This is a genomic window from Humibacillus sp. DSM 29435, assembly GCF_001758225.1.
In the GTDB taxonomy this organism is placed as follows: Bacteria; Actinomycetota; Actinomycetes; order Actinomycetales; family Dermatophilaceae; genus DSM-29435.
This window is the reverse complement of sequence record NZ_MAST01000022.1, coordinates 1-57018: the sequence shown is the minus strand read 5'-3', so window position 1 is coordinate 57018 and position 57018 is coordinate 1. Positions and strand designations below refer to the sequence as shown.

At 69.8% G+C, this 57018-nt stretch carries 46 protein-coding genes; 23 read left to right on the top strand and 23 right to left on the bottom strand.

The window, feature by feature from the left end:
- Nucleotides 1-639: 639 nt before the first annotated feature.
- On the bottom strand, nucleotides 640-1119 hold the full coding sequence (locus BA895_RS13885) for a nucleoside deaminase (RefSeq protein WP_070192492.1): 480 nt from the start codon (nucleotides 1117-1119) through the stop codon (nucleotides 640-642).
- Nucleotides 1120-1126: 7 nt separating this feature from the next.
- A complete protein-coding gene (locus BA895_RS13880) occupies nucleotides 1127-1879 on the bottom strand; it encodes a cyclopropane-fatty-acyl-phospholipid synthase family protein (protein ID WP_070192491.1) in 753 nt (250 codons plus the stop codon).
- 159 nt (nucleotides 1880-2038) lie between these two features.
- Here BA895_RS13880 and BA895_RS13875 point away from each other — a divergent pair, with 159 nt between their 5' ends.
- The 7 genes from BA895_RS13875 to BA895_RS13845 all read left to right on the top strand — a co-directional run bounded on the left by BA895_RS13875 (nucleotide 2039) and on the right by BA895_RS13845 (nucleotide 9493).
- The gene (locus BA895_RS13875; RefSeq protein WP_070192490.1) at nucleotides 2039-3646 is read left to right on the top strand and encodes an ABC transporter substrate-binding protein; all 1608 of its coding nucleotides are present in this window, start codon (nucleotides 2039-2041) and stop codon (nucleotides 3644-3646) included.
- Nucleotides 3647-3711: 65 nt separating this feature from the next.
- Nucleotides 3712-4797, top strand: a complete 1086-nt coding sequence (locus BA895_RS13870) for an ABC transporter permease (protein ID WP_254666471.1) — start codon at nucleotides 3712-3714, stop codon at nucleotides 4795-4797.
- A complete protein-coding gene (locus tag BA895_RS13865; RefSeq protein WP_083283350.1) occupies nucleotides 4794-5711 on the top strand; it encodes an ABC transporter permease in 918 nt (305 codons plus the stop codon). The genes BA895_RS13870 and BA895_RS13865 overlap by 4 nt, the downstream gene beginning before the upstream one ends.
- The gene (locus BA895_RS13860) at nucleotides 5708-6727 is read left to right on the top strand and encodes an ABC transporter ATP-binding protein (protein ID WP_070192489.1); all 1020 of its coding nucleotides are present in this window, start codon (nucleotides 5708-5710) and stop codon (nucleotides 6725-6727) included. Before BA895_RS13865 ends, BA895_RS13860 begins: the two co-directional genes overlap by 4 nt.
- Nucleotides 6724-7719 carry an ABC transporter ATP-binding protein gene (locus tag BA895_RS13855; protein ID WP_070192488.1) on the top strand — a complete coding sequence of 332 codons (996 nt, stop codon included), beginning with the start codon at nucleotides 6724-6726 and terminating at the stop codon, nucleotides 7717-7719. The genes BA895_RS13860 and BA895_RS13855 overlap by 4 nt, the downstream gene beginning before the upstream one ends.
- 32 nt (nucleotides 7720-7751) lie before the next feature.
- A complete protein-coding gene (locus tag BA895_RS13850) occupies nucleotides 7752-8945 on the top strand; it encodes an amidohydrolase family protein (RefSeq protein ID WP_070192487.1) in 1194 nt (397 codons plus the stop codon).
- Nucleotides 8942-9493, top strand: a complete 552-nt coding sequence (locus tag BA895_RS13845; protein ID WP_070192486.1) for a nuclear transport factor 2 family protein — start codon at nucleotides 8942-8944, stop codon at nucleotides 9491-9493. The genes BA895_RS13850 and BA895_RS13845 overlap by 4 nt, the downstream gene beginning before the upstream one ends.
- 46 nt (nucleotides 9494-9539) lie before the next feature.
- Here BA895_RS13845 and BA895_RS13840 read toward each other — a convergent pair whose 3' ends face one another.
- The 8 genes from BA895_RS13840 to BA895_RS13795 form a co-directional block, all read right to left on the bottom strand.
- On the bottom strand, nucleotides 9540-11228 hold the full coding sequence (locus BA895_RS13840; RefSeq protein WP_083283348.1) for a hypothetical protein: 1689 nt from the start codon (nucleotides 11226-11228) through the stop codon (nucleotides 9540-9542).
- Between the two features lie 234 nt (nucleotides 11229-11462).
- A complete protein-coding gene (locus BA895_RS23965) occupies nucleotides 11463-12323 on the bottom strand; it encodes a hypothetical protein (protein WP_175442329.1) in 861 nt (286 codons plus the stop codon).
- A 51-nt stretch (nucleotides 12324-12374) separates the two neighbouring features.
- A complete protein-coding gene (locus BA895_RS23960) occupies nucleotides 12375-13214 on the bottom strand; it encodes a hypothetical protein (protein ID WP_175442328.1) in 840 nt (279 codons plus the stop codon).
- Nucleotides 13211-13750 carry an RNA polymerase sigma factor gene (locus tag BA895_RS13820; protein ID WP_217493904.1) on the bottom strand — a complete coding sequence of 180 codons (540 nt, stop codon included), beginning with the start codon at nucleotides 13748-13750 and terminating at the stop codon, nucleotides 13211-13213. Before BA895_RS13820 ends, BA895_RS23960 begins: the two co-directional genes overlap by 4 nt.
- 726 nt (nucleotides 13751-14476) lie before the next feature.
- A complete protein-coding gene (locus BA895_RS13810) occupies nucleotides 14477-16135 on the bottom strand; it encodes an HNH endonuclease signature motif containing protein (RefSeq protein WP_070192481.1) in 1659 nt (552 codons plus the stop codon).
- A gap of 275 nt (nucleotides 16136-16410) precedes the next feature.
- On the bottom strand, nucleotides 16411-18084 hold the full coding sequence (locus BA895_RS13805; RefSeq protein ID WP_070192480.1) for a DUF885 domain-containing protein: 1674 nt from the start codon (nucleotides 18082-18084) through the stop codon (nucleotides 16411-16413).
- On the bottom strand, nucleotides 18081-19082 hold the full coding sequence (locus BA895_RS13800) for an LLM class flavin-dependent oxidoreductase (RefSeq protein WP_070192479.1): 1002 nt from the start codon (nucleotides 19080-19082) through the stop codon (nucleotides 18081-18083). The genes BA895_RS13805 and BA895_RS13800 overlap by 4 nt, the downstream gene beginning before the upstream one ends.
- Nucleotides 19079-19414, bottom strand: a complete 336-nt coding sequence (locus tag BA895_RS13795; RefSeq protein ID WP_070192478.1) for a TIGR04076 family protein — start codon at nucleotides 19412-19414, stop codon at nucleotides 19079-19081. The genes BA895_RS13800 and BA895_RS13795 overlap by 4 nt, the downstream gene beginning before the upstream one ends.
- Before the next feature lie 184 nt (nucleotides 19415-19598).
- On the opposite strand from BA895_RS13795, the gene BA895_RS13790 reads away from it, so the two are divergent.
- The 3 genes from BA895_RS13790 (at nucleotide 19599) to BA895_RS13780 (ending at nucleotide 23982) form a co-directional block, all read left to right on the top strand.
- Complete coding sequence (locus BA895_RS13790) at nucleotides 19599-21062, top strand: mannitol dehydrogenase family protein (protein ID WP_217493903.1); 1464 nt, start codon at nucleotides 19599-19601, stop codon at nucleotides 21060-21062.
- 113 nt (nucleotides 21063-21175) lie between these two features.
- Complete coding sequence (gene manD / locus BA895_RS13785) at nucleotides 21176-22402, top strand: D-mannonate dehydratase ManD (RefSeq protein ID WP_070192477.1); 1227 nt, start codon at nucleotides 21176-21178, stop codon at nucleotides 22400-22402.
- 14 nt (nucleotides 22403-22416) lie between these two features.
- Nucleotides 22417-23982, top strand: coding sequence for an alpha-N-arabinofuranosidase (locus BA895_RS13780; RefSeq protein ID WP_070192476.1), 1566 nt, complete (start codon nucleotides 22417-22419; stop codon nucleotides 23980-23982).
- Between the two features lie 30 nt (nucleotides 23983-24012).
- On the opposite strand, the gene BA895_RS13775 is transcribed toward BA895_RS13780, so the two are convergent.
- Nucleotides 24013-25662 (bottom strand): MFS transporter, encoded by a 1650-nt coding sequence (locus tag BA895_RS13775; RefSeq protein ID WP_070192475.1) that lies wholly within the window; start codon nucleotides 25660-25662, stop codon nucleotides 24013-24015.
- Between the two features lie 132 nt (nucleotides 25663-25794).
- Here BA895_RS13775 and BA895_RS13770 point away from each other — a divergent pair, with 132 nt between their 5' ends.
- Nucleotides 25795-26838: an Lrp/AsnC family transcriptional regulator gene (locus BA895_RS13770; protein WP_070192474.1), complete on the top strand. Its 1044-nt coding sequence runs from the start codon at nucleotides 25795-25797 to the stop codon at nucleotides 26836-26838.
- An 8-nt stretch (nucleotides 26839-26846) separates the two neighbouring features.
- Here BA895_RS13770 and BA895_RS13765 read toward each other — a convergent pair whose 3' ends face one another.
- From BA895_RS13765 to BA895_RS13735, 7 genes are all read right to left on the bottom strand, one after another.
- Nucleotides 26847-27830, bottom strand: coding sequence for a 1,4-beta-xylanase (locus BA895_RS13765; RefSeq protein WP_070192473.1), 984 nt, complete (start codon nucleotides 27828-27830; stop codon nucleotides 26847-26849).
- Nucleotides 27831-27922: 92 nt separating this feature from the next.
- A complete protein-coding gene (locus BA895_RS13760; RefSeq protein ID WP_070192472.1) occupies nucleotides 27923-28981 on the bottom strand; it encodes a beta-propeller fold lactonase family protein in 1059 nt (352 codons plus the stop codon).
- Nucleotides 28982-28993: 12 nt separating this feature from the next.
- Complete coding sequence (locus BA895_RS13755; protein WP_083283343.1) at nucleotides 28994-29860, bottom strand: NAD(P)-dependent oxidoreductase; 867 nt, start codon at nucleotides 29858-29860, stop codon at nucleotides 28994-28996.
- Nucleotides 29857-30918, bottom strand: a complete 1062-nt coding sequence (locus BA895_RS13750; RefSeq protein ID WP_254666470.1) for a mannonate dehydratase — start codon at nucleotides 30916-30918, stop codon at nucleotides 29857-29859. Before BA895_RS13750 ends, BA895_RS13755 begins: the two co-directional genes overlap by 4 nt.
- Nucleotides 30885-31715, bottom strand: a complete 831-nt coding sequence (locus BA895_RS13745; protein WP_070192471.1) for an RraA family protein — start codon at nucleotides 31713-31715, stop codon at nucleotides 30885-30887. Before BA895_RS13745 ends, BA895_RS13750 begins: the two co-directional genes overlap by 34 nt.
- 29 nt (nucleotides 31716-31744) lie before the next feature.
- A complete protein-coding gene (locus BA895_RS13740) occupies nucleotides 31745-32965 on the bottom strand; it encodes an AGE family epimerase/isomerase (protein ID WP_070192470.1) in 1221 nt (406 codons plus the stop codon).
- 54 nt (nucleotides 32966-33019) lie between these two features.
- Complete coding sequence (locus BA895_RS13735) at nucleotides 33020-34348, bottom strand: ROK family transcriptional regulator (RefSeq protein ID WP_070192469.1); 1329 nt, start codon at nucleotides 34346-34348, stop codon at nucleotides 33020-33022.
- Nucleotides 34349-34671: 323 nt separating this feature from the next.
- On the opposite strand from BA895_RS13735, the gene BA895_RS13730 reads away from it, so the two are divergent.
- The 5 genes from BA895_RS13730 (at nucleotide 34672) to BA895_RS13710 (ending at nucleotide 41741) form a co-directional block, all read left to right on the top strand.
- Entirely contained in the window at nucleotides 34672-35670 is a 999-nt protein-coding gene (locus tag BA895_RS13730; RefSeq protein ID WP_083283342.1) for a sugar kinase, read from the top strand.
- On the top strand, nucleotides 35657-36286 hold the full coding sequence (locus BA895_RS13725) for a bifunctional 4-hydroxy-2-oxoglutarate aldolase/2-dehydro-3-deoxy-phosphogluconate aldolase (protein ID WP_070192468.1): 630 nt from the start codon (nucleotides 35657-35659) through the stop codon (nucleotides 36284-36286). Before BA895_RS13730 ends, BA895_RS13725 begins: the two co-directional genes overlap by 14 nt.
- A 93-nt stretch (nucleotides 36287-36379) precedes the next feature.
- Nucleotides 36380-38863 carry a glycoside hydrolase family 2 protein gene (locus BA895_RS13720; RefSeq protein WP_070192467.1) on the top strand — a complete coding sequence of 828 codons (2484 nt, stop codon included), beginning with the start codon at nucleotides 36380-36382 and terminating at the stop codon, nucleotides 38861-38863.
- Nucleotides 38860-41319 carry a TIM-barrel domain-containing protein gene (locus tag BA895_RS13715; protein ID WP_070192466.1) on the top strand — a complete coding sequence of 820 codons (2460 nt, stop codon included), beginning with the start codon at nucleotides 38860-38862 and terminating at the stop codon, nucleotides 41317-41319. The genes BA895_RS13720 and BA895_RS13715 overlap by 4 nt, the downstream gene beginning before the upstream one ends.
- Nucleotides 41320-41468: 149 nt before the next feature.
- The gene (locus tag BA895_RS13710; RefSeq protein ID WP_070192465.1) at nucleotides 41469-41741 is read left to right on the top strand and encodes a YciI family protein; all 273 of its coding nucleotides are present in this window, start codon (nucleotides 41469-41471) and stop codon (nucleotides 41739-41741) included.
- Nucleotides 41742-41783: 42 nt separating this feature from the next.
- On the opposite strand, the gene BA895_RS24805 is transcribed toward BA895_RS13710, so the two are convergent.
- On the bottom strand, nucleotides 41784-44669 hold the full coding sequence (locus BA895_RS24805) for a glycosyl hydrolase (RefSeq protein ID WP_070192464.1): 2886 nt from the start codon (nucleotides 44667-44669) through the stop codon (nucleotides 41784-41786).
- Nucleotides 44670-44822: 153 nt separating this feature from the next.
- Nucleotides 44823-46157, bottom strand: a complete 1335-nt coding sequence (locus tag BA895_RS13700) for a glycoside hydrolase family 28 protein (RefSeq protein WP_175442327.1) — start codon at nucleotides 46155-46157, stop codon at nucleotides 44823-44825.
- Nucleotides 46158-46187: 30 nt separating this feature from the next.
- Here BA895_RS13700 and BA895_RS13695 point away from each other — a divergent pair, with 30 nt between their 5' ends.
- The gene (locus BA895_RS13695; protein ID WP_070192462.1) at nucleotides 46188-49691 is read left to right on the top strand and encodes a hypothetical protein; all 3504 of its coding nucleotides are present in this window, start codon (nucleotides 46188-46190) and stop codon (nucleotides 49689-49691) included.
- 34 nt (nucleotides 49692-49725) lie between these two features.
- Here BA895_RS13695 and BA895_RS13690 read toward each other — a convergent pair whose 3' ends face one another.
- On the bottom strand, nucleotides 49726-51027 hold the full coding sequence (locus BA895_RS13690; protein ID WP_070192461.1) for an alpha-hydroxy-acid oxidizing protein: 1302 nt from the start codon (nucleotides 51025-51027) through the stop codon (nucleotides 49726-49728).
- Nucleotides 51028-51230: 203 nt separating this feature from the next.
- On the opposite strand from BA895_RS13690, the gene BA895_RS13685 reads away from it, so the two are divergent.
- The 5 genes from BA895_RS13685 (at nucleotide 51231) to BA895_RS13665 (ending at nucleotide 54663) form a co-directional block, all read left to right on the top strand.
- Nucleotides 51231-52181, top strand: coding sequence for a proline dehydrogenase family protein (locus BA895_RS13685; protein WP_175442326.1), 951 nt, complete (start codon nucleotides 51231-51233; stop codon nucleotides 52179-52181).
- A gap of 13 nt (nucleotides 52182-52194) precedes the next feature.
- Complete coding sequence (gene proC, locus BA895_RS13680; RefSeq protein ID WP_070192460.1) at nucleotides 52195-53001, top strand: pyrroline-5-carboxylate reductase; 807 nt, start codon at nucleotides 52195-52197, stop codon at nucleotides 52999-53001.
- Nucleotides 53002-53065: 64 nt separating this feature from the next.
- On the top strand, nucleotides 53066-53593 hold the full coding sequence (locus BA895_RS13675) for a GNAT family N-acetyltransferase (RefSeq protein WP_070192459.1): 528 nt from the start codon (nucleotides 53066-53068) through the stop codon (nucleotides 53591-53593).
- Between the two features lie 48 nt (nucleotides 53594-53641).
- Nucleotides 53642-54070 (top strand): SRPBCC family protein, encoded by a 429-nt coding sequence (locus BA895_RS13670; RefSeq protein WP_070192458.1) that lies wholly within the window; start codon nucleotides 53642-53644, stop codon nucleotides 54068-54070.
- Nucleotides 54067-54663: a TetR/AcrR family transcriptional regulator gene (locus tag BA895_RS13665; RefSeq protein ID WP_070192457.1), complete on the top strand. Its 597-nt coding sequence runs from the start codon at nucleotides 54067-54069 to the stop codon at nucleotides 54661-54663. The genes BA895_RS13670 and BA895_RS13665 overlap by 4 nt, the downstream gene beginning before the upstream one ends.
- On the opposite strand, the gene BA895_RS13660 is transcribed toward BA895_RS13665, so the two are convergent.
- Complete coding sequence (locus BA895_RS13660; RefSeq protein ID WP_070192456.1) at nucleotides 54660-55328, bottom strand: TrkA family potassium uptake protein; 669 nt, start codon at nucleotides 55326-55328, stop codon at nucleotides 54660-54662. The genes BA895_RS13665 and BA895_RS13660 overlap by 4 nt on opposite strands.
- A gap of 54 nt (nucleotides 55329-55382) precedes the next feature.
- On the opposite strand from BA895_RS13660, the gene BA895_RS13655 reads away from it, so the two are divergent.
- Entirely contained in the window at nucleotides 55383-55820 is a 438-nt protein-coding gene (locus BA895_RS13655) for a hypothetical protein (RefSeq protein WP_083283339.1), read from the top strand.
- Nucleotides 55821-55840: 20 nt separating this feature from the next.
- On the opposite strand, the gene BA895_RS13650 is transcribed toward BA895_RS13655, so the two are convergent.
- Nucleotides 55841-57018 (bottom strand): IS3 family transposase gene (locus BA895_RS13650; protein WP_139142657.1). Its coding sequence is split into 2 segments (ribosomal slippage), with 1179 coding nucleotides annotated over them: nucleotides 55841-56787 and nucleotides 56787-57018; the frame shifts between segments, so codons are not numbered across the junction. This gene is flagged as partial in the annotation.

Genomic DNA, 57018 nt, shown 5'->3' with positions numbered 1-57018 from the left:
GACCGCGGGGATCGGACCGTGGCGGGCTTGGTCGTAGCTGGGACGGCATCCGACCGCGGGAATCGGACCGTGGCGGGCTTGGTCGTCGCTGGGACGGCATCCGACCGCGGGGATCGGACCGTGGCGGGATGCCGGTGCGTGTGCGTGGGGCCGCGGGGATCGGACCGTGGCGGGATGCCGGTGGGGTGCGTGTGCCTGGGACCGCGGGGATCGGACCGTGGCGGGCTTGGTCGTAGCTGGGACGGCATCCGACCGCGGGAATCGGACCGTGGCGGGCTTGGTCGTCGCTGGGACGGCATCCGACCGCGGGGATCGGACCGCGGCTGGATGCCGGTGGGGTTCGCGAACCTGGGACCGCGGGGAGCGGACCGTGGCGGGCTTGGCCGTCGCTGGGACGGCATCCGACCGCGGGGATCGGACCGTGGCGCGCTTGGCCGTCGCTGGGACGGCATCCGACCGCGGGAATCGGACCGCGGCTGGATGCCGGTGGGGTCCGTGCGCTTGGGACCGCGGGAATCGGACCGTGGCGGGATGCCGGCGGGGTCCGTGTGCCTGGGACCGCGGGGATCGGACCGTGGCGGGATGCCGGTGGGGTTCGCGAACCTGGGGCCGCGGGAATGAGGCCATGGCGGGGGTGGGTCAGCCGCGGCGGGCGCTGGCCTCGTGCAGGGCGCGCAGCTCGTGCTCGAGCTCGGGGGCGGGGCCGTCGACGACGGCTCCCGGGAACACCGCGGCGATCGGCAGCGCCGCCACCGGCGACTCGGGGGCGCCCCACTCGGAGCGCCATTCACCCAGCTGCGCCGAACTGAGCGCGTAGACGATGCGCCCGAGGCCGACCCAGCCGTGCGCGGCCGAGCACATGGCGCAGTGTTCCCCCGAGGTGTAGACCGTGGCCGACGCCCGCGCCGGTGCGGTGAGGTTGGCGCCGGCCCACCGAGCGATGGCGAACTCCGGATGCTGGGTGGCCTCGAGGGCGACGTGGTTGTGGTCCTCGAACAGCACCTCCCCGGTCGCCGAGACGAGCAGTGAGCCGAACGGCTGGTCACCGCTGTCCAGGGCCTGCCGGGCCAGCTCCACGGCCCGGCGCAGGTGCATCAGATCGACCGCATCCACTGTCATCGGCTGTTCACGCCACCCTTCCGGTCACCATGGCGAAGGTGACGAAGGCGCCACCGTCGGTCTCCAGCATGCCCTGCACCGGCGAGCTCGTCTCGCCCTTCAGCTCGAGCACGGCTCGTTCCCACAACAGCCAGTTCGCGCACCCGTCGACCTGCGCCCTCGCGGTGACGCTCGTGAAGGCCCGGCTGAACTCCCACTGCGAGCGCAACCAGTCGGGGGTGTGCCAGGCTGCGGTCTCGGCGCCGACGACGCCGTCGATGTGGTCGGGGATCTCACCGAGCTCGCGCACCTCGGTGGTGAGCGCCGGTGTCGCGACACCCAGCTGGCCACCGGGCCGGAGGAACGTGGCGAGGTAGGGCGGGTAGTGGTCACCCGTGCCGAAGTACTCCCAGGCGTCGATGCTGACGATCGCGTCGAACGAGTGCCGCCCGAACGGCAGGTTGTGGGCGTCGACCCGCATGGCCAGCACCTGGTCGGCCACCCCCTCCTTCGCGAATACCGCGCTCGCCACGTCGGGATCGACCCAGAGGTCGACGGCGACGACGCTGACGCCGTACTCCTTGGCCAGGAACACCGAGGTGGCGCCGCGGCCGGAGCCGAGGTCGAGCACCCGCATGCCGGGCCGCAGGTCGAGGTCGGCGACGAGGTCTTCGAGCAGCCACAACGGATGCGGCCCCATGTCGAGGTCGACAAGCCACCGCGCGTCGTACTTCGCCGAGCGCGGGAACTCCTTCTTGGCCAGATGGTCGAGAGCGGGCATGCCCTGATCCTGACCTGCGGACACGGGTGGCAACAAACGTGTTTCGCGCTGTGGGCTGTGGTAAACCTCTCCCGAGGCGTGCTCCCGGCGCCCTCTCGGTCGTCACTGGCCGACCCCTCCTGGGCGGCGTCGCCCTTCTCATCCGACAGGACGTGGCCCGTGGGTTCGAAGCAGAAGGTCGGTTCGCTCGCGCTGGTCGTTGCGCTCGCGACGGTTGGCATCAGCGCCTGCAACCCCACCCCCAAGACCACCGCCGGCAGCGGCGGCACCGGCGGCGGTGCCGCGACGAAGCCACTGGTCATCGACACCGTCTTCGTGCTGAAGAGCGCCGACCCCGCCCGGAACTACGAGCCGACCGGAAATATCGTCGCTCGTGCGCTGTACGACACTCTCGTCTCGTTCAAGGGCGCCGACCTCAAGACGCCGGTGCCCTCCATCGCGCAGAAGTGGGAGCAGTCGGCCGACGGGTTGACGTGGACCTTCACCCTCGACCCGAAGGCGAAGTTCTCCGACGGCACCGCGGTCACTTCCGACGACGTCGTCTTCTCGTTGAACCGGGTCGAACGGGTCAAGGGCAACCCCTCGTTCCTCGCCGACGGGCTGACGGTGACCGCCAAGGGCCCCGAGACCGTCGAGGTGAAGACGGCTGCGTACGACCCGGCCCTGCTGGGCAAGCTGGCGAGCCCCTCCCTCGGAATCGTCAACTCGAAGCTGGCCAAGGCGGCCGGGGCCTCCGACGCCGAGAATGCCGCCACCGCCGACCAGGCGGAAGCCGCGTTCGCCAAGGCTTCGATGGGCTCGGGCCCCTACGTGCTCGACTCGTTCGGTCTCTCCACCGAGGTCGACCTCAAGGCCAACCCCAACTACTGGGGAGCGACGAAGCCGAACTACCAGCGCGTCGTCATCCGCAACGTCGACGCCGCGCAGCAGAAGAACAATGTCGAGAAGGGCGAGAGCGCCCTGGCGCTCGACCTCTCACCCGACCAGGTCGCCTCCGTCGGGAGCGGGGTCGTCTCCAGCGGGGTGCCGTCGCAGTACACCTTCTACCTGTTCACCAACGCGAACCCCGCGGTCAACAAGTGGACGGCCAACCCCGACTTCCAGGAGGCGGTACGTCGCGGCATCGACTACAACGGGCTGCTCGAGCTCGCCGGTAAGGGCTCGCGCCGTGCGGCGGGAATGGTGCCCGTGCAGTTCGCCGGCTCGTTGCCCGACGACAAGGCCCCTACCTTCGACGCGGATGCCGCCAAGGCCGCCCTTGCGAAGTCGGGCTACGACGGTTCGCCGATCGAGATCTCGTTCCCGTCTGACCTCACGCAGAACGGGGTGTCGTTCACCGACATGTCGACCCGCATCTCGGCCGACCTCAACAAGATCGGCATCAAGACCGCTCTCAAGGGGGCGCCGGTCGCGACCGTCCTCGAGCTGGCGCGAGGCGGCAAGCAACAGGTCGGCGTCTGGCTGTGGGGCCCTGACTTCCCCGACTCGAGCAACTACCTCGCGTTCGGGCCCGGCGGAATCGTCGGCGGCAAGCGAGTGAACTGGAAGGCCGGCTCCGACCCGGCGCTCGAGTCGATCATGAAGCAGGCCGCGACCGAGAAGGACGAGGCGAAGCGGGCTGACCTCATGGGGCAGTTCCAGGAGGGGCTCAACCAGGGCCCGGTCATGGGCCTGATCCAGCCGGCCCAGGTCTTCTTGGCGTCGAAGGACCTCAAGAACCTCACCTACAACCTCGTCTGGACCGTCAACGTGGCCGAGCTGGGCTAAGTGGCGCAGACAGCACGGGCCAGCGCAACGGCAGCACGACCGACGGCCCTGACAGCCATCCGCACGTGAGCGCCCCCACCACCGAGCCGATGCAGGCCCCGGCGAACCGACGCGAGTCGGTCCGTCGGGGCTCCGGCCTCGGCGGCTTCCTCGGTCGGCGGGCCATCGCGGGCGCGTTTCTCGTGGTGGGTATCACCCTCGTCGCGTTCGTCCTCACCCATGTGGTTCCTGGCGACCCCGCCGCGGCCGCCCTAGGGCAGCGCGCCATCGAGGACCCCGCGACCGTGGCCGCGTTCCGCGCCAGGTACGGCCTCGACGACCCGCTGTGGAAGCAGTACTTCACCTACCTGTTCGGCCTCCTCCACGGTGACTTCGGCATCTCGCAACAGACCCGTCGCCCAGTGCTCACCGACCTCGTCGAGTACCTCCCGCCGACCATCGAGCTCGCCCTCGTGGCCATCGTCATCTCGCTCGTGGTCGGCGTCGCCCTGGGCACCGTCGCTGCGCTCAAACGCGACCGGTGGCCCGACCAGCTGATCCGCGTCGTGAGCCTGACCGGTGTCTCGGTGCCGACGTTCTGGCTCGCGCTCACGGCATCCCTGATCTTCTCGGTGAAGCTGGGCTGGTTCAGCTCGACGGGTCAGCTCGACCCCGGCTACCCGAAACCCCCCACGGTCACCGGTCTGCTGCTCGTCGACTCCCTGCTCGACAACGACCCCTTCACCTTCCAGATGGGTCTGCACCACATCCTGCTCCCGGCTCTGGTGCTGGCGGCCTACACGGTGGGGCTGATCACCCGCTTCACCCGGGCCAGCGTGCTCGAGGTGCTCGGCAACGACTACATCCGCTCGGCCCATGCCAAGGGTCTCCCGCGGCGCACCGTCATCCTGCGGCACGTGCTGCGGCCGGCGATGGTGCCGATCATCACCGTGTCGGGCCTGGCGTTCGGGTCGCTGCTGTCGGGCACCGTGCTCGTCGAGTCGATCTTCTCGTGGCCCGGCCTCGGGCAGTACGCGTACAAGTCGTCGCTCGCGCTCGACCTGCCTGCGGTCATGGGGGTGTCGGTGATCGTCGCCGTCATCTACGTGGTGATCAACCTCGTCATCGACGTGCTCTACGGCGTCATCGACCCGAGGATCCGTCTCTCATGACGATCCCCGACGAGCCACGGCTCGAGCTGGAGGCCGAACGGTCGAGCGGCCGTCGCCTCTTCTCGCGCAAGGATGCCGGCATCGACCGTTCGCCGTGGAGCCGCCCTCTCGCCGTCGTCGGCGCAGTGCTGGTCATCGGCTGGGTGCTCGTGGCCCTGCTGGCGCCCCTCATCGCCCCGCACGACCCGAACGCCCAGGACTTCGCCCGGCTGCAGCCCCCGGGCGGCGCGAACCTGCTCGGCACCGACGGTCTCGGACGCGACCTCCTCAGCCGTATCGTCTATGGCACCCGCATCACCCTGCCGCTGGCCGTGCTCCTGGTGGTGCTGGCGACCGCGGTCGGCACGGTGGCGGGCTCGATCGCCGGCTACTTCGGCGGCTGGGTCGACACCGTGGTCATGCGCCTGTGCGACCTCGTCTTCGCGTTTCCCGGGATCATCCTCGCCATGGCCGCGGCGGCGGCCCTCGGGCCGGGGCTTCGCAACGCCGTACTGGCCCTCACCATCGTCATGTGGCCGTCGTACGCTCGCGTCGTACGCTCGATGCTCCTCGGTCTTCGAGAGGCCGAGTTCGTCTCTGCGACCAGGCTGCTCGGAGCCTCCGCTCGTCGCACACTGGCCGTCGACCTGCGCCCGAACGTCGCGGGCCCGGTGCTCGTGCTCGCGGCTCTAGAGGTCGGGAACGCGGTGCTGCTGCTCTCGGGGCTTTCCTTCCTCGGTCTCGGGGCCCAGCCGCCGGATGCCGAGTGGGGCGCCATGGTCTCGGAAGGGGCGCGCAACTTCGACGCCTGGTGGATCGGGGTCTTTCCCGGCCTCGCCATCCTCACCGTCGTGCTGGCCTTCAACTTCCTCGGCGACACCCTGCGCGACGCGCTCGACCCGCGCACCGCGCGCGCCCTCAAGGGCAGCTCGTGACCACCCCGGTGCTGCGCACCGAGCAGCTGCGGATCACCCTGCCCGGCGGTCTCACGGCCGTCGACGGGGTCGACCTGGTGGTCGAGCCCGGTCAGATCGTCGGACTGGCAGGGGAGTCGGGCAGCGGCAAGTCGCTGACCGCGCTGTCGCTCTTCGGTCTGCTGCCCCACGGGTCTCGAGCCCAGGGCCGGGCGGAGGTGGGCGGCCGCGACGTGCTCACGCTGCGCGAGAAGCAGCTGAGGGCCATGCGCGGCGACGAGGTCGCGATGGTCTTCCAAGACCCGATGACCTCGCTCCACCCCATGCTGACCATCGGGCGCCAGGTCACCGAGCACCTGCGCCACCACCACGGGACCGGCCGGTCAGCGGCCCGCGCCCGAGCGGTCGAGCTGCTGACCCAGGTGCGGATCCCCGACCCGGAACGCACGCTCGGCGCCTATCCCCACCAGCTCTCCGGCGGCATGCGCCAACGTGCGGCCATCGCGATCGCCCTGGCCTGCTCACCGTCGCTGCTCGTGGCCGACGAACCCACGACCGCCCTCGACGTCACGGTGCAGGCCGGCATCCTGCGTCTGCTCGACCGGCTTCGGCGCGAGGAGGGCCTCAGCATCCTGCTCATCACCCACGATCTCGGGGTCATGGGGGCGCTGACCGACCGGCTCGCCGTCATGTACGCCGGGCGAATCGTCGAGACCGGGCCGACGCAGGCCCTGCTCACGGCGCCCCGACACCCTTACACCCGAGGGTTGCTCGACTCGCTGCCGCGCACCGACGGGGTGGCTGCGCCGTTGCGTGCCATCCCGGGCTCCGCCCCGCGCCTGACCACGATCCCCCCGGGGTGCGCCTTCCACCCGAGGTGCGGGCACGCGGTAGCGCCCTGCAGCACCGACCGACCCTCCCTTCTCCCCCTGGCATCAGGTGCGCCGCGCGACGAGGGCCGCATGCTGGCCTGCCTGGTCGACCCGTACGCCGCCGCCGGCGAGCGGCCAGGGGGAGGCGCGGTGAGCCCGACATGACACTGGTCTCCGTCACCGACGCCGAGGTGGTCTACCACCGACACGGACGGGCCGTTCGTGCCGTGGCCGGGGCGAGCCTGACCGTCGACCGGGGTGAGGTGCTGGGCCTCGTGGGGGAGTCGGGCTGCGGCAAGTCGACCCTGGCCAAGGCCATCCTCGGGCTCGTGCCGCTCACGGCGGGCCAGATCGAGTTCGACGGCCAGCGGGTCGAACCGCTCGGCCGGGCGGCCCGGCCCATGGCGCTGCGCGGCATGCAGATGGTCTTCCAGGATCCGTACTCCTCGCTCAACCCCCGCCGGCGCATCGGCGAGCAGATCGCCGACGGGATCGTGCTCAGTGGGCAGGCCACCCTGCGCAAGGGCGAGCAGCGGGCCCGGGTGGCAGAGCTGCTCGAACGGGTGCAGCTGCCGACCGAGTTCGCCCGGCGCTACCCCCACGAGTTCTCGGGCGGTCAGCGTCAGCGGATCGCGATCGCCCGAGCCTTGGCGGCCGAGCCCCGGTTGATCGTCGCCGACGAGGCGATCTCGGCCCTCGACGTGTCGGCCCAGGCGTCGATCGCCAACCTGCTCGCCTCGCTCGTCGCCGAGATGAACATGGGTCTGCTGTTCATCTCGCACGACCTCGGTATCGTGCGCCAGCTCAGTGACCGCATCGCCGTGATGTATCTCGGGCAGGTCGTCGAGACCGGCCCGGCGGCTGACGTGTGGAGCCGGTCGGCCCACCCGTACGGCCAGGCGCTCATCGGGGCCATTCCCTCCGTCGACGGCGGAGGCGGGCTGCCGACCGACCTGCCCGGTGACGTGCCCGACCCCGCCGCGCCGCCGCCCGGATGCCGTTTTCACCCACGTTGCCCGAAGGCGTTCGCACCCTGTTCGACGCTCGTGCCCGAGCTGTTGCCCGTGGCTGGAAGCCACCTGGCTGCGTGCCACCTGCACACCCATGCACGCGCAGAATCGGCGTCCACTGATCGAAACCCTCTGGGGGCGAGTTGAACTCACGCACCATATGGCTGACCGGCGCGCGTGTGGTCGATCCGCTCGCCCCGACGACCGAGCCCATCTCGATCGCCGTCGAGAACGGGCGCATCCGCTCCGTGGGGGATGCCGTTCCCGACGGGGTACCCGACGACGACCGGTGTGACCTCGGTGGCCGGTTCCTCGCCCCGGGGCTCGTCACCGTGCACACGCACTTCTCGATCGTCTTCCCCTTCAACGACACCGACGAGAACGAAGCACCGGCCCTCACCGCCTTCCGCTCGGCGGGTCGCGCCAAGGAGGCGCTCGAGGCGGGTGTCACGACGGCACGGTGCGTGCACGAGCAGCACGCCATCGACGTGACCCTGCGTGACGCCGACCGGCGAGGCTGGTTCGCCGCCCCCCGCATCCTCGCCGGCGGCCGGGCCCTGTCGGCCCCGGGCGGGCACGGCCAGGGCTCCGGCTCGGTCTACTGCTTCGGGCCGGCACAGTTCGAGGCGGCCGCCCACGCCGAGCTCGAGAATGGTGCCGACCACGTCAAGATCTTCATCACGGGTGGGCTGGCCCACGCGGGTGAGAGCCCGGAGGACCCCGAGATGAGCGAGGCCGAGATGCGAGCCGTGGTGCGTGCGGCCCAGGCTCACGGCACCTATGTGGTGGCGCACGCCGGTCACCACGCGGCCATCCGCCGCGCGGTCGATGCGGGGGTGCGCAGCTTCGAGCATGCCTACATCGTCGACGAGCCCACGGCTGCACTGCTGGCTCAGGACGGCCTCTACGTGTCCCCGACACTGGCCGTGACGCGCTCGCAGGACTGGATGGCCGCGCACGGGTTCGAGAAGCACTCGCGCGAGAACGCGAGACGGGCCTCGGTCGACCACCTGGCCAGTGCTCGGCGGCTGGTCGCCGCCGGGGTCGCGCTGACGAACGGCACCGACATTCCGCCGGGCGACCGCACGGAGGGCACCACCGCTGTGGTGCGCGAGGCCGAGCTGCTGGTGGAGGCGGGCCTGACGGCCCGGGAGGCACTCGCCGCGAGCACCACCACACCGGCGCGCATGTGCCGTGTCGACCACGAGACCGGCCGGGTCGCGGCCGGCCTCAGCGCCGACCTCCTCGTGCTCGACGCCGACCCGAGCGTCGACATCCGCGCGCTCCGCGGAATCCGGGCCGTGGTGTCGCAGGGCCGAGTGGTGCGTGATGATCTCGGGCTACTGGCGACTGACGACGGAGGAAACCCATGAGCGACCCCAGCACGGACAGCACGAACCTCCCGAACATTCTGACCGGCGCGACTGATACGGCCGGCACCGGCTCGCTCGATGGCGAGGCGGCTCGGGTCTGGGCCGTTCTCACCGACCTGTACGCCGCCTACCTCGAGGGCGACCGCGACCGGCTCGAAGCCCACCTTGGCGCCGGATGCACCATGTGGGACTCCACGATCCCGACGCTGCGCACCAAGGAGCAGCTTCAGGCCGGTCGGACCGACGCAGCACCGGTGGGCGACCCGGCAGCGGCAGCGAGCAGCCCCGACGGCCCGGACGCCGACTACCCGTCCCCGGTCGGTCTCGACGCGACCGAACCCGTCGTGGGGTTGCTCGGTAGTGACGCTGCGTGGGAGACGCACCTGCTCGCAGCCCGCTTCGACGAGGCGTCGCTCGACGAACAGCTGCGGTGCACGTCGGTGCTGCGCCGCGATGAAGGCGGCACCTGGCGCGTCGTGCACCACCACGAGGAGCTGCTGATCGGGCCGGGTCGAGCGGCTCCGGTGCGGCGGCTCGCGGGGGCTTAGTCGACGGGACGCCGTTCCGGCATCCGTTCGTCGGCGTGGTGGTCGATCACTGGTACGAGACCATGAACGGCTTCGGCCGCTTCGCCATCGTCTGAGCCGGAGTCAGCATCGGCTCGTCCTCGTCGTAGAAGTTCTTCCAGCCGAACGGCATCCCCTTGGGGGCGGCGCCGGTCACACCGCGCCAGGTGCCGTCCTTGAGGGCGGGGGTGCCCTGGCCGTCCATGTGCACGAGCACCTGCACCTCGTCGCGACCGGTGTCGATCCGCTTCTCGTCGCGCAGCATCGAGAGGCGGAACTGGTGCAGCACCAGCAGTTTTTGCGGCAGTGCTTCCTTCGAGGTGAGGTCAGCCAGCCAGGTGATCACCGAGTTGACCTCGGCGGCGTCGACCCCCCCGATCTGGGCCAGCGGGCGCTGGCCGGGGGCGAGCTTCCACTCGGGGTCGAGGGCCAGACCCACGTTGGGCAGCAGCAGCAGGTCGCGGTAGCGCTTGGCCTGGTCGAGGAAGTCGGCACGGCCCGGTTGGAGGTCGAGCACCACGTACACCCCTGCCTGGCGTGCCGCCTCGACCCAGGGCCGTAACGAGCTGACGCTTGACTCGCCCGAGTAGTCGCCGTCGGGGCCGGCCTCCCGCTGCGCCGTCGTGGCGATGATCTCGAAGGCGGGAACGACGGGCTCAGTGCTCAGCGGGGCATACTCCGCAGCCAGCTTCTTGGCCCGGCTGATGCTGGCCGAGAGACCCTGCTCGCCCAGCACCCCGAGGCTGGACGTGCCCGGGTGGCCGTAGAGCGCCACCAGCCGCCGCCCGGGGAACAACGTCTGACCACCACCGGGAAGCTGGATGCCGGTCTCGGCCACCCGCAACCGGGCGCTCAGCCGGTCGACCGGGCCGAAGGCGTCACCGACGGCCAGCACCTGCTTCGGCCGGCTCTTGGCCAGGGCCGCGATGGCGGCCGGGTCGGCGCGCGGGTCGTTACCTGTCACCGGTACGACCGCCGCCCCGGCGGCTGCGGCCGAGGCGGTCACGGCCGCCGAGCCCGACCCGTCGTCGCCCTTGCGCACCAGCACGGTGAGAGTCGAGTTCGCCGGCCCACGTGAAACGGGGGGGAGCCCTCCGGGCTCGGTGACGACCTGCACGTTCGGTACCCGGCTCAGGCGGCGAGCCAGCGAAGGGCTGGTGGCGAGCACGGACCGAGCGCCCAGCCGCGCGATCTCGGCCGACAGCGCCGGCTCCAGCGTCGATGGCGTCGGGGCACTGGTGGAGCCGACGGCCGGGGTGGCCGGGGTAGATGTGGTGGCTGGGGTCGACGGCGAGGCGCCGGAGCCGGTCTGTCCGTCGGCATCGACGAGCAGCAGCGGAACCCCCAGGCGGGTCGCCGCTGCCGACCCGTCGCGCAGGCCGGCCTCGTCATCGGACGGCGCCACGACGACGACCGGCGCCGTGGCGAACAGGGCTCGGCTGATGGCCAAGGACAGTTCACCCGCGGTGCCGGTCGGGATGATCGCGACCGCCTCGGTCGTCGTGGCGAGGGTCGCAGCGGGTGCGTTCTGGACGGCATCCGAGTCGCTGGACGTACTGGACCGGGCCGTGCCGGAGATCCCCGGGCCCACGTCACCCGGGGCGGCCGTGCAGCCGACCGCCGAGCACGTCAGAACGGCCGCCAGGCCGACGGGCGCCGCGGTTCGGGCCCAGCGCCGACGGGAGGACCGTGAGGCGGTACGAAAGGGTTGGTGCATGTTCAGATCTCCGGTCGAGGGGATGCTGCAGGGTCGTTGCCGTCAGGGTCGTTGCGCCCAGGGTCGTTGCTGTCAGGGTCGTTGCGCCCAGGGTCGTTGCGCCCAGTGTCGTTGCGCTCAGTGTCGTTGCGCTCAGGTCGAGATCCCTCATCGTGCGCGGTCGATGGCGACACATCGGTACCGACACGCGGCGTTGGGCCTGCTGTCGACGTGGCGGTCGTCCGGTCGGCCGGGTCAGCACCGGATCGTGGCGGCAGGGTCGGAGGCGGAGTCGAGACGCTTGCCGTAGGCGTCGCCGCCGGCCCTGTTGACGGCGGCGCAGACAGACGTGGCGGTCTTTCCCGCGGGTCGGTAGACGGCGTAGATGTGATCGCCGGCAGCGGTTGACTGTCGCAGCGAGGGGCAGGCGCGGTCGGTGACCAGGTACGACGCTCCCGGGTGCGCTTTCAGCAGGGCGTCCACGTCGCGACGGTAGCTTCTGGGGTTGGTGGCCGAGCCGAGCACGACGATTCCCGAGCTGTCGCATGCCGGCTCGCTGATCGGGGTGGCAAGGCCGAGGTCGGCCGCCCGGGCGCCCGACCCCACCGAGTCGGGGTCGCAGGTGGTGAAGTAGGTGAGCAGTTCGTCTGGAACCCCGTCGGCCTTGGCCTCGGCCCGGCACCGAGCGCTGGGCTGGACGTCGAAGATGTTCCAGGCCCCCTTCGACAGGTGCACAAACGCCGATGTGTCACCCGGGCCGGGGGAGGAGATGGAGGCCCATTGCCCGGCACAGACATCCACGGTGATGTTCTTGCGTTCGACGTCGGCGGCGATCTTCGCGGGGTCGCACGCCGCGGGCTGTGGTGCATCAGTCGCGGCCTCCGTCGAGCTCACCGAGGCGCTGGACGTACCAACGGCCGAGGTCGGATCAGACGGCGTCGCCGTGGGTACCGACGAGCTCGACGGGCCCAGGCCGGTGGCTGAGCTCGAGCTGCCGGACGTCGGGGGAGTGGTCTTCGCCGCACTGCTGTCGGGCGGGCTGGAGCTGCAGGCGGTGGCGGTGGCGGCGGTGGCGGCCAGCGCCAAGGTCGCCATCAGTCTCAGGGTGCTTCTCATCGCGCGGTTCCTCTCGTCGGTCGATCGGGCGGAGCCCTGCCGTCATTGGTCTCAGCTCAGGAGCGCCGTCTCCCCTCGGCCGTCGGCCGCCGACGGAGTGGTGCTGCAGGCCCGGAAGTAGGGGAGCAGCTGTTTCGGCACACCCTCGGCCTTGGCCTCGGACTGGCAGCGGGTGCTGGGCTGACCGTCGAAGACCGTCCAGTGGCCCGATGAGCGATGGACGAACTCGCTGGTGTCACCTGGCCCGGGCGTGGAGACCAGGGCCCAGTCGCCGACGCACACGTCGACGGTGATGCCGACGCGCCCGGTGTCGTTGGTGATCGCCGTCGCGTCGCAGCCCGTGGTGGTCGGGGAGGTGCGGGTCGTGGGTGGCGTCCGGACCGAGGTGGACGCGGGTGGCGGCGGAGGCGCGGTCGAGGTGCGTCTGGGGGTGGTCGTCGTGGGTGAGCCGGGTGCTGGAGGTGGTGCGGCACTACGAGAACTCGTCGCCGGGGGCATCGGGGGCACGGTGGAACTGATCGCCGGTCGTCTGGTAGTGCTCGCCGGAGGGCTCTCGGGCACCGTGGTCACGGGTGGCATGGTGGTCACCGTCGGCACCGTGGTCACGGTCGGCGCGGGCTGGTCGGTGCTCACAGGCGTCTGGACACTCATGGTCACCGAGTCCGAGGTCGCCGGTGGCAGCGGCTGTTGACGGATGCCGGTCGTCACCGCTGCGCCCACGAGCAGGGCGGCGGCCGCCACACTCGCCGCCGGAACCCACACCCGGCGTGAGCGCCGACCGGCCCGGCGCGTGATCTCGCCCCACCGTTCGTCGTCAGCGGGCAACGGTTCGACCTGATCGCGCTCGCGGTCGAAGTACGCCCGCAGCGGGTCGTTGTCGTGGTCAGTCATCGCACATCCTCCAGCCGGGGAGCGAGCAGAGCTCGCGCGTCGAAGAGATAGCGCTTCACGGCCCCGTCAGACAGCCCGAGTGACGTCGCAACCTGGGCCACGCTGAGGTCGGCGAAGTAGTGCAGCAACACGGGTAGCCGCAGTCGGTCGGGAAGGGACTGCACGGCATCCTGCACGCTGAGGGTGGTCGCGTGCTCAGCGACCTGGGCCTCGGGCGGCGTCGACGAGGCGAACCTGCGGTAGGCGCGCGACTCTCGTTCGCGCTTTCGCCAGTGGTCCTTCACCTGGTTGCCGACGCAGGTGTAGAGCCAGGCCCGCGGGCCGGTCACCTTGGGCCAGTGGCGCAGCAGCCGCACGAAAGCCTCCGTCGCCAGATCGTGAGCCAGATCGGGGTCGCCGACGAGCCGAGCCGCCCACCCAGCGAGCTGGGCGTACTCGGCCGCGTAGACGGCATGAACCTCCGCCTCGGCCGAGACCGGGCCGCTGTTCACTCGGCTCACCAGTGGCGCCCCCTGCATCCAGTCGATGGTCGTCACACCCCTTCCGACGCCGGTGGCGGTGCGGCGGTTGGGTCACTTTCCGATGCGATGTTGAGTCGTACCCAGCGACGGTGAACCACGGATGAACGGTGGGCCACATCGAGGGTACGCAAGCCCGCGGGCCCAACCTCACTCACCGACCGTCGTCTGCGCCCTGCCGGTCACCTCCCCTTCCATCCTCGAAGCCGCCTCCCGCGCCCCACCGACCGAAACGCGGCGTACCTTCCCGGACTGGACGGCGGCGGCACGTCGAACGACTGTCGGCGCCCGCATCCCAGGTCGCGCGAATGGCCCTCGGTTGGTGGCAGCCACGTCGACCTCGAGACGCTGCAGGACGCCTCCACCCTCGACAAGGCGGCGTTCGTGTCTGCGATGGGCGAGCTGCTCGCGGGCAACGTCGTGATCCGCCGTGGCGACCGCTTCGTCGTCCGCCACGCGCTGCTCGCGACATCCGAATATGCGGATCTACGACTGGGGCAGTGAGGCCACGGACCCGTGGTACCTCTCCGACGCCATCCACTTCACGGCCCGGGGTTACATCGAACGGGGGAGACGGATCGCCGATGCGCTCACTCGGGCGTTCCCTGCTGCTGGAGCTCGCGGACCCGGATGCCTCGTGCGGAGGGGCTGCCCCCGGGCCCCACCCTGACAGACGTCCCATCACGTGCATCGATGAGGTGCCTGCGGTCGATTGGCGGCACCTGGGCACACCCGATCGACAGGTCAGGGCTCTGGCGAGGATGTCGTAGGTTCTGCTGGTGGGTCGGTGCCCAAGCTGGTGCGCCAGTGTTGCCAGGTGTGCCAGGTGACGCCGGTGGTGGTGATGGTCGCGGTGAGGTGCTTCTCGTGGACGTAGATGTGGTGTCGCCGGCACAACAGGGCGAGGTTGCCCAGGCAGGTGGTGCCGCCGTCGACCCAATGTTTGACATGGTGGGCGTCGGTCCACTGCGCGGGGGTGGAGCACCCCGGGAAGGAGCAGCCCTTGTCGCGCAGCCAGAGGGCGGTGCGCATGGCGCGGGTGACGAGCCGTTCCTCCCGACCCACATCGAGGGGTTGGGAGTCGGAGCCGAGGACGACGGGGATGATCGTGGCGTCGCACGCCATCCGGCGCACGATGGCCGCGCTGAGCACGTCACCGCTCAGGCACGACCCGCTCCCGCCCTTGCCCGTCGCACCGTTCTTCCCGGCCGAGCCCTTGCCGCCGCCGCGGGTGGCCCAGTCGGGTGGGCAGCCGTGCGCGAGGAAGTCCCGCAGGGTCTCGAAGTTGATGGTGACCACGATCTTGGCTTTGTCCGTGCTCGGTGCCTGACCGGGCGCCGTGACACCGCGGGCGACGAGGTCGAGCAGGGCGTCCATCCGGCGCTGGTGGGGTGGTCGGGGGTCGTCCTCGATCTTGACCCCCTTGTCATCGGTGAGGGGGCGGGGCGCACTGAGGGGGTCGATGGCGGCTTTGAGGGTTGCCGCGCCTTCGGGGTCGAGGGTGCCGGACAGTCCGACCATCCCGGCCGCGTTGGGGCTGGTGAACCACAACCCTCGGCCGTCGCGGCGTTTCTGGTCGTGTTCGTCCGCGTCCTTCGGGGGGCGGACCTGGTCGGAGAGCTCACGGGCGAGCTTCGCGAGCTGTTCCCACCGCAGCAGGGGCGCTTGGTCGGTGAGGTGGGTGACGGCCTGGGCGAGGTCGTCGGGGTCAGCGACCGGCTTGAGGCGGTGGAAGAAGTCGATGACCTGCGCGGCCTTACCCACCGTCACCCGCCCGCCCGTGCTGGTGGTGACGGCGTCATGCAACTGGGCCCACCGGGGCTCGTTGAACGCTGCCCCACACGTCACGACCGCTTTGGCTGCGCTGGCGGTCAGAGTGGGATCGACCGTGCGCAACCAGTCGACCCGACACAACCCACCCGGGGAGGCCACCCCGCGGGCCTCGAGCTGGGTCACCAGCCGCACCAGGTTGAGCTCCTTGTGGTGTTCCACGGCGCCGAGTTGGGTCACCGACTCGAGCAGGTCGGTCTCGCTCATCCGGGCCGGTTCCATTCTGGGCCGGTCCAGGCTCGCGGCGGCGAATGCGAACCCCGACGCGTACGCCCCACTCACGTTTGACCAGTTCGCCCAGTGGATCGTCAACGGCGCCGGGAACTCCCGGACCGGCACATCCTCGCCGGCCGAGGCGGCCTCCGGCGAGATTGGGTCAGTGGCACCCAGAACAGGGCCGGCGGCATCCGCCGGAGCCGCCTCTGCGGCGTCCGACGGAGCCGGCTCTGCGGCATCCGGGATGGGCGTGGACCAGAACCCAGCGCCTGCGATTCCTCCGTTTCGGCGCTGGGTCGACTCGAGGTCGGCCAGCTGCTGCCGGAGCCTCTCGAGAAGCGAACCCGTCGTGTTCATGACTCAAACCCTAGAGGCCACCACTGACACTGCCCCACCTACGAAACCCGCTTGTCCACAACCGAACTCGCCTCTCGGCTCGGGTGCCGCTGGCGCGGCGCTGCGCGGTCGGCACCTGCCCAGTGCCAGAGGTGCCAACCGCACGCTGGGCTGTGCGTCTGGCACCTCTGAGCCCTCGAAGGTGCCAACCGCGCGGCACGAAACTGGCCCCTCGGGTCGGTACGAAAGTGGCCACTCGACTTGGGCGGGTGGGGTAGCGGTTCGCGGGCGTCTCCTCATTCCTGCTGACCGAGGCGGTGGCCGAGAGTGCGCAAGGGCCCGAGACCCATGGGGCCGAGCCGCAGCAGGTCGGTGAGAAAAGCGCGCTCGTCCCACCTGGTGCCGGCCACTGAACGAGCGTGAGTGCGGATCGACTCGAACTCACGAGCGCCGACCCTGAAGGCCAGCGCCTGGGCCGGCCAGCCCAGGTAGCGGTCGACCTCGAAGCGGGCCATCGACGGACCGAGACCGGTGACCGTGCGCAGAAAGTCGACCGCGACGTCGTACGACCATTCCGTGGCCCCCGACAGGGCGGAACCCCCCGCGAGCCCGCCGCGGCGCGACCGGTCGGCCGGGATCGGCAGACCGAGGTGCAGCCCCATGTCGATGACGATGCGGGCCGCCCGCCACGCCTGACCGATGAGCATCCCGAGCCGTTCGGCGGGGTCGTCGAGCAGCCCGATCTCGGCGCACCACGCCTCCGCCCAGTGGGCCCATCCTTCCGCGTGGCCGTGCACCTGACACAGGTGGCGCTGCCAGGGGTGCAAGCCCGGGGTGGTCATGGCGGTGACGATCTGGGTGTGGTGGCCCGGCACGCCCTCGTGGTGGAGCGTCGTCGCCTCGCGCCAGGTGCGGGCGCCCACAGCGGGGTCGACGGTCCACCACACCCGCCCGGGCCTGGTCAGAGCCGGGTCGGGCTCCGCGTAGTACATGACGCCCGATGCCGCACTCGCCATGCGGCATTCGGGGCGGCGTAGCGGCTCGGGTGGCAGGTCGAGGTGGCGGCCGTCGACGTGGTCGGCGATCGACAGCATCCGAGCGGTGAGCCAGCTCTCGACCTCCTCACTCGAGCCGAGAAGCCATCTGGGGTCGGCGTCGAGGGCCGCCACGGCGGCATCGAACCCGTCGGGATGCAGCTGCCGGGCCAGCGCGTCGGCCTCGGTTGCGATGCGGTCGAGCTCGCTCCACCCCCAGTCATAGGTCTCGACGAGGTCGACGTCACAGCCGAGGAAAGCGCGGGCTGTGTGGGTGTACAGCTCGTGGCCCACGGCGTCGGCCTCGGGCGCGACAGGCAGCAAGAGGCGCTCGACCTCGTCGGCGAAGCGCAGGGTCGCTGCCGAGGCGGTGTGGCCGGCGGCAGCGGCACGGTCCTGAAGAGCAGTGGGGGCCGCCCCCGTGAGCAGCCCGTAGAAGTCGTCGTCGTTTACCCACCCTCGACAACGGCGCGCGATCTGACGCACCTGCCGGGCGCCCACGACGTGGCCGCGGCCGGCCGACCGCACCAGGGTGGCGAGGTAGTCATCGTGGGCTCCGGCCACGGCGCCGAGCGTCTCGATGACCTGTTCCCACTGCGCTTCAGTGTCGCGCGGTAGCTGGTCGAAGGTCGTGCGCACGGTGTCGACGGGGGTGGCGAGAGGGGCGAGGAGGCGTTCGGTGAACCCGCAGTCGACGAGGTCGATCTCGGCGTCGAGGCGTTCACCGAGCACGAGCGTCAAAGCCTCGTCGTCGCGGGAACGTCGGTGCGACAGTGCTTCCCGGGCAACGCGGGCGGCACCGACCCGGTCGTCGAAGGCTCCGGGGGAGAGCATCGGCAGCACTGCCGTCGGGGCGACCCCCGCGATGGCAGCGGCATCCGCGTCGGTGCGGGCAAGCGCGGCCACGTAGGTGTCTGCGACCTCTCGTGTGGTCATCGCGTCACCCGCGGGAGGGTCTCGCTGCCGAGCAGTCGGATGCCGTTCAGCCCGTCGACGCCGTGCGGCGTACCGAGCTCGACCCGGTCGGCGCCGGCGTCGAAGAGCTCGTCGATACGGGCGGCGATGTCGCTGGGGGTGCCGGCGAACGCGAACCGATCGAGCAGATCGTCGGGTACCGCGGCGCCGGCGGCGTCGTGGTCTCCTGACCGCACCGCCGACGCGATGCGCTGCCTGACCTCGGTGGGAACGGTGACCGTGGGGTCGAGGCCGGCGACCACGTCGAGATAGAGCGCGACCTCGCGTCGGGCGAGCGCGCGTGCCACCGACCGGTCGGGGTCGCACACGGTCACCGCGCCGACCACAACGCGGGTCGGCGACATGCCGAGCCAGCCGCGCATGACGCCCACCATGTCGGGATTGGCGGTGCCGCCGATCTTCACCTCCTCGGCGCAACCGGAGGCCCAGCGCGCAGTGCGCTCCCCCCAGGTGCCGACGAGCAGGTCGACCGGGCGAGAAGGCAGGGGAAAGCGCAGGCGAACCCCTGGGGCGAGACCGAGCACGTCTCCGGCGAAGCCCTCGTCGTCGCCGGCCAGCAGTCGCCTGATGATCTTGACGCTGTCGGACAGCCGGGCGATCGGGCGGGAGGTATCGACCCCGAGGCCGTCGAGCCACGCCCCCCGGGCCAGACCGACGTAGGCACGACCCCCTGAAGCGAGATCGAGGGCGGCGACCTGACCCGCGATCTCGACCGGATGGGTCAGCAGCGGGTTCTGGCACGCGGCACCGATGCGCACCCGCGACGTGGCCGCCGCGATCGCCCCCAGCGCCAGCGCCGGTGGCTGGAAGCCGAGATCGGCGAAGACGCTGACGCCGTCGAAACCGAGGTCTTCGGCGGCGCGGGCGAGGGTGGCGTATGCGGCCGGGGTCTTGTCGGTCTGCAGGGCGATCGAGACCTCCCGCGCACCCGTCGGCTGCCGGTCGGGCCGGGTCGTCACGTGAGGTCCTCGGTCGCGTGCCGGCGAACCGGGCCGCTCTCGATGCGCATGACGAGCCGCTCGTCGGGGTCGGGGCAGGCGGCCTCACAGTCGCTCGAGAGCCAGTCGCCTGCGCTGAGCGCGCGCTGTTTGGCGGGAAGCAGCGGCAGCACCGCAGCGAGGGCGTAGAGACAGAAGTGCCCGCCCGGCGGCATCCGCAGCTGGCTCGAGCTGGTCACGGTGAACTCGTCGCCGACGCGCAGACCACAGACCGAACGACCCTCGATGCGGTCGACCACCACCCGCAGGTCGGCCAGCACGGTCACGTCGTCGGTCTCGGGTCGATCGCTCATGGGGCCAGTCTGCCGCGAGACAGCGCGGCCGGGGCACCAGACTCGCGGGCGTGGGTGACGCGCCGGCTACCGGTCAGGCTACGGTCGGAACGTGGTCAGACAGGCCCGTCGGTGGGCTTTCGCTCGGCATCGGTCAATGGCTGGCCAGCGAGAGCCCGGTTGTGTCACACACGAGGAGGGTCTTGTGAAACGGCTTTCCCGAGAGCACCTTCCACTTGCTCGGTGCGGTGTCCGGCTCCCGCCCGACCCTGGGCTCGCGGAGTCCTTGGGAATCGTGCACCTCGGTATCGGTGCCTTCCACCGTGCCCACCAGGCCGTCTTCACCGAGGATGCCGCTGTCACGGCCGACGAACCCGGCTGGGGCATTTGCGGAGTCACGCAACGTTCGCGCAAGGTGGTCGAGCAGCTGCGACCCCAGGACGGCCTCTACACGGTGCTGGAACGTGGTCAGCGCGAGGTCACGGCCAGAGTCGTGGGGCAGGTGCGCGAGGTGCTCTTCGCCGCCGAGGAGGGCGAGCGGCTGCTTCAGCTGCTCGCCGACCCCGCAACGCGCGTCGTGACGCTTACGGTCACGGAGAAGGGCTATCGGCGAGGCGAGCACGGTGGCCTCGACGTGGGCGACGACGCCATCGCCCACGACCTTGCCGTCCCCGGCCGTGGGCAGGCCGGTAGCCGCAGCGTCGTGGGCCAGCTGGTGCGGGGCCTGCAGGCGCGCCGGAACACCGAGGCCGGGCCCGTCACCGTGCTCTCGTGCGACAACCTCCCCGAGAACGGCCAGGTGGTGCAGGGTCTGCTCGCCGACTTCTGCCAGGCTCTTCCCCCTCGCGAAGGGGAGCAGACCGCTGCGTGGATCGCGGAGCACGTCAGCTGCCCCTCCTCGATGGTCGACCGCATCGTGCCCGCCACCAGCAGCCGTGACCGTGCCGAGGCCACGGCCCTGCTCGGGGTGCGGGACGAGGCCCTCGTCGTGGCCGAACCCTTCCGGCAGTGGGTCATCGAGGACCGCTTCGCGGCCGGGCGCCCGGCGTGGGAGCGAGCCGGAGCGACGCTCGTCGACGACGTCGTGCCCTACGAGCGGCTCAAGCTGCGCGTGCTCAACGGCACCCACTCGATGTTGGCCTACCTCGGGGCCCTCGCGGGTCACGAGACCATCGCGCAGTCGGTGGACGACCGCGACCTGCGCACCAAGGCGTTGCGGCTCGTGGTCGACGACGTCGTACCGACGCTTCAGGCGCCGGACGGTGTCGACGTGGTGGCTTACGCCGAGGAGGTGCTCGACCGGTTCGCCAACCCGGCGCTCGGTCACCTCACGACCCAGGTCGCCATGGACGGCTCACAGAAGCTCCCGATCCGTCTGCTCGGGACCGCCCGTGACCGGCTGGCCACCGGGGCCGTGCCCGAGTCGGTCGCCTTGGCGGTGGCTGCCTGGATGGCCTACATGACCACGGGTCACGACGTCACCGGTCGCCCCCTCCCGCTCGACGACCCCCTCGCCCACCGCCTGCGGCAAACGGTGGCAGGAGCGCCCGGCGACCCGCGGTCGATCGTCGAGGCGCTGCTCGGGGTCACCGAGGTCTTCGGCACCGACCTGATCGACCACGCGGCCTTCAAGCAGGCGATCACCACCCAGTTCCGAGAACTGATCTGACGTGGCGGGCCGACCGGTGCGCGCCGGCGCCCCTCTGCGACGATGAGCAGGACGCTCACCCGGTGAACGCCGGGCGAGCTTGAAACCGGAGGACTTGACCGGAAGGCACCGTCATGAGGATCAGCTCGGCCGACGTGGTCGTGACCAGCCCCGACCGTAACTTCGTCACCCTCAAGATCACCACCGACGACGGGCTCACGGGCTTGGGCGACGCGACGCTGAACGGTCGAGAGCTCGCGGTGGCCGCCTACCTCACCGAGCATGTCGTACCCCTCATCATCGACCGCGACCCGCACCGCATCGAGGACACCTGGCAGTTTCTCTACCGCAGCGCCTACTGGCGTCGCGGGCCTGTCACCATGGCGGCGATCGCGGCGGTCGACATGGCCCTGTGGGACATCAAGGGAAAAGCAGCCAGCCTGCCCGTCTACCAGCTGCTCGGCGGCGCGTCCCGAACCGGCATCCGGGCCTACGGGCACGCCAGCGGCCTCGACCTCGAGTCGCTCTTCGACTCGATACGGATGCACCAGAGCCTCGGGTTCACAGCCATCCGGGTGCAGACTGCGGTCCCCGGCCTCCGCGCGGTGTACGGGGTGGCCGCCTCGGCAGGGGAGGGGACGCGCTATGACTACGAGCCGGCCCGCCGCCAGGCCCTGCCGGCCGAGGAGGACTGGGACACCGCCGCCTACCTGCGGCATCTGCCGACCGTGTTCGACGCGGTGCGAGCCGAGTTCGGCCCCGAGCTCACCCTGCTGCACGACGGTCACCACCGGATGACGCCGAACCAGGCAGCCCGTCTCGGCAGGTCCCTCGAGCCCTACGACCTCTTCTGGCTGGAGGACTGCACGCCCGCCGAGAACCCGGAGGCGTTGCGCCGGGTTCGCTCCCAGACCACGACACCGCTGGCGATCGGCGAGGTCTTCAACACGGCCTTCGACTACCAGACCCTGATCACCGAGCAGCTCATCGACTATGTGCGGTCGGCGGTCACCCACACCGGGGGCCTCACCCCGATGAAGAAGCTGATGGACTTTGCCGCGATGTACCAGATCAAGTCGGGCATCCACGGCCCCACCGACATCTCGCCGGTCGGTATGGCGGCGGCCCTGCACCTCGACCTCGCGATCCACAACTTCGGCATCCAGGAGTACATGCCCCACGGCGAGCTGACGAACGAGGTGTTCCGGCAGAGCTTCAGCTTTACCGACGGCGACCTGCACCCGGGTGAGCAACCCGGCCTCGGGGTCGAGCTCGACGAGGGGGCCGCTGCTCGCTTCCCCTACGAGCGGGCCTACCTCCCCTTCAACCGACTTCTCGACGGGACGGTGCACGACTGGTGAGCGAGACAACGGACATGACGACACCAACAGCGCCCGAAGCAGCCCGTGCGGCCGGTCAGGCCACGGTCACGGCCCACCCGGGGTTCGTGGTCGCGCCGGTACAACGACGAGTCTTCGGGTCGTTCGTCGAGCACCTGGGTCGGTGTGTCTACGAGGGCATCTATGAGCCGGGGCACCCGACGGCTGACGAACGAGGCTTCCGTGGAGACGTTCTCGAGCTCGTCAAGGAGCTCGGCGTCAGCGTCGTTCGCTACCCGGGCGGAAACTTCGTGTCAGGGTTTCGGTGGGAGGACTCCGTCGGCGCACCGGAGCGCCGACCCACCCGACTCGATTCGGCCTGGAAGTCCACGGAGACCAACCAGTTCGGTCTGCACGAGTTCATGGCGTGGCTCGGCGAGGTCGGTGCCGAGCCGGTCATGGCGGTGAACCTCGGAACCCGAGGCCTGCAGGAGGCGCTCGACCTGGTCGAGTACTGCAACCATCCCGGCGGCAGCGAGCTCTCGGAACGCCGGATCCGCAACGGGGCCACGGCGCCGTTCGACATCAGGCTCTGGTGCCTCGGCAACGAGATGGACGGTCCGTGGCAGCTGGGTCATCTCAGCTCCGCCGACTACGGAAAGCTGGCCGCTCGTACCGGCCAGGCCCTCAAGCGCTTCGACCAGACGCTGTCGCTCGTCGCCTGCGGCAGCAGCGGCCGGGGTATGCCGACCTTCGGTGCCTGGGAGGCCGAGGTGCTCGGGCGCTCCCTCGAGGTCGTCGACTACATCTCGGCCCACGCCTACTACGACCCTCACGCCGTCGACCGGCAGTCGTTCCTGTGCAGCTCGGTCGACATGGACCAGTACATCCACGCCGTCGTGGCCACGGCCGACCACGTGGCGGCCGCCAAGAAGTCGAGCCGGCAGACCATGGTCTCGTTCGACGAGTGGAACGTGTGGCGTCAGTCCGACTTCGGTGGCGAGGACCACCTCGAGTGGTCTGACCGGCCACCGCACCTCATCGAAGAGGAGTACACCGTCGACGACGCCGTCGTCGTGGCCTCACTGATCATGACGCTGCTGAACCACTCCGACCGCGTGGGTCTGGCCTGCCAGGCCCAGCTCGTCAACGTCATTGCACCGATTCAGACCCAGGCAGGTGGGCCCGCCTGGCGCCAGAGCATCTTCGCCCCGTTCGCGCTGATGTCGAGATACAGCCGGGGAACGGTGCTCGACCTTCGGGTCAGCGGGCCGAGCCTGACCACGACCACCTACGGCGATGCCGCCGCGCTGATCGCGTCCGCCACCCACGACGCCAAAAGCGGGGCGGTCGTGCTCAGCCTGGTCAACCGCTCCGAGTCCGAGGCCATCGACACACGACTCGACCTGACCGCGTTCGGCCCGCTGGAGGTCGTCGAGCACCTCGCGATGGGCGGTGGCGACCCGACCCTCACGAACACGGCCGACCACCCCGACCGCGTCACGGCACGGCGGGTGCGCGACACCGATCCCGACGGACTCACCGGTCTCGTGTCGGGAAGCCCGTCGCTGAGCGTGGACGCGGCATCCTGGCACCTGATCCGCCTCACCGCGCACGACTGAAGACGCAACACGCGAGGCCGACGGTGCGGCTCAGCCCACCACGGCCAGCTCCGCGTCCGGCTCTTCGCTGGGCTCCCTGCTGACCGGCCCACGCTGTTCCTGGTCGGCGGTGTGGAAGTCTTTCGTGCGGATCAGCGCGAAGGCAGCGACGGCCGTGATCAGGGCGACAGCCGCTGCGACCAGCAGGATGCCGTTGAGCGCTGACGTGAAACCGGTGGCCGCGATCTGTTCGACGACCGGGATCTGCACCTTCGGGAACTTCGGTAGCGCGGCCTTCAGCTGACCGGACTGAACAAGAGTGGCCAACGACTCGCCGCGGCCGGCGAGAGCAGTTCCCGCGGTGGCACTCGTGACCGCGCTCTCCAGACGAGAGGCGAAGAGGGTGCCGAGCAGCGCGATTCCGGTGGCGATGCCGACCTGGCGGAAGGTGCTGTTCACACCCGAGGCCATCCCCGCCAGGCGCGGAGGCACCACGCCGACGGCCGTGGAGGCCAACGGGGGGTTGACCATGCCGACGCCGATGCCCGCCACGACGAACCCGGGGATCAGGTGAGTCCACGACGACGAGGCATCCAGCCCGCGCATGAGCAGCATGCCGACGCCCGTCAGGGCCAGACCAGGCCCGATCAGCAACCGTGCCGGGAGGTGAGAGCTGAGACGGCCCGCGACCCCTGAGACGACCAGGATCGCACCGGACAGCACCAGCAGCCGGAGGCCGGTCTGCAGGGCGGTGTAGCCCAGCACGTTCTGCAGGTAGAGCGTGAGGTAGAGCAGCATCGAGAAGATGCCGGAGCTGATGCCGAACGCAGCGATCGCACCGCCTGAGAAGGTCGGTTTGCGGAACAGGCTGAGGTCGAGCATCGGCGTGGCGGTATGCATCTCGAAGAGCACGAAGGCGACCATCAGCGCCGCTGCCGCGATGAAGCAGGTGACGACGACGGTGTCGCCGAAGCCCTTCTGTCCCGATTCGATGAGTGCATAGACCAACGAGCTCAGTGCTGCGGTGAAGACCGCAAAGCCGATCCAGTCGGGGCCGTGGGCCTTGGGGTTGCGCGACTCGGCAACCTTCAGCACGGTGATCACCAGTGCCGCGATACCGATCGGGATGTTGACGAAGAAGATCCACCGCCACGACAGCGACGAGACCAGCACGCCCCCGACCACCGGCCCGACTGCAACGGCAACACCGGTGATCGAGCCCCAGATGCCGAACGCCGTGCCTCGGTCCTTGCCCTGGAAGGCGCTGGCCAACAGGGCCAGTGAGACGGTGAACATGATGGCGCCGCCGACACCCTGCAGGCCGCGGCTCAGCTGCAGCACCAAGGTGTCCTGGGCGATGCCACACAACGTGGAGGCCAGGGTGAAGACCATCAGGCCGACGATGTAGAGCCTGCGGCGGCCGAAGATGTCAGACAGCGATCCCGCCGTCAGCAGCAGTGCAGCCAGCGTCAGGGCGTACGCGTCGATGACCCACTGCAGGTCTGCGAAGCTCGAGCCGAGCGACGACTGGATGTCGGGCAGTGCGACATTGACGATGGTGACGTCGAGCAACAGCATGAACGTGCCGAAGCAGACCCCCGTCAAGGTCCACCACTTGTTGCCCTCCGGGCCGCCGACCGGGGCTTCACCTCGTGGGTACCGGTGTCTGCCGGGGCGAGCGGTTTCGTGGGCGCCAGGCATGCGTACTCCTCGATCAGCGGGGAAGACCGTACGTGTCGACGCCGATCGGTGATGTCATCCAACTATCAACCGGAACGTTTGCCGGCGTCGGCCAGCGCTCGCCAGACGAGGGAATATGCTAAAAATACTGATGTGAACGCGGATTTCGTCATCCTTGACGACCTGGACAGGTCGATCGTTCGCGCCCTGCAGGTGGCGCCGCGTGCCTCGTTCAGTCATCTCGCCGACACCCTGGGCGCCTCGGAACAGACCGTCGCCCGACGGTACCGGCGGTTGCGGGCCGCGGGGGTGGTGCGGGTGACGGCCGTGGTGAACACGGAGGCGCTCGGGGAGAGCACCTGGGTGGTGCGGATCAGGTGCACCCCGAACGGCACGGCGGCGCTGGCTCAGGCTCTGGCCAAGCGGCAGGACATCGGTTGGGTGTCGATCGGGGGCGGCGCGGCCGAGGTGGTGTGCGTGGCCCGTTCCCGATCGGCTGCAGACCGGGAGGATCTGCTGCTCGGACAGCTCGCTCGAACCGCACCGGTGCTGGGAATCAGCGCCGCGATGACCCTCCACCAGTTTCGGGCCGGGCGACCCGACGACTGGGCGGGGCTGGCCGGCGCGCTCACCAGCCGACAGGAGGAGGAGCTGAGATCGGTGGCGGGGGGCGCGGACGGGGCGAGGACGCCGATGTCGCCGCTGTCCCCGGTGGGCGACCCCACGCAAGGCATTGAGATCGACGACGGAGATGAGGCGATCCTGCGTCAGATGGTGTTGGACGGTCGGTCCAGCTACGCGCAGCTCGGTGCCTGTGCGGTGATGAGCGAGGGGCGTGCCGCACGTCGGCTCCACCTGCTGCTGCAGCGCGGAATCGCGGTGGTGGACGTCGACCTGTCGTCCGAGGCCCTCGGGTGGAAGGTCACGGCCCAGCTGTGGATGACCACTGCTCCCGCAGATCTGCACGCCTGTGGCACGGCGCTGGCACAGCTGCCCGACGTGACCTTCGCCGCCGCAGTCACCGGGCCGCACAACTTGACGGCGGTGGTGGTCTGCCGCGACCACCGCGCGCTCTATCGTCTGGTGACCGAGCAGGTCGGTGCCGTGCCCGGCATCCGCACCCTCGAGGTGTCGCCACGCACCCGCGTGGTCAAGCAGGCCGGCGCCATGGTCGCTCGGGCCCGTCTTGCGACCTGAGCACGTCTTCAGGGTTGGGTAGCCATCCGGTAGTGCCTCGCCACGACGATGGCGGCCTGCTTGCCGTAGATGCAGTAGTCGTCGTTGCTCGCGGCCTGGGTCACGTCGTACAGCTCGGCGGGCCAGTCCCACAGCATGAAGCCGCCGACCCACGGGCGACGACCGGCTGCGGTGAGCATCTCGTCGAGGTAGTCGGCCTGCACCTGCTCGTTCGGCTCGCCGACGAGGGTCCAGTCGTTCGGGCGTGCCTGTGCTCCATCGCGGCTCGGGCAGCCGGCCTCGAGGAAGCAGAACGGCTTCCCCTCACGCTCGACGACGGCCTGGATGCGGTCGAGCTGGGTCTCCCACTCGCCGCTGGGGTAGTAGCCACTCGCCGAGATGACGTCGACGGCATCCCACCAGCTCACGTGGTCTTCCTGGTACTTGTCGCAGTTGTAGGTGATCGGCCCGTGGTAGACCGCACGCACCTCGCTGATGAGCTGACGCCACAGCGCGTCTTGGGAGTCGGCCCGCACGGTCTCGCACCCGATGCAGAAGAGCTCGACCTCGAGCTCGGCGGCGAGACGGGCCTGGTGCACGATGTACTCGCTGTACGACGCGAACCAGTCGCCCCAGGTGGGCTCGCCAGGGACGTCCCAGTCGAAGAAGCCGATGTAGGCCCGCCAGGTTCCGTCGGCGACGTTGACCATGGGCTTGAGGCACACCTTCAGCCCCTGTGAGCGGGCTCGGCCCACGGCGGCGCGAACCTCGTCGTCGGTGAGCGAAGGTGCCTCGCGGAACGGGACGGTGGTCGACTGGGCCGTCTCCTGCACGGCGGCGTAGGCCAGCGTCACCCAGTTGAGGCTGAGCTCGCACAGGGCTGCCATCGACTGCTCAGCCGTCTGGGTTGTCCACGTACCTCGAACGCCTGGGTGGCCCCAGGTCATGCCGCAGACCGGCTCGTCCCAGCCGTCGGCGCGGAAGGCTCTCGTGGCAACGTTCGGCTCGCTCATGTCATCTCCGGAGGTCGAGGGTGGTGGATCGAAAGGGTGGTGGGTCGAGCGCTGGTGGCGCGTCGAGCGGTGGTGGGTCGAGCGGTGGTGGGTCAGAGTGTGATCGGGAGGATGCAGGCCGGGCTGTTGACCCGGGCCGCCTCGCCCAGGTGCTCGAGGGACCCGCTGCGGTGGTCGGAGTGCACCAGGTCGATCGCGTTGCCCCGTTCGGCCGCGACGTAGAGGAACGACCCGACGACAGCGAAATGGCGAGGCCACGCGCCGACGCGAACGCGAGCGACGAACCGCAACCCGTCGTCGTCAACCGCGAAGGCGCTGACGCAGTCGGCCCCCCGGTTGCTCAGGTAGAGCACGTCACCACCCGGGGCGACCTCGAGGTGGGCCGGATAGGTGCGGGTACCCCCTGGGCCCACGGGCCCCTGCGCCGCAGTGGCCGACTTTTCGGCCTCCGCCGAGTGGATGCCGTGCGGCAGGTAGGTGAGGTTTGAGCCGAGCTCCCCTACGACGACCAGGGCGTCGTCTCGATCGTCACCGGCGGACGGGCGGGCCAGCGCGGCCACCTGACGCGGGCCCGTTCCAGGGGGCAGCATGACGGTCTCCACGAGACGCGCCGGCCCCGCCGCGTCGATGCGGTACCGGGCCACCTCGTCGGTGCCCAGGTCGGCCACGAGAAAGGTGCCGTCGCGTAGGTCGAGGGCGAGGTGGGGGTGAGGTGCCTCCTGCCGGTCCGGGTCCGGGCCGGACCCGTGCCGTGTGACGACGGCGAGGGGCGAGCCGGCGTTGCCCCGCCGATCGACGGGTAGCACCGCCACGGTGCCGTCGCCGTAGTTGCTCACGAGGAGGTGCTCACCGTCGGCGGTCACCGCGCAATGGCACGGGCCCGCGCCGCCGCTGCTGACCTGACCCCGCAGCACGAGACGTCCGTCGGGCGTGATCTCGAACGTGGAGACCAGACCGTGCTCAGCCTCGCTCACGGCGTAGACGAGCGGCAGGCTGGGGTGGGCGGCCAGATAGGAAGGGGACTCGAGCAGATACTCCGACCGCAGCTGCAGAGCGCCGCTGACGGCATCCCGCGCGAAGGTGGTGATGCCGCTACCGGAGCCGAGTGGGGGCGTGTAGGAGCCGACGAGGAGGAAGGGCTGTGCAGTCATCTGTGCGCTCGCTCACTCATCGTCCAGCCCCTGAGGGGTTAGGCCCAGCAGCCGCCCCGCCTTAGAACAGTCGAAGAAGCCGCCGAAACCGTTCTCACCGTTGAGGTCGCGGCGAAGCGGGACGTCGGGGTAGTGCTCGCGCAGCAGTTCGGCGGTCGGGCGGGGCGCAGTCGTCGTCGGCGCCACGACGTAGATGACCTCGCTGCCGACGAAGTCGGCGTGCACCGCGGCCAGGCAGGCGGTGGCAGCGTCGGCGAGGGCGGTGTAGCCCCACAGGTCCTTGGGAGCGGTGGGCGGCAGGCTGTTCTTCCACTCGACGAGGTGGGCGCGGTCGCGCACCAGTGCGTGCAGGCGGAGGGAGACGATGGTGGCATTCGGGTCGCGCCGGGCGAAGTCGGCCGCCTGCACCTCACCGATCCACTTCGAGAGCGAGTACGGGTCCTGCGAATAGCTCGGGTGGTCTTCGGTGACCGGGAACCAGTCGTAGTGCGGGCGCTCGCTGTAAGCGCCGCCGACGGCGTTCACGCTCGAGGCGAGACAGACCTTCCGGATGCCGTTGGCGGCGGCCGCGAGCAGCGCGTTGTAGCTGGCGATGACGTTGTTGTGGTGCACGGCCGGCTCGGGTGCCATCAGCGGCGAGATGATCGCGGCCAGATGGATGACGGCGTCGCACCCCTGCACCGCGCCGCGGACCGCGGGGTAGTCGGTGAGGTCGACCTCGACCCGTTGCAGGGCATCGTCAGTGACGGAGCTGACGGAGGCGGCCAGGTCGGGGGCGCCGGCCCGGTCGAGGGCGGTGACGTGGTGGCCCTCGGCGAGCGCGGCACTCGTCACGGCCACACCGAGCATCCCCCTCGCCCCGGTGACGGCGATCTTCACGGGCTGTCCTCCGGCGTAGGAGAACTCGGCCCGCTGTCGGTCGTCGGGTGCTCACGGTAGGCCGCCTCGCGCAGACCCTTGAGATACCCGATGGCGAACAACCGTCCGTAGGGGGAGTAGCCCGGGCGGAGGTTGCTGTCGCCCGCGACGGTCGGCACGTGGTCGGGGCGCAGCACCCCGTCGAAGCCGACGTCGCGGTAGGCCTCCAGGCAGGCCAGCAGGTCGGTGGGGCCGTCGTCGTGCCAGGTCTCCTCGAACGACTCGACGGTTCCCCGCACGTCGCGCATGTGCACGAAGAACACCTTCCCCTGCTCAGCGAAGTGCCGGATCGCCATGGGGAGGTCATCGGTCATCAGACGAAAGTTGCCCTGGCACAGAGTGATTCCGTTGACCGGGCTGGGCACCAGCGCGAGCAGCCGGTCGTAGTTCTCGAGGCTGCTCATGATGCGTCCGATGCCCCGCAACGGAGACAGGGGCGGGTCGTCGGGGTGCATGGCCAGCTTCACGCCGGCCCGTTCGGCCACCGGAACGACCCGTTCGAGGAAGTGCTGCAGGGTTCGCCAGAGGGTCTCCTCCGACAGGGCTCCCCACTCGGTGCCCGGAGCGTCGGCCAACAGGGCGGCGTCGAAACCGCTGACCAGCGACCCTCCACGGGAGGGTACCTCGGTGTTCGTGCGCACCCAGTTGAAGTCGGCCATCCACTCGTAGCACCACACCGGGATGCCCAGTCGGCCCATGTTCTCGATGAGCATGCAGACCGTGTCGATCTCGGCCTCGCCGCCGGGAAGACCGCGTTTGGCGTTGTTCAGGGGAGGTCGTGCCTCGATGACGGCGAGCTCGAAACCGTGGGACTCGTAGAGCTGCTTCATCCGCAGCAGCGGCATGAAGTCCCACGGCGCCTCACCGTCGGCCAGTGTCTGCGGTGCGGGCAACCCACCCACGGCGTGCCGGATGCCGGCCTGCTTCACGATCGGCCAGAGCACCCCGTCGCTGGGGTCGGGGGGTAGGAACTCGGCGATCTGGATCATCCGGCGGGCCCGCCCCGCTCGGAGCGCCACGACCGGAAGGCCGCCTCGATCGGCTCGGCCCACGGTTCGACGTCGATCTCGGCACTGGTGAAGGTTCCGTCGGCGATCCGGCCCTTGCCGAACTCGTCACGAACAGTCACGTCCTCGGCGACGTCGGCCACTCGCTCGGCCAGCTGGGCCGGGATGAAGATCACCCCGCTCGGCGTGCCCAGCACGATGTCGCCGGGCAGCACGGTGGCCTGGCCGATGCGCACCGGCAGGTTCACCCCGGCCAGCACGACGTCGGCGATGGCCGTCGGGTGCGTGCCGCGACAGAACACGTTGACGCCCTCGAGCTCGCGCAGCCCGGCCAGGTCACGAACGCCGCCGTCGATGACGGCTCCCACCCCGGTGCGTACGGCGACGGCGGTGCCGAGGTTGTCGCCGATCACCGTGCCCTCGGCGACCTTGCCGAAGATGTCGGTGACCATGACATCTCCGGGCTGCAGCAACGAGATGACCCAGGAGTTCTGCTTGTCGGCCTCGTGGTGCCCCTCGCGGGCTCCGGCCTTGACCACGGCGGCATCGAGATCGGGTCGGTACGGCAGGAACTGGGAGGTGAGGGCCCGACCGACGATGACGGTTCCCGGATGTGTCTGTAACCACTGGCCCGAGAACTGGAGGTGGTAGCCCGCGTCACGCAGCACGGCCCAGGCCTGCTCCGTGGTGGCGGCGCGCAGGCGGTCGAGAACGGCATCCGGCACGCGGGGGCGGCCGTCGGGAAGCCGGTCACCGTGCCAGGCGTGGGTGAGCTCGATGACGTAGGCGGGTTCGGGTGCGACGTGCATGAGGTTCGAGGTCTCCTGTTGAGGGGGCGTCAGCGCAACAGACCGCGGGCCAACGCGGTCGGGGCGGTCGGGGCCAGGGGCAGGCGCGGCAGCATCGTCGCGTGCACCGAGTGATAGAGGTCGGGACGACCGGGCCAGACCGTGGCGGCCGGACGGTTCTGCGGGTCGAGCTCGTGACGCCAGGAGCCGTTGTCGGCAATGAGGTGGGTGGCCGCGTAGTCCCACCAGGTGCGGTACCAGCCGTCGTAGCGTGGATCTGCGGTGTGGGCGCCCAGCGCGGCGGCGGCAGAGATCGCCTCGGCCACCACCCAGTGCATCCGTTGACGCACCACGGGAGTGCCCGACCAGTCGGTCGTGTACACGAAGCCATCGGCACCGTCGACGGCCCACCCGTCGGACACCGCGCGGTCGAAGAGGCGGACGGCTCCGTCAGCCAGCAGCCCGGCTCGACCGACGCCTGAGGCGGCGACCTGCACCGCGAGGCGCGACCACTCCAGCCCGTGACCGACGGTCGCACCGTAGGGCTCGAACGGGTGGTTCGGCTCGTCGCGGTGGTGCTCCATCATGGGGGTCCAGTGGGCGTCGAAGTGTTCGGGAATGCGCCAGTCGTTGCCGGCGGCCCACCCGAGCACGGTCTCGGTCACGCGCGCCGCGCGCTCACGCCATCGCGCGTCACCGGTGGCGTCTGACGCTGAGAGCAGCGCCTCGACCCCGTGCATGTTGGCGTTGATGCCGCGGTAGTCGCTGAAGACCGACCAGTCCGCGACGGCGGAGTCTCGGTGCAGCCCCGGCCCCTCCTCCCAGAAGCGGCTGTCCAGCACCTCGAGGGCCTCGTCCAAGACGTCTCGAGCCCCGGGCACACCGGCGACCGTGGCGCTCGCGGAGGCGAAGACGACGAACGCGTGGGCGTAACCGACCTTGGCGTCGTCGCGTTCGGTTCCTGGCCCGACGGAAGCGAACCAGCCCCCGTGCACCGGGTCACGCAGGGGGCCTCGTAGGCCGTCGAGGGCTCGGCCTGCGAGCGGGGCGCAGCCTGGGATGCCGGCCAGATGGCCCAGGCTGTAGACGTGCAGCATGCGGGCCGAGATCCAGGTGTGCACGGGCAACGCCTCGTCGGGGCGGCCGTCGTCATCGAGGTACCAGGCGCCGCCGTCGGGGTGCGGGAAACGACGGGCGAAGTGCAGCTGCAGGCGAGTCTGCAGCCGCAGCCAGGCCCGGTGGTCGGGCTGGTCGATCCACGTGACGGTCATGATGAGACTCTCTGTCGTTACCGGTTCGCAGGGTCGTCGGGCGGGTGGCTGGGATCAGTCGAAAGCAGCCACGAGGGGAGCCCCGGACGTTGACGGCCCGGTGCCGGCGATCGCGGAGGGGCTGGCGCCGGAGGTCGCAGCCGGGCGGCCCGACATGGTCGGGCGAGGCGCGAGCTCGCTCTGCAGCACCATGGCGGCCGCGCCCGTCGCTGCGGCGTACGAGGCGTTCGACGAGACGGTCACCTCCACGCCGTGGGTACCCCGAGCGAAGAACGCGTGGGCCAGCTGGCGCTGGATGGCAGGCACGAACAGGGCACCGGCGATGGCGAAGGCCGGGCCGGTCAGCACCACGTGGTCGAGGTCAAGGATGTTGGTCAACGACTGGACTGCGACGGCAACGTAGTCGGCGGCATCCTCGAAGAGCGCGACCGCGGTGGGTTGGCCGGCGAGCGCCTCTCGGGCCACGTCGGCGAACTGGTCGTGCAGGAACTCGCCGGCTGGAGCGCGGCCCGCGGCCCGGGCCGCGTGCACGATCGCCGCCGCCCCGGCCACGGTCTCGAGGCAGCCCCGGCTGCCGCACCAGCACAGGGCGCCGTCACGCGCGACGCAGATGTGGCCGATCTCGCCCGCGTTGCCGCTCGAGCCGAGGATCGGGTTGCCCGCCATGATGATCCCCGCGCCGATCCCCGTTCCCATGTAGAGAGCGGCAAACATTGCCGTCGGGTCGACGTGGCCCGACCAGAACTCGCCGACCGCCGCAGCCGTTGCGTCGTTGCCCAGCACCACGGGCAGCCCGGTGGCTGCGGCCAGCGCGTCGACCAGGGGGAAGTCGATCCAGGGCCGCATCTCGGGGGAGGAGAGGGCGATCCCGGTGGCGGAGGTGGCTGGTCCAGGAGACACCAACCCGATGCCCAGCAGCCGCTCGGTCGGGATGCCGATGCGCTGCACGAACGTGGTCAGCTCTGCCGCGATGCGCTCCACCACCAGCTGCGGTGCTCGAGCGTCGGCCCCCCCGCGACGGGGCCAGACGGCGACGACCTTGCCGGAGAGGTCGGCGATCACGTAGGTGATCGAGGTGTGGTCGAGGTGAACTCCCAGCGCGTAACGGGACTCGGCCGCCAGTGCGAGCAGGACGGCGGGCTTGCCGCCGGTTGACGCGGCGCGCCCGATCTCGACGATGAGGCCGTCTGCGATCAGGTCGCGGACGGCGACCGTCACCGTGGCTGCGTTCAGACCCGTCGTGCGAGCCAGCGATGCGCGGCTCATCTCTCCCGCGCCGCGGATCGTGTCGAGCAGCAGAGCCCGGTGGCCGGCCAGTGCCGCGCCCGGTCCGGACGAGTTGGTTGTCACGTCGTCGTGCCACCCTTTGCGGTCGGTGCTCATCACCAGGACTCGACGCCGAGGCCAGAGCCAGCGTCGTCTTAGTGTAGAGGCTACAGAAAGATGCCGATAGGTGGTCGGCGGTCCAGTCAGCGATACGACCGTCTACCCTGTCGGTCGGCTCAGTTTATGAGCAGTCTCGGGTGCTTGACTTACTGTAGAGATGAAAAGAAGAATAGGGCCAGTTGTCCTCCGCCTCCGCGTTCCCAGGAGTCGTCGGAGCCGCCACCGCCCTACGTTCCTACCGTCCTCGAGGCCGCTGACATGATCCGCACGGAGCATCACCAGCGCTGGCCCGGGCCCGCAGCCGCCCTTGCGGCCGGGCGATGACGGTGGTCCGCGCGTCACCCGGCCGGCCGGCTCCGGCGACGCAGGAGGGTCTCGACGTCGTCACCTTCGGGGAGGCCATGGTCGGCTTCGTCGCCGACGACGGGTTGGACCTCGCCCTGTCGCAGCGGTTTGCCCGCCAGGTCGTCGGGGCCGAGGCCAACGTGGCCACCGGCCTGGCGAGACTCGGTCGACGGGTGGGCTTCTTCGGTCGCGTCGGCACGGACGCCCTGGGTGACAGCATCGTCCGCGGCCTGCAGGCCGAGGGAGTCGATGTGTCGCGCGTCGTCCGCGACGCGACTCGCCGGACGGGGGTGTTGCTCCGAGACGTCTGGGTCGAGCGGCCGATCCAGGTCGCGTACTACCGGTCCGACTCGGCCGGCGCCGCGCTGGGTTCGGGCGACATAGACGGTTCTTACGTTCGTAGTGCGAGGCTGCTGCACCTCACCGGTATCACCGCGATCCTCAGCGACAGCGCTTGGGAATGCACCCGCGCCGTGGTGGAGGCCGCTCGGGAGTCTGGCGTCGCAGTGGTCTTCGACCCCAACCTGCGGCGCTCGCTGTGCACTGACGAGGTGGCCATCCCGCGGCTGCGCGACCTCGCCGCGCTGTGCAACGTGGTGCTGGCCGGGCTCGACGAGGTCGTGGCCCTGACCGGTGAGCGCGACACCGAGGCGGGGGCCCGGGCCATCCTCGCCTCCGGGCCCGCTCTCGTCGTCGTCAAAGACGGCGCACGGGGGTCGTGGGCCTTCGACCGCGACCAGTACTGGCACCAACCCGTCTTCCCGGTGACGGCCACCGACCCGGTCGGGGCCGGAGACGCCTTCGCCGCTGGGTTTCTGCACGCCTGGCTCGACTCCCCCTCGGTTCCCGGGGCCCTGACCACGGCCGCCATCACGTCGGCCCTGTGCGTGGCCACCCGCGGAGACAGCGCCGGGCTGCCGTTCGCCGACGACGTGACGGCACTCGAGGCAGGAGAGACCGATGTCCGACGCTGAGACTCGGCGCGGCGCGGTGGCTGAGGCCATCAGAGCTCAACGGCTGGTGGCGATCGTGCGCACGTCGTCGCCGCAGCAGGCACGGGAGGCCGCCGGGGTGCTCGTGATGTGCGGTGTCGATCTCATCGAGGTCGCCCTGACCACGCCCGACGCCCTCGAGGTCGTGCGTGAGCTCGTCGACGAGGTCGCCGGCAGCGTTCACATCGGTGTCGGCACGGCGGTCACGGTCGAGGAGGTTCGCGCCAGCGCTCGGGCGGGAGCGTCCTTCGTCGTGTCTCCCTGCACCGACAGGGCGGCGATCCGCGCGGCTCACGACGCCGACATGTTCGCCCTGCCCGGGGCCGCCACCCCGACCGAGATCATCACCGCGGTCGCGGCCGGCGCCGACATGGTGAAGCTCTTCCCGGCCTCCCTGTGGGGGATCGGCTCCTTCCGGCACCTGCGGGCTCCCCTACCGCTCGTGGAGCTCGTTCCGAGCGGCGGCGTTGCCATCGAGGACGTTCCCGACTGGTTGGCGGCCGGCGCCGTCGCCGTCGGAGTCGGCTCGGCCCTCACCGCCGGAACCGAACAGGACGTGCGCGACCGGGTGACGAAGCTGCTGGCTCGAGGCGGGTGAGCAGCACCCGCGACGGGGCGGCATCCCCGATCTTGACCCGGACCTCTCGTTTCTTTCGTGCCCACGAAGCCGCTACAACAGGAAGACTCACCGATGTCGACAACGACGATCTCGAACGGATGGACGCTCAGTCTGAGCGGCGGTGCACGACCCGACGGCCTACCACGGGCCATCCCCGCGACCGTGCCCGGCTGCGTGCACACCGACCTGCTCGCCGGCGGACTCATCCCCGACCCGTATCTCGACCGCAACGAGCAGCAGGTGCAGTGGATCGGTGAGACCGACGCCCGGTACCGCACCACGTTCGACTTCGTCGACGAGGGCCACGAACGCGTCGACCTGGTCGCCGAAGGCCTCGACACGGTGGCCACCGTGACCCTGAACGGCGCCGTCGTGGGCCGGACCAAGAACCAGCACCGGACGTACCGCTTCGACGTGCGATCGGCACTGGGGGCCGACAACGAGCTCGTCGTGGACTTCGACGCACCCCTGCGCGCGGCTCGGGAGTCGGAGCAGCGACTGGGGGCCAAGCCACTGGTGGGAGACGCCCTGCCCTACAACGCGCTGCGGAAGATGGCCGCCAACTTCGGCTGGGACTGGGGCCCCACCCTGACCACGGCCGGGATCTGGCGGCCGATGCACCTGCACCAGTGGTCGACAGCACGGCTCCGCTCCGTCGTGCCGAACGTCACCGTCGACGAGCAGGGCCAGGGCCACGTGGCGCTCGTGGTCGCCCTCGAGCGCTCCGCAGCCCATGAGGTCGTCGTGGACGTCGAGCTTCAGGCGCCCGACGGAACCACGTCGAGCGCCACTGCGGCGACCACAGATGACCGGGCCGAGCTGTCGCTCACGCTCGACGAGCCGGAACTGTGGTGGCCACGCGGACATGGCGAGCAGCCGCTGTACCGGCTGGTCGTGCGTGCTTCCAGCGGCGGCATTGAGCTCGACACGTGGAGCCACGACATCGGTTTCCGTACGGTCGAGGTACGGATCGAGCCGGACGCCTACGGCACCAGCTTCGAGTTCCACGTCAACGGCCAGTTCGTCTGGGTCAAGGGAGCGAACTGGATCCCGGGTGACTGTTTTCCGAGCCGGATGACCAGCCGTGACTATGAGCAGGCCGTGCAGGGCGCGGTAGACGGCGGGATGAACCTGCTTCGCGCCTGGGGCGGCGGCATCTACGAGAGCGACGACTTCTACGACGCTTGCAACCGTCAGGGGATCCTCGTCTGGCAGGACTTCCAGTTCGCCTGTGCCTGCTACTCCGAGGCTCCGGAGATGTGGCAGGAGGTCGAGGCCGAGGCGCGTGAGCACGTCGCCCGGCTGGCGCGCAACCCTTCTCTCGCCCTCTGGAGCGGCGGCAACGAGAACATCGAGGGCTACTACAACTGGGGCTTCAAGGAGCGCATGGCCGAGGGCGAGGGCTGGGGCGGCCGCTACTACCACGAGCTGTTCCCGGCGATCATCGACGAGATCGACCCGGGTCGGGCCTACATTCCGTCGAGCCCGTGGTCACCGAACGACGAGAGCCACCCGACCCTTCCCGATCACGGCCCGGTGCACAGCTGGAAGGTCTGGTTCAGCGTCGACTATCTCGAGTACCGGAGCGCCATCCCACGGTTCGTGGCCGAGTTCGGGTTTCAGGCCCCGGCGAACCACTCCACCTTGATACCGGCGATCCACGACGAGCAACCGGCCCCCGACTCTCCGGGAATGGCGAACCACCAGAAGGCCATCGACGGCAACCTCAAGCTCGAACGCGGCTGGACCGGGCACCTGCCGACGCCGACCGGCTTCGACGACTGGTACTTCACCACCCAGCTCGACCAGGCGCGAGCTATCGGCTGCGCCGTCTCGCACTACCGTTCCCACGCCCCGCGCAACGCCGGCTACGTCGTCTGGCAGCTCAACGACTGCTGGCCGGCGGTCAGCTGGGCCGTGATCGACAGCAACGGCCGCCGCAAGCCGCTGTGGTACGCGCTCCGCAAGCTCAACGCCCCCCGCGTGCTGCTGCTGCAGCCGCGCGAGGAGGGAGTTGCCCTCATCGCCAGCAACGACAGCGCTGAACCCTGGTGCGACACCGTCGAGGTCAGGCGCATGAACCTGGTCGGGGAGACCCTGGCGACCGAGCAGGTGACCATCGACGTCGCGCCTCGAACGGGAGTCACCACGATTCTCGAGGCGGCGCTCCAGGGCGTGGGCGATGCGACCCAGGAGCTGCTCGTCGCGAGCTGCCCGTCGGCCAGTGACGACGGCCGGGCCTGGTGGTGGTTCGCCGAAGACCTTGATGTGCCCTTTCCCGAACCGTCCCTGCGCACCGAGGTCCGGCGCTCCCACAGCGGTTTTGACCTCACGGTCACCGCCGAGTCCTTGGTGAAGGACCTCGTGCTCAACGTCGACCGCCTCGACCCGGACGCAACGGTCTCCGAACAGCTCGTCACCTTGCTGCCGGGGGAGTCGTACACGTTCTCGGTGACCAGCACCGCCGACCTTGAACCAACAGCACTGACCTCAGCACCGGTGCTGATGAGCGTGAACCACCTCGTCCACCCACGACCGGAAGCGGTGTCGGCATGAAGGTTCTCGCTCACGCGGTAAACAGCGACGGCGTGGTCGTCACCACGACCGCCGGCCGCCTTCTGGTCCAGGCGATCGGGGACGGGGTGATGCGGGTCGTGTATACGGGCCGCCCGAGCTTCACAGACCAGTCCCTGCGGTCGAACGGGATGCTGCTGGGCGGGCTGGAACGCAACGCTCCCGCGGTCGAGGAGGCAGACGGCATCCTGGTGCTCTCGACTCCCTCGCTACGCCTCGAGATCGACCGTGCCACAGGGGCGTTCACGTGGACCGACGCGACTGGCCGGCTGCTCGTGCGCGAGCCCCACGACCGTCAGGATGCGAAGCTGCTCGAGGAGGTCGACGTGCTGCGCACGGTGTTCTCCGACGACACCGACATCACGACGGTGCGGGGCGCCGACGGGGAGCGGGCGGTGGTGACGGGCACCGACACTGTCGTCGACCGGCAGGCCTACTCCACGACGCTGCGCCTGGAGTTCCAGCCTGGCGAGGCGATCTACGGGCTCGGTCAGCACGAGGACGGCATCCTCAACTACCGCGGGCACCACGAGTACCTCTACCAGCAGAACATGAAGATCGTCGCCCCGATGATCGTCTCGACGAACGGGTACGGCATCCTCTGGGACAGCCAGTCGCTGGCCTCCTTCCACGACGACCAGCACGGCACCTACTTCTGGACCGAGACCGACGACGAGCTCGACTTCCTGTTCATCCTCGGGCCGGAGCTCGACGACATCGTCGGCGAGGTGCGCCGCCTCACCGGGCAGGCACCGATGCTGCCCCGCTGGGCGCTCGGCTACGTGCAGAGCAAGGACCGCTACGTAGATGCCGCCGAGCTCGTCGAGGTCGTCGGTCAGTTCCGCGCTCGCGACCTGCCGATCGACTGCATCGTGCAGGACTGGCAGAGCTGGCCTGAGGGGCAGTGGGGGCAGAAGTCCTTGGACCCCAACCGTTTCCCCGATCCCAAGGGACTCGTGGAGCAGCTGCACGCGATGGACTGCCGGCTCATGGTGTCGATCTGGCCGAACATGCACGGCGACGGGGCCAACCAGCGGGAGTTCCGCGAGCACGGTCAGCTGCTCGGTGACGGCTCGACCTACGACGCCTTCGACCCGGCGGCGCGGGAGCGGTACGCCGCCCAGGTGCGCGAAGGCTACGCCCAGCACGGGGTGGACGCCTTCTGGTCTGACTGCACCGAGCCGTTCGAGGCCGACTGGAAGGGGGCCGTGCGTCCGCAACCGTGGCAGCGCGTGGTCATCAACACCGACGAGATGAAGAAGTACCTCGACCCGGAGCGCATCAACGGCTACTCGCTGGCGCACTCCGCCGGCCTCTACAAGGGCCTGCGTGCTCAGGGCGACGACAAGCGGGTCTTCACCCTGACCCGGTCGGGCTTCGTCGGCCAGCAACGCTACGCCGCGGTGACCTGGTCGGGCGACTGGTCGGCGACGTGGGACTCCCTGCGTCGGCAGTTCGCTGCCGGGCTCAACCTATGCGTGACCGGCACCCCGTTCTGGACCTTCGACATCGGCGCCTACTTCGTCACGCCCGGCGACCTGTGGTTCTGGTCGGGCGACTACGAGCAGGGCAACCTCGACCTGGGCTACCGCGAGCTGTACCTGCGCTGGCTTCAGGCGGGCACGTTCACCCCGGTGTTCCGTTCGCACGGGCGCTGCACGCCGCGCGAGCCGTGGCGGTTCGGCGAACCGGGAGAGCCGGTCTACGACACCATCGCGGTCTTCCTGCGGCTGCGCTACCGCCTGCTGCCCTACCTCTACTCGTTGAGTGGCTGGACCACCCACCGTGCGTACACCCCGATGCGCGCGCTCGCCTTCGACTTCCGTGACGACCCCGCGGTCTACGACATCGTCGACCAGTTCATGCTCGGCCCTTCGCTGCTGGTCTGCCCGGTGACACACGCCATGGTTCACGGACCCGACTCGACGCCGCTGACAGGAGTGGCTCGTTCGCGATCCGTCTATCTGCCGGCCGGCACCGAATGGTTCGACTTCTGGACCGGCAAGCAGCACGAGGGTGGTCAGATGATCCTCGTCGAGGCCCCGTTGGAGCGCATCCCCGTGTTCGTCCGGGCGGGCACGATCCTTCCGTTGGGCCCGTTGGTGCAGCACACCGACGAGGACCCTTGGGGGCCGATCGAGCTTCGGGTCTACCCCGGCCGCGACGGAGCGTTCGACCTCTACGAGGACGCCGGCGACGGGTACGGTTACGAGGGCGGAGAGTTCGCCTTCGTGCCGATGCGTTGGAACGATTCGCGCCAGGTCTTGACGGTGCAGTCGCGAGAGGGAGCGTTCCCCGGGATGCCGCCGTCGCGCCTGGTGAACCCCGTGCTCGTCTCGGTGAGGTCGGGCACCGGCGGCGAGGTCTCGGTGGCGTCTGCCACGATCTCCTACGACGGTGGCGCGACCGAGTGGCAGGCCGGAGGACAGGCTGGCTGAGACGCCTACGGGCCCCGGTTGTCAGAAGAAGGGCTGCCGCGCCATCACCGGTGGTTCACTTTTCTGACAACCGTGTCGTAGTCGCGGGTCGCCGTTCGTGGGTCAGGTGAACGCGGGCCACGGGGCCCGCCAGAGACGAAGGAGCGGTCATGGCCGAGTACCTCTTGTACTTCAACCAGCAGTGGGTGGGCGAGCACACCGAGGAGTGGTTCCGTGGGCGTGGACCGCTCGCCAGGGCGGTTACGGACGAGATGAAGGCGGCCGGGCCTTACGAGACCAAGGAGTTTCTGGGTGGGTTCGCCGTGGTCGACGTGGCCGATGACGAGGCCGCCACGATGTGGGCGGGCAAGATTGCGCAGGCGTGCGGCTGGCCCCATGAGGTGCGTCGGTTCAAGCCGCAGCTGCCGCCGCCGGTTGACTGACCCCGTCGTCGAGGGCACCGGCGACCCGGCCGTGCAGCGGTGTCAGCAGGCAGCAGCGGCGATGGTCACGACGCGACTGACCTTGACGACGTTGCCGGCCGAGTCGCGGGTGGGGCTGGGCTTCCACCCGTTGGGAACGGTCGTGAACGCAGACCCGTCCGCGGCGGTGGCGATGACCAGGTACTCACCAGGCGCCAAGGCCGACAGGTCACCGGCCTTGGTGCCGGTGGTGGGTCCGACGTAGACGTAGGCCGAGCGGATGCGGGTCTTGACCAAGCTCAGTGACCCGGGCACCGGGCCCCCGGCGGTCGAGCACGTCTGCGCCGTGGTGGTGGCGCTGATCGTGGCTGCGCAGCGCGTGTTGTTCTGGGTGCGGGTCCAGCGGGTGCGGGCGCCTTCCGGGAAGGCGTAGCCGGCCTTGGCGGTGACGGTGATGCCGACCTTGCCGTTGAGGGTGGAGTGGTCGGTGACCTTCCAGGTGTACTGGTCGGTGTCGGTGTAGCCGGAGAAGCTGCCGTTGTTGTCGGGTCCGCAGGCGTCGGTCCAGACCGGGGCCGTCGGTACGTCGATCAGGCACGGAGTGTTGTTCTGGGTGCGGGTCCAGCGGGTGCGGGCGCCTTCCGGGAAGGCGTAGCCGGGCTTGGCGGTGACGGTGATGCCGACCTTGCCGTTGAGGGTGGAGTGGTCGGTGACCTTCCAGGTGTACTGGTCGGTGTCGGTGTAGCCGGAGAAGCTGCCGTTGTTGTCGGGTCCGCAGGTGTCGGTCCAGAGCGGGGCCGTCGGTACGTCGATGACGGTCGGACCCGCCGGGATGCTGAGGCCGGCGTGGATGTCGTCGAGGCCGATGCTGCCGGGCGAGGAGTAGCTGTCGGTCTTGTTGAGGTAGACGTAGAACTGGGTCACGGACGTCAGCTGTGCAGCGGTGGGGGCCGGGTGGGTTCCGGCCTTGTCCGTGAACTCGCTGAAGGGGATCGCCAGGTCAAGCGGGGTGGTGCCGGCGAGGGAGGGGTAGGCCTCGAAGGTGGCGCCACCTGCATCGAACTGCAGCACGAGCTTCTGGTTCGAGCCGTCGGGCAGCAGGTGGGCCTGAAGCTGGTCGAACCCGGACCAGTCCTGCGCGGGGGTGAAGGCCCGGCCGAAGCCCTGGTAGTCCCTGGCGCTGAAGTCGTAGGCGAACGAGACCCCGTTCCTGCCCTCCGACGCGTGGGTGGTGTCGAGCGTGAGATCGCTCGAGGTCGTGTTGTTGAAGGTGTAGGCCCCCTGCAGGGCGGCGTTGTCGCCGTAGCCCTCGAAGGTGTCGACGACGCCGTTGGGCAGGGTCGGGGCGGCGCCGAGGATGACGGCGGAGGTGGCGGTCATCGCTACGCCGTCGGGGTAGGTGGCGGTGACGTCGATGCGGCTGCTGGCGTTGGTGAGGTTCTCGGTTCCGATGTTCCAGGTGGCCTCCCAGTAACCGTCGGCGCCGAGGGTCAGAGCGTGTGCGGTGGGGTCGTCGCCGGTCGTGAAGGAGACGGAGGTCGCCGGGTTGACGGTGGCCTTGACCCGCACGGTGGTGGTCGGGTCGGTGATTCGCACGCCGTCGGCCGGAGAGACCACGCGCAGGGTCGGCGTGGCCGGGGTCGCGGTCAGGCCGGTCTGGGTCAGGGCGTCAGCCGGGATGTCGCGGGCGAACCCGCTGTAGCTGTCGGCGTAGAAAGCCTGGAAGTCGGGCAGCAGGTCGTTCGCCGGCTGCTGCACGCCCGCAGCGTCGGTGTACGCCGCGTTGGGAACGTAGATCTGGTACACCTCACCTGGGCCGAAGTTGGCCCAGGTCAACATGTAGGCGATCCGTCTCGCGTCGGGGTCGGCCTTGATGCCGTTGAGCAGATCGGTGAAGAACTGCAGGCTCTTGTTGCCGGTGGGTTGGATGGTTCGCGCGCCGTTGCGGCCGAACTCTGTGAACGCCGCGATCTTGTCGTGCGAGTCGGCCGTGCGCGAGACCATGGCGAGGTCGGTCACGACACTGGCCACGTAGGCATCAGAGTTGTCGGGATCGTTGTTGTACTCGTACGCGTCGTAACCGAGGATGTCGACCCACGGGTCACCCGGGTAGGTGGCCAGGTAGCGCGTCTGGTCGCCACCGAAGGAGGCGTTGGGAGAGAACGCGTAGAGCAGGTTGTGCACGTGGCGGGTGTCGCGCAGGTACTCCACCGCGTAGCGGTAGAGCTCCTTGTACTCGCCCGTGGTCGCCCGCCCGGCGCCCCACCAGAACCAGTTGCCGGTGTTCTCGTGGAACGGCCGGAAGATCATCGGGATCGCTTGACCCGCGTCGTCGGTCGAGGTGGTGGCCACCGCGGCAATGGCGTCGAGGTAGTCGTTGAACGCGGCGTTCTTGTCACCGCCGGGCAGGATGTGGCTCACCGTCTCGCCCGTTGGGTCGGTGAAGTTCTTGCCCGTGGCGAAGTTCTCCATGTGGGCACTGATCTCGGGGATGCCGCCCAGCCGGTGCGCCGTCTGGATGTCGGTTCGGAACGGGGCCACGTTCTCCATCAACGACTTGCCCGCCACGCCGGGCCCTTCCCCGCCTTCGAGGATGAGGGTGTCGAAGCCGAAGATGGCCGGGTAGTCACCCACCGCGCCCAACACGTCAGACCGGGTCTCGTCCGGCCCGGTGCTGGTGAAGGTGATTCCGTTGTCGGTGGTGTGTTGCGCTCCGAACAACACCTGCTGGCCGCGCGTGGTGCTCAGGTACGAGAACAGCGACTTCGTCTGGGCCGTGGCGTCCTTGTCGACGATGTTCACCTGCCCCGCGACGGCCGCGGCCGCCGGCGTCGAAGTGGTGCTGCTGGCCGCGGACGCGACACCCACCGCGGCCCCTCCGAGTGACAGCGCGCCGGTGGCAGCGGCCGCGACAACGGCGATGGCGGTGCGAAGACGATGCGATCCCATGGTGTTCTCCGTCGAACTCGGGGAGGTGATGCGGGCGGGCGTCTCGTGGGTGGCGGCACGAGCCGGCCAGCGCGAGATCACTTAGTTCGAGTTTTACAGTAACTGGCCACAAACCCCGGCACAACCCCTGTAACCGGTTAAATCATCAACGGTTCAGAGCTGGGCGGACTCGCCACGGAAGCCGGTGGTTCGTAGGTCGTCCACGTCCACCACGGTCAGAGCCTGTTCGAGATCGGCGTCGCGCGAGCCGGCCGGCTGGGCCCAGACGACCTCGCAGTCGTCGAGTCGCACGTCGGTGAGCCGTTCGAGGTGGATGCCGCTCGTCTCGTGGTCGACTCGCGTACCGGCCGGGTGGGGCATGAGGTCCCAGAACCCGCCCGGCTCGCCGCTCCAGCGGTCGATCTCCACGCGTACGTCAGACAGCACGAGGCCGCTGATGCAGCCTGGCTCCTCGGAGCGGACCAAGACCCCGTTCTCGCTGCGGGCCAGGATGTGGTGGAACCGGATGTTGCGGGCGGTGCCACTCCCGCCGCGCCAGGGGTAGCTCGAGAGGTAGATGGGCTCACCACCACCCCAGAAGCGCGAGTCGAAGAACCGCGTCTCGACGACGATGTCGGTGAACAGCACGTTGTGCACCCCGCCCGGCTCCGACAGCTTGAGGGCCAGGCCGCGATGGCTGTCGGAGATGACGCAGGTGCTGACCACCACGTTGCGAATGGGCGAGGCGATCTCCGACCCGATGCAGATGGCCGCCGACCGGCTGACGATGGTGCACCCGGTGACCGTGACGTCAGAGCACTCCCCGAACTCCTTCGACTCCTGGCAGGTCTTGATGCAGATGCCGTCGTCGGCGGTTACGATGTCGCAGTTCGTGATGCGCACGCGCTGACACGTGTCGATGTCGATTCCGTCGTTGTTCGGCAGCTTCAGGTCGTTCGCGATGGTGATCGCGTCGACAAGGGCGCTGCGGCATCCGGACAGTCGCACGGTCCAGTAGGCGGCGTCGCGAACCGTCACGTCGCGGATCGTCACTCGCTCGCAGCCGATGAGAAAGACCGTGTAAGGGCGTACGTGGGTCATCTCGTGGATGTCGCCCAGATTGGCCTGGATGAAGAAGCGGCCGCCCCCGTCGATCGTGCCCTGCCCGGTGATCGAGACGTCGTGACAGTTCTCGGCGGTGATGAACATGGTGCTCGGCTCGGGGTCGTCGTGCGGACTGCCGCCTGCCAGCCCCCCGGTCTGGCGGCGGACGGTGTAGGTGGCGTCGTCGGGGCTGGCCTGCAGGGTGGCGCCGGCCTCGAGGTGCAGGTCGATGCCCGACCGCAGTGAGATCGTGCCGCAGCGAAAGGTCCCACCGGCCGGGATCACGACCCGGCCACCACCGGCGGCGTGACGTGCGTCGATGGCGGACTGGACTGCTGCCGTGTCGTTGCACAGGCCGTCACCAACGGCTCCGAAGACAGTTACTGTAAAGTTTGAAGTATCCACGGACAGACCCTACTGCGGAAGGCGGCTCACGTGACCTCGAGCTCTCTGTGGTCGTGCACTCCCAACCCCGCCGACCCGCAGTGGCTGGTGGAGGACGGGCTTCCCACCGCCCGGCTCGACGTGTCGACCGGGGCCGGCACCTGGCCGGCCGTGCAGCCCGGGGTCTTCGACGCCAGCGGCGGCTACCGGGGTCACCGGGTCGTGGTCGAGTTCGAGCTGCAGAGCGCCGCCGACGCGGTGCTCTCGCTGAGGTTCTCGGCCGAACGTGGGCCGTGCCCCGATCTCGAGATCACGCTCGACGGCATCCACCGTGGGCTTTTCCATCCCGTGGTCACGCGGCGTGACCGCACCCAGACGGGCGAGCCGGGCCCCGTGGCGGGCGTCGTGCACCTGGAGGTCGGACTACCTGCGGCCTGGCTGGCCCCCGGCCGGCACACCCTCACCGTAACGACGGCCATCGACCGGGCGGCCGCGCTGGGAGAGGGCCGACTGGCCGCGACCCACGAGGTCACCTACGGTCCGGGGGAGGTGCTGCCGGCAGCGCGGTCCCACTACGGCCGCTGGTTCGGCGCCTACCTGCGCTGGTCGGCTGTCGCGCTCATCGCGGTGTCGTCCCTGCCCACCGAGCCCGTGGTGGCGCTGCGGCCCACCCCACTGTTCGTCCACCACGACGGAGCCGAGGCCCCGCTCGTCGACGTCGACGTGACGTGGGCGGCCGGCACCAGCCCCCCCGAGCCGGTCAGCGTCGAGTGGCCGGGGTTTCGAACGCAGGTGACGGTAGCGGGCTCCGGTCGTGACTTCGGGATGTTCCGTGCGCGGATGCCGGTGCCGGGCTTCGACGCTGTTGCCGACGTCAATGTTCGCGTGGGCCACGACACGCACCGTCTCCGAGTATCGCCGTGCCGACGCTGGACCCTGCACCTGATCCCGCACGTACACCTCGACCTGGGCTTCACCGACGCCCAGGGCAAGGTGCTCGAGCTGCACTGCCGCAACATCGACCGCGCCCTCGCCCGCATCGACCTCGACCCCGACTTCCGGTTCTGCGTCGACGGCAGTGTCGTGGTGGCCGAGTACCTGCGCACCCGGGCGCCGGCCCGGATCGCGCTGATGTACAGAGCCATTGCCGACGGCCGGATCGGGATCAACGCCTTCCACAGCAACTTCCTCACCGGCGTGGTGGGGCTGGAGGAGCTCTACCGTTCCACCGACCTGGCCCTCACCCTCCCGACGTCGACGATCACCGGGATGCGGTACGCCAACCTCACCGACGTGCCGACCTACTCCCGGTCGATCCCGTCCGTGTTGGCCGACCTCGGCATCGAGGGCTTCGTCGGCATGTCGAACCACGGCCGGGCCGCGACTGACACCAGTGACGAGCTGCACCTGTTGTCGCCGGTGCGCTGGCAGGGGCCAGACGGGCAAGAGGTGCTGGCCCACTTCGCCGACCACTACTCGCAGCTGCGGTTCATGGCCGCCGACCCGCAGGCGGTGGCCGGTGCCACCAACGGGCTGGAGCGCTACGTCGAGCGCTACGAGCGGCCCGACTACCTCCCCACCGATCTCGCCGTCATCGGCACCCACGCCGACAACGAAGACCTCGCCGACGGCGACACCGGTTTCGTCGAGCGCTGGAACGCGGTCTTCGCCTGGCCCCGGTTCCGGGTCTCGACCTTCGACGAGTACCTGGCGTCAGTCGCCCCCCTCGCTGACGAGCTGCCGCTCTGGCGCAGCGAGACCGGCACCTTCTGGGAGGACGGAGTCGGCTCTGCCGCAAACGAGTTCGCCGCTTACCGCCGAACCCAGGTGCTGTTGCCGGCCGCCGAGACCCTGGGGGCCCTGGTCTCAGTGGTTGATTCGAACGTGCGCACCAACCGAACCGAGCTCGATCGTGCCTGGTCAGACCTGTCCATCGCCGCCGAGCACACGCTGACGTGGAGCCGGAGCATGTCGCACCCGCACGCATCGCCGGTAGCCGACCAGCTCGGCTGGAAGACCCGCTACATCAACGACGCCCAGCGAGTCGCGGTCGACGAGATGCGGCGGCACCTGGCTCAGCTGTCCGAACGCGCCGACGTGCGTGGGCCAGGGTTCCTCGTGTTCAACCCGCACGCCTGGACGGCCGACCTTGACTGTGAGCTCGACCTGTCGGACGGTGTGGACCTGCTGGACCGCGACTCCGAGCCGATCCCGCTCGAGATGCTCAGCAGCTGCGCGGGGCTCCGTCGCGTAAGGCTGCCGCTCGGCGCCCTGCCGGCGCACTCGTGGCGCTTTCTGCCGATGACGGCGGGGCACTTCACCGTGCCGGGAGGGGAGGTCGCGCCGCACGGCACGACGTCCGAGCCCGAGCGACATCACGGCTTCGCACGAACGCCGCTCGACGAGCCCATCATCACCCCGGGCTGGGAGGTGGTGCTGGACCCGAAGACGCAGCTGCCACGGTCGATCCGGCACCGACCCACGGGCCGCGAGCTGCTCGACGAAGCGGCCGCGGTACGGCTCGGCCAGATCGTCCGAGCGGGCGAGACACGTTTCGTCGCAGCGGCATCGGACAAGCTGGCCCGCCCGGCGGACGTCCACGGCCACCGCCGCGAGCGGACCCTGCCGATCGAGAACTTCCGCTACGTCGCCGACCCGGAGCCCAGCCATCTCGTGACGGACTCGCCGGAATTGGCCTACGTCGGTCGCAAGAGCACCCCAGACGGGATGCGGTTGCGGTGGTGCGGCGGGGGATTCGGCGTCGACGACGTCACGGTCGAGCTGCTGCTCCGTGACGACACCGGGGTCTGCGACCTCGACGTGAGGCTCACCAAGGCTCCCTGTCTCGATATGGAGGCCGTCTACGTGTGCTTCCCGTTCAGGGGCACCGCTCCGGTGCTGCGCTACGACCGGCCCCTGGGCTGGGTGTGCCCGAGCACCGACCACGGACCGGGGGCCTCCAACGAGTGGGGAGCCGTCACCAACACGGTCTCGCTCCAGTCCCAGGAGGGAGAGGTGCGCTGGACTCCCCTCGACACGCCCCTCTTCACCACCGGTGACGTGGTTCGCGGCATCTGGCCCACGAGCTTCCCCCAGGGAGCGAGCCATCTGTACTCCTACGCCATGAACAACTTCTGGCCGTGCAACGTGCCGCCGTGGCAGCCCGGACCGACCCGGTTCCGGTACCGGTTCGAGGTGGCCGCCGAGTTCGACCCCGCCGCGTCGACCAGGTTCGGGCGCACCGCCCGGTTGGGGGCGCAGGCAAGCGAGATTCTGCCGCTCGACCGCTTCGCCCCGACGGGTTCGACGGCCTACCGGGAGGGCAACCTGGGGCTGGTCAGACCCGACGTCGACGTCGACGTCCAGGTGCGGCAGGGCGACGACCCGACGCGGCTGACGCTGCACCTCACCAACCTGCGCGACCACGACGTCACCTTCCGGGCCGGGCTGCCCGACGGCCTGCGATCGCAGAGCCCGGACGGGGCGGTGGGCAACGAGGTCGCGGTGCAGCTCGTCGCGTTTGGGGTGGCCCACGTCCGCGTGTCGCGCCTCTGACCCAGAATCGCCCCGGAGCCCGTCACCGCGAGCGTCAGCCCGCTGCAGAGCCGACCTGCACCAACCGGTCGCGGCGCAGGTCGCCCAGCGCCGTGCATCCGGTGAGGGCCATCATCAGGTCGAGCTCGGCCCGCAGGTTTCGCAGCACCTCCGAGACCCCCACCTCGCCGGCGAGGGCCAGACCGTAGGCGAGGGGTCGGCCCACGCCGACCGCGTCGGCCCCGAGGCACAGGGCCACGAACACGTCTGCCCCAGAACGGATGCCGCTGTCGAAGATGACCGGCACCGTGCGGTCGCCCGACCGCACGGCATCGACCACGCCGGGGAGCGCGTCGAGGGCCGCCACCGCTCGATCCACCTGGCGTCCGCCGTGGTTCGACACGTACACGCCGTCGACCCCCGCGTCGATGGCGCGACGCGCGTCGTCGGGGTGCAGCACCCCCTTGAGCACGATCGGCAGGCTGGTCAGGGCGCGCAGCCGGGGCAGGTCGGCCCACGTGAGCGTGGGCCGGGGGAACACGTCGAGGAAGGTCTCGACCGCCGCCCTCGGCTGCGCCGAGGTGAGGTTCGCCCGCGTGTCGCCGGGGTGGTGGCGGCTCATCGACCAGAGCGCGCCGATGGCGGCGGGGGTGGGGCGGGGGCGGTCTACCGGCGCTCCGCCCGCCGCCAGACGCTGCGCCACCAGCCGCTGGAACACCGGGTCGGACGTGTACTGGGCGATGCCCTCACCGCGCGCGAAGGGCAGGTGCCCGAGGTCGAGGTCGCGGGGCCGCCAGGCGAGGTAGGCCGTGTCGAGCGTGACGACGATCGCCTCACTGCCGCAGGCCTCGGCACGGCGCACGAGGCTCTCGAAGAGCTCGTCGTCGCTGCTCCAGTAGAGCTGGTACCAGTGACCACTGCCGGCCAGCCCCCGGGCGATGTCCTCCATCGGTACCGACGCCTGGGTGCTGATGACGTGGGTCACGTTCTGCTTGCGCGCGCCACGAGCCGCAGCCAGGTCGGCCTCGGCGTGAGCCATGGAGAGCACCCCCAGGGGAGCGGCGATGAGCGGGCTCTCGTGCCGCCTTCCGAACAGCTCCAAGCCGGTGTCGCGCTCGCTGGTGTTCACGAGCATCCGGGGCACGACGCGCCATCGGTCGAAGGCGGCGAGGTTCGCCCGGGCCGTCGCCTCGGATCCTGCAGAGCCGGCCACGTAGGCGAACCCCTGGCGTGACATCGCTCGTCGGGCGGCACCCTCGAGCTGGCTGCCGTCGGTGGGCACAGCGGGGCGGCGCCCGAACACTCCCTCCCGGAAGATGGCTGACTGCACTGCGCGCCCGAACCCACCCAGCGGCATCCGAGTCCTCCCGATCGTGGGGCGTCGTGGTCACCGCGCCCGCACGCCGAACGGTACGCCGCCGACGGCGTGGCGGAGCCGACTCGGGACGGGCACTTGGTTCGACTGGTCGGCCGCTCCGACCGGGTACGCGCGTGGTGTCGACGCGGGCGGTAGATTCGGCAGAGCACGACCGAGTGCAGCCCCGAACCGGAGGTAGACCGTTGGACGCCAGTGACCTGCTCCGCAACTCCCTGCTCCAGCTGTCGAAGCAGGAGCGCATCCGTGACGTCATCGAGAAGGCGCCGGTGTCGCGGGCGGTCGTCAAGCGGTTCGTGCCCGGTGCCGAGCGCTCCGACGTCGTGACCGCGGCGAGCGAGCTGGCGGCATCCGGCAGGCTCTCGACGATCGACTACCTCGGCGAGGACTGTCTCGACCTCGCCCGGGCGCAGGCCACCCGTGACGCCTACCTGTCGCTGCTCGAGGGTTTGCGCGACCAGGGGCTCACGGAGAACGGCACCGTTGAGGTGTCGCTCAAGCTGAGTGCCCTCGGGCAGGCGCTGCCCGACGACGGGCGCAAGCTCGCTCTCGAACACGCCCGTGAGATCTGCGAGCTGGCGAAGGCGGCCGGCACCACCGTCACCCTCGACATGGAGGACCACACCACGACCGACTACACGCTCGAGGCCCTCGGTGAGCTTCGGGCCGACTTCCCCTTCGTCGGAGCCGTCGTTCAGGCCTACCTGCACCGCACCGAAGCCGACTGCCGCGACCTCGCCACCGCCGGGTCGCGGGTGCGCCTGTGCAAGGGGGCCTACAAGGAGCCCGAGTCGGTGGCCTTCCAGGCGGGCGCCGACGTCGACAAGTCGTACGTGCGATGCCTCAAGGTGCTCATGCAGGGCGAGGGCTACCCGATGGTGGCCTCGCACGACCCGCGCCTCGTCGAGATCGCCGGCGCGCTCGCAGGTCAGGCGGGTCGAGACCCCAAGTCGTTCGAGTACCAGATGCTCTACGGCATCCGACCCGACGAGCAGAAGCGCATCGCCGACCGCGGTGACCAGCTTCGCGTCTACATCCCCTACGGCGAGGAGTGGTACGGCTACCTCATGCGCCGCATGGCCGAGAAGCCCGCGAACGTGATGTTCTTCCTGCGCGGCGTCGCGACCAAGGGATGAGCGGAGTCGCGCAATGACGACCACCGCCATCTTCGGAACCGGCGTGATGGGTGGCACCCTTGTCTCGGGCCTGCTTCGCTCGGGGCGTGCAGCCGACGACCTCATCATCACCGGTCGCACCTCCGACCGCGTCGCCGACCTGGGGCAGAGGTACGGCGTTCGGGTGCTGGCCAACGCCGACGCGGCCAGCGCGGCCGACACCCTGGTGCTCTGCGTCAAGCCTCAGGACATGGGCTCCCTGCTCGAGGAGGTGCGCGACCATGTGGTGCCCGGCAACACGGTCATCTCGCTGGCTGCGGGAATCACGACGGAGTTCCTCGAGTCGCATCTGCCCGACGGCACGTCGGTCGTTCGGGTCATGCCCAACACCCCGGCGCTCGTCGACCAGGGCATGGCCGGCATCGCGCCGGGCCAGCACTGCACCGACGCCCACCTGGCCGAGGCCGAGGCGCTGCTCAGCTCGTGCGGCAAGGTCGTGCGGCTCGCCGAGAAGCACCTCGACGCGGTCACCGCGATCTCGGGCAGCGGCCCCGCCTACATCTTCTACGTCGTCGAGGCGATGATCGAGGCCGGTGTGGTGCTGGGTCTGCCGCGCGCCACCTCGACCGAGCTGGTGGTGCAGACGCTCTACGGGGCGGCGACGATGCTGCGCGAGACGAAGGAGCACCCGACCGTGCTGCGCGAGCAGGTCAGCTCGCCGGGCGGCACCACGGTCGCCGCTCTGCGCCAGCTCGACGACCACAAGGTGCGGGCCGCGTTCGTCAACGCGATCGAAGCCGCCGCGGCACGTTCGAAGCAGCTCGCGTCCGGCAACGGCTGACGGCACGCAGAGTTCACCTGGCCCGCGGATGCACCGTTTCGGGGTTCATGCGATTGTTGACCCCATGAGCGAGATCACCGTGCGCCCACTGGGCGAAGATGACTGGCAGGACTATCGAGCCGTTCGGCTCGCGGCGCTGAGCGAGTCGCCCGAGGCGTTCGCGGCCGACGCCTCCCAGGAAGAGGCGTACGACGAGTCCTTCTGGCGCGAACGGATGACCCGGTCGAACCGGCTGGTCGCCGAGAACAACGGTGAGGCCGTGGGCATCGTCAGCGTCGGCCAGGCCAAGGTGAGTGACGGCAGCGCCGGTGAGCTCTTCGGGCTCTGGGTGCGCCCCGAGGCGCGGGGAACGGGTGTGGCCACCCACCTGGTCAAGAACGGGGCCTCACTGGCTCGCGACCGCGGCCAGAGCCATCTCGTCTACTGGGTCGGTACCGACAACGGTCGCGCCGTCGCCTTCGCGAGCGGGATGGGCTTCCGGCCCACCGACTTCCGTCGGCCGATGAGAATCGCGAGCGAGGAGGACGGCGACGAGGAGGTCGCCATGGTGCTTGCTCTCGGTGAGGACGTCGGCCCCCAGCCTCGACTCTGACCCCGCTGTCTGTATCATTTGATACAGACAGCGGTCTACGATAGCGGGATGATCACCTCCACCTCGACGTCCACTGCTCACATCGAGCGCCTCTGGTCACTCGTGAGTGATGTCGGGCGCTGGCCCGAGATGCTGCCCACCTTCACATCGGTGCGCGCGCTCGGGCCGGGCGTGCCGGGTGGCCCGCTCGAGCTGGGGTCCCGGTTCGAGGTGAGGCAACCCGCCCTGGCCAAAGCCGTCTGGACCGTGACCGACTGCCAGCCCGAACGGCGCTTCACCTGGGTCGCCTGTTCCCTGGGGGTGGCGACGGCAGCAACGCACGAGATCACGACGGACGGTGGTGGATGCCGCCTAGAGCTCACGCTCGACTGGAGTGGGCCGCTGGCCCCGTTGGTGCGCCGCGTCTACGGTGCTCGGGCTGCGAGGATGCTCGAGGTCGAGGCCAACACCTTCGCCCACCGGGCGCAGAGCGCGTGAGCGACCAGTCACCACGAACGGCCCTACTGCACAAGGCGATTGTCTACTACGCCGAGCACGGTGTGCGCGACACCAGCCTACGCACCCTCGCAGCCGCGATCGGAACGAGCCAGCGCATGCTGCACTACCACTTCGGCTCGAGAGAAGATGTGCTCGCGGTCGTCCTCGAGACCGTGGTGGCCGAGCAGATCCGTACGCTCGACGCGTTGTTCGCCGAGTGCGACGACCCCTTCGAGGCCGGCCTGCGCAACTGGCAGAACGCAGCCACCTCCGCGCAGACCTTCGGCCCGCTCTTCTTCGAGCTGGCCTCCCACGCCATGTACGGCCAGGCGTACGCAGCTCACTTCGCTGACGTCGTCATCACCCAGCACGTCCGCGCGTTCGGCCGGGCCTACGCCGGGGTGGCTGAACCGGCCCAGGCCGACGCGCTCGCGCGCCTGACGCTCGCCGTCGGTCAGGGCCTGCTGTTCGGGCTGCTTCTGGACGGTGACCGCCGAGCGGCGGACGCCGCCGTGCTCGAGCTGATCGACATGGTTCGAGGCCGAGTGGGCGGCGAGGGACCCGTGCCGGGGGAGCAGGGGGAGCAGGGTTAGGGGCGCGCTGCGAACCGCTCGATCAGCTCGGTCGGCCCGCTGACGATGAGCATGTGGTGGGCCGAGATCTTGGTCTGCGGCACGGCGTAGGTGAAGTCCTCGCCCGGCGCCTTCACCCCGACGACGGTCACGCCGTACTTGCGCCGGATCGCGCTCTGCTCGAGTGTGAAGCCGATCGACTCGGTGGGCGGCTTGACCTTGACGATCGCGAAGCCGTCGTCGAACTCGATGTAGTCGAGCAGCTTGCCGTTGACCAGGTGGGCAACTCGGCGCCCGGAGTCGGCCTCCGGCGAGATCACGTGGTGCACCCCGATGCGCGTGAGGATGCGCTTGTGCTCGGGGGTGAGGGCCTTGGCCCAGATCGAGGGCACCTCGGCGTCGACGAGGTTCGCGGCCGCCAGCACCGACGACTCGACCGACGAGCCGATGCCGACGATGGCGATCTTGGGCTCGGCGGCGCGAATCATCTCGAGGGCCGCGCTCTTGGCCATATCGGCGTGCACCACCTTGTAGACCTTGTTGACGTAGGTCTCGGCCAGCGCGCTGTTCCGCTCGACGGCGATGACGCGGTGGCCGAGCTTGGTCAGCTCGAGGGCGACAGCGGAGCCGAAGCGGCCCAGCCCGATGACGAGCACGTCGTCGTCGAAGAGCCGGTTACGGGCCATGGGTTGCTCCTAGGTCGATCGGGGATGAGCGGGAAACGCGATAGCGTCTCAATCATGCCAAGTCTGGCCAGAGTCGTCTGGGACCCGTGCTTCACGAAGTACGACTTCGGGCCGTCGCACCCCATGGCGCCGATCCGCCTCGACCTGACCGCGCGGCTCTGCGAGGCGCTCGGGGTGTTCGACAACCCCGGGGTCGAGGTCGTCGGGGCCGAGCCCGCGAGCGATGAGGTGCTCGCGACGGTGCACACGCCCGAGTACATCGCCGCGGTGCGGGCCGCCTCCGACAACCCCGCGGTGGCCGATGAGCGCTTCGGGCTCGGCACCGACGACGACCCCGCCTTTCCGGGGATCCACGAGGCCAGCGCCCGGGTGGTCACGGGAACGCTCGAGAGCTGCCGCGCCGTCTGGCAGGGCGAGACCGAGCACGGCGTCAACTTCTGCGGCGGCCTGCACCACGCGATGCCCGCGTCCGCGAGCGGGTTCTGGGGTTGACCCCATTTCGTGGACATCGGTTAAGCGGCTTCTGTGGCCGCCGTGGTGAGCCGGTGCTCGAACGATACCGGGTTGATCTGGCCGAGCGCGGAGTGGCGCCGTCGCCGGTTGTACACGGCCTCGATCCATGAGCTGACGGAGCGGATCGCCTCGGCTCGGGTGTCGAACCGGTGGCGGTGGTAGTGCTCTGTCTTCAAGGTTGACCAGAAACTCTCCTGCTGCGCGTTGTCCCAGCACACCCCGGTACGCCCGACCGACAACCGCACCCCGAGCTCCTCGACGACCTCGGCGAGCTGGGTGGAGGTGTACTGGCAGCCGCGGTCAGCATGGAAAATCACGCCCTCGGTGCTGCCCGTGCCCGGGTCGCGGAAGCTCACCGCCCGGCGCAACGCGGTCTCCACGACGTCGGTGTGCAGGCTTTGTGAGAAGGCGTAGCCCAGCACCCGACGCGAACAGCCGTCACGCACCGCGCACAAGTACAGCCAGCCCTCACCAGTGGCCAGATAGGTGATGTCCGAAGTCCACACCACGTTCAACATGCCCTGGTCGAAACGGCGCTCGACCAGGTCCGGGATCGTGTGTGTACTGGTGTCAGCGATGGTCGTGACCGGTTGCCACGGCCGAGGACTGATCCCACGAATACCGTTGTCCCTCATCAGCTTCGCGACCGTCTTGCGGGACACGACCTCGCCGGCCTCGCGGAGGTCCGCCACGATCCGCGGTGACCCGTTGACGGCGTCAGAGGCGTCATGGGCGACCTTGATCTTCACCGTCAGGTCCGCCCGGCGCGCCGCACGCGGGCCTGGCTCGCAGTCCCGGCGCGCGGCCCACGCGTAGTAGCCCGAACGCGATACCCCCAACAGGTCCACCATCCGCGAGACGCTGTGCGTGGCCTTCTCCGCGTCGATCACCTCGAACGCCCGCTCGGGCTCGAGTTCTCCGTGGCGAAGAAGGCCGCTGCTTTTTTCAGGAACTCCCGGTCCATGCGCAGTTCGGCCACCTCACGCCGCAACCGGACCAGCTCGGCCCGCTCATCCGCATCGACAGCCCCCGGGGGGTCATCCATCCGGGAGCGTTCAATGGCGACCCACCGCCCTAGCAGCGCCTCTCCGACCCCGATCTCCCGAGCGACCTGCACGATCGTGCGCCCGGTGTCGATGACCAGATGAGCAGCTTCCTGCCGGTACTTCGGGGTGTA

What these genes read in the sequence shown, in the direction of transcription:
- BA895_RS13670 (WP_070192458.1), top strand. Translation starts at nt 53,642, where the DNA reads ATGATCACCTCCACCTCGACGTCCACTGCTCACATCGAGCGCCTCTGG.
- BA895_RS13720 (WP_070192467.1), top strand. Translation starts at nt 36,380, where the DNA reads ATGTCGACAACGACGATCTCGAACGGATGGACGCTCAGTCTGAGCGGC.
- BA895_RS13740 (WP_070192470.1), bottom strand. Translation starts at nt 32,965, where the DNA reads ATGACCGTCACGTGGATCGACCAGCCCGACCACCGGGCCTGGCTGCGG.
- BA895_RS13765 (WP_070192473.1), bottom strand. Translation starts at nt 27,830, where the DNA reads ATGAGCGAGCCGAACGTTGCCACGAGAGCCTTCCGCGCCGACGGCTGG.
- BA895_RS13805 (WP_070192480.1), bottom strand. Translation starts at nt 18,084, where the DNA reads ATGACCACACGAGAGGTCGCAGACACCTACGTGGCCGCGCTTGCCCGC.
- BA895_RS13760 (WP_070192472.1), bottom strand. Translation starts at nt 28,981, where the DNA reads ATGACTGCACAGCCCTTCCTCCTCGTCGGCTCCTACACGCCCCCACTC.
- BA895_RS23965 (WP_175442329.1), bottom strand. Translation starts at nt 12,323, where the DNA reads ATGAGAAGCACCCTGAGACTGATGGCGACCTTGGCGCTGGCCGCCACC.
- BA895_RS23960 (WP_175442328.1), bottom strand. Translation starts at nt 13,214, where the DNA reads ATGACTGACCACGACAACGACCCGCTGCGGGCGTACTTCGACCGCGAG.
- BA895_RS13780 (WP_070192476.1), top strand. Translation starts at nt 22,417, where the DNA reads ATGACGACACCAACAGCGCCCGAAGCAGCCCGTGCGGCCGGTCAGGCC.
- BA895_RS13660 (WP_070192456.1), bottom strand. Translation starts at nt 55,328, where the DNA reads ATGGCCCGTAACCGGCTCTTCGACGACGACGTGCTCGTCATCGGGCTG.
- BA895_RS13710 (WP_070192465.1), top strand. Translation starts at nt 41,469, where the DNA reads ATGGCCGAGTACCTCTTGTACTTCAACCAGCAGTGGGTGGGCGAGCAC.
- BA895_RS13725 (WP_070192468.1), top strand. Translation starts at nt 35,657, where the DNA reads ATGTCCGACGCTGAGACTCGGCGCGGCGCGGTGGCTGAGGCCATCAGA.
- BA895_RS13810 (WP_070192481.1), bottom strand. Translation starts at nt 16,135, where the DNA reads ATGAACACGACGGGTTCGCTTCTCGAGAGGCTCCGGCAGCAGCTGGCC.
- BA895_RS13885 (WP_070192492.1), bottom strand. Translation starts at nt 1,119, where the DNA reads ATGACAGTGGATGCGGTCGATCTGATGCACCTGCGCCGGGCCGTGGAG.
- BA895_RS24805 (WP_070192464.1), bottom strand. Translation starts at nt 44,669, where the DNA reads ATGGGATCGCATCGTCTTCGCACCGCCATCGCCGTTGTCGCGGCCGCT.
- manD (WP_070192477.1), top strand. Translation starts at nt 21,176, where the DNA reads ATGAGGATCAGCTCGGCCGACGTGGTCGTGACCAGCCCCGACCGTAAC.
- BA895_RS13730 (WP_083283342.1), top strand. Translation starts at nt 34,672, where the DNA reads ATGACGGTGGTCCGCGCGTCACCCGGCCGGCCGGCTCCGGCGACGCAG.
- BA895_RS13775 (WP_070192475.1), bottom strand. Translation starts at nt 25,662, where the DNA reads ATGCCTGGCGCCCACGAAACCGCTCGCCCCGGCAGACACCGGTACCCA.
- proC (WP_070192460.1), top strand. Translation starts at nt 52,195, where the DNA reads ATGACGACCACCGCCATCTTCGGAACCGGCGTGATGGGTGGCACCCTT.
- BA895_RS13690 (WP_070192461.1), bottom strand. Translation starts at nt 51,027, where the DNA reads ATGCCGCTGGGTGGGTTCGGGCGCGCAGTGCAGTCAGCCATCTTCCGG.
- BA895_RS13745 (WP_070192471.1), bottom strand. Translation starts at nt 31,715, where the DNA reads ATGCACGTCGCACCCGAACCCGCCTACGTCATCGAGCTCACCCACGCC.
- BA895_RS13795 (WP_070192478.1), bottom strand. Translation starts at nt 19,414, where the DNA reads ATGAGCGATCGACCCGAGACCGACGACGTGACCGTGCTGGCCGACCTG.
- BA895_RS13845 (WP_070192486.1), top strand. Translation starts at nt 8,942, where the DNA reads ATGAGCGACCCCAGCACGGACAGCACGAACCTCCCGAACATTCTGACC.
- BA895_RS13840 (WP_083283348.1), bottom strand. Translation starts at nt 11,228, where the DNA reads ATGCACCAACCCTTTCGTACCGCCTCACGGTCCTCCCGTCGGCGCTGG.
- BA895_RS13735 (WP_070192469.1), bottom strand. Translation starts at nt 34,348, where the DNA reads ATGAGCACCGACCGCAAAGGGTGGCACGACGACGTGACAACCAACTCG.
- BA895_RS13880 (WP_070192491.1), bottom strand. Translation starts at nt 1,879, where the DNA reads ATGCCCGCTCTCGACCATCTGGCCAAGAAGGAGTTCCCGCGCTCGGCG.
- BA895_RS13855 (WP_070192488.1), top strand. Translation starts at nt 6,724, where the DNA reads ATGACACTGGTCTCCGTCACCGACGCCGAGGTGGTCTACCACCGACAC.
- BA895_RS13865 (WP_083283350.1), top strand. Translation starts at nt 4,794, where the DNA reads ATGACGATCCCCGACGAGCCACGGCTCGAGCTGGAGGCCGAACGGTCG.
- BA895_RS13655 (WP_083283339.1), top strand. Translation starts at nt 55,383, where the DNA reads ATGCCAAGTCTGGCCAGAGTCGTCTGGGACCCGTGCTTCACGAAGTAC.
- BA895_RS13715 (WP_070192466.1), top strand. Translation starts at nt 38,860, where the DNA reads ATGAAGGTTCTCGCTCACGCGGTAAACAGCGACGGCGTGGTCGTCACC.
- BA895_RS13675 (WP_070192459.1), top strand. Translation starts at nt 53,066, where the DNA reads ATGAGCGAGATCACCGTGCGCCCACTGGGCGAAGATGACTGGCAGGAC.